Below are 57,671 nucleotides of genomic sequence, written 5' to 3' on the forward strand. Positions count from 1 at the left end.
TTAGAGAAAAGAGGCGCCGGTCGGATTCGAACCGACGAATAGAGGTTTTGCAGACCTCCGCCTTAGACCACTTGGCTACAGCGCCATTAACATTAACTTTTACATTTAATAAAAAAAGCCCTTCTCTGTTTGGGAAGGGTTTGGAATGGGCTTTTTTTATATTGAGCGGGAAACGGGACTCGAACCCGCGACATCAACCTTGGCAAGGTTGCGCTCTACCAACTGAGCTATTCCCGCATATTCTAAACTTTTTTAAGAACAAATATTTTTATAAAAACCTTGCTAAATATAATACAGAGTGCTTTATATAGCAAATGCTGGAGTTTAATTTTACTTACGCGGACCGTGAATATAGCCCCTATATGGCCTTGAATGTTGAACGGTAATAAATGCTTTTGGGTCAATTTCTTCTACATTTTTCATTACTTCTTTAAGGTCTCTCCTTCTTATGATAATAATTAAGATAGAAACTCCTCCGCTACTACCTTCTCCTGGTAAAATTGTAACACCATAACGAGACTTTCTCAACATATCTGCTATTTTATCAGTATAATGCTTTGAAATTATGTTAACCTGTACATAGCCAAAGGCAAAATACTGTTCAAGCGTAATTCCAAAAACATTTCCAGTGGCAAAGCCCGCAGCGTATCCGATTAAGTTTAGGACATTATCCATATGCTGAACAATATACCTCATTGCAAAGATCCAAATTAGCACCTCGAAAAAACCAGCTAACCCGGCAGCATACTTTTTCCCTTGCACCACCAATAGGGTTCTAAAAGTGCCAATTGTTACATCACATATTCTCATAAACATAATTAAAATAGCACCATAGAATATATCAAACATTACATGCACCTAAATTTTATTCATAATTATTGTTAATTATATTTTATCTTTAGTGACTCAAAATTAAGATTATTTACAAAATGTATGAACAGGAAAGAAAAGATTTAGTTGAAAAACTACGCCAGAAAGGGATTAAGAATGAGAGAGTTTTAGATGCTATTCTAAATGTAGAAAGGCACCTTTTTGTTCCAGACGTAATGAAGCCAAATGCATATAAGGATGTGGCACTACCAATTGGATATAATCAGACAATTTCACAGCCATATACAGTGGCTTTAATGACAGAACTGCTCAATCCACAGGTGGGTGATAAAATTCTTGAGATTGGAACTGGCTCAGGCTATCAGGCTGCTATACTTTATTATCTTGGGGCTAAAGTTTTTACTATTGAAAGAAATATTAACCTTTACAATCGTGTTCTTAAATTATTTGACGAGCTGCAACTTCGAATTGCAGTCAGATGTGCTGATGGTACTATTGGTTGGGAAGAGTTCGCTCCTTTTGATAGAATAATAGTTACAGCCGGTGGCCCTGAAGTGCCTGTTAGACTTAAAAAGCAATTAGCAATTAATGGAACGCTTGTTATGCCGGTAGGTGATAGGAAATCTCAAGTGCTAAAGGTAATGAAAAAATTATCTGAAAATGAATTTCATTCAAGTGAAATTCCCTATTTTGCTTTTGTACCATTAATTGGTTTGGAAGGTTGGCAAGAAAAGTAATTGTTATTGTTGGCCCTACTTGTTCTGGTAAATCCTGTTTAGCTTTAATGATTGCTGAGAAATTGCAAACGGAAATTATATCTGCAGATAGTAGGCAAATTTACAAATATCTTGATATTGGAACGGCCAAGCCTCCCAAAGAAGAATTAAAAAAAATTAAGCATCACTTTATTGATCTTTTTGAGCCTGATGCTGATTATAATGTAAGTAAGTTTGAAAAGGATTCATTGCTAATAATTGAGCAGCTGTTAAACAGAAATAAAATTCCAGTGGTTGTTGGCGGTTCCGGCTTGTATGTAAAGGCAATTGTTGATGGTATATTTGATACAGCAAATGTTGACGAGGATTTTAGAAATTATCTAAAAAATATGAGAGAAAAGCATGGTAATAATTATTTATACGAACAATTGAAAAATCTTGACCCAGTTGGAGCATCACAAATGCTGCCTCAAAATTGGAAAAGAGTAATAAGAGCACTTGAGGTTCTTCATTTGACTGGTAAGCCAATTCATGAACATTTGAAGGAGTACCACCGAAATGTCAATTTTGATTTCATCCAAATTGGCTTGAAATGGGAACGTAATACCCTTTACAAAAGGATAGAAAAAAGAGTCGATAAAATGATTCAAGCAGGACTTGTAGAAGAAGTAAAAAATATTTTGTCTATGGGATACTCTAAAGAATTGAATTCATTGAATACAGTAGGATACAAGGAAATTATTTCTTACTTAGAAGGACAAATTTCAATGGATAGGACTGTTGAACTGATTAAGAGAAACACGAGACGATTTGCTAAGCGGCAATTAACTTGGTTTAATGCAGATAAAAGAATTATTTGGTATAACGTTGATGACATTTCTGATTTCCCGAAGTTAACAAACGTTATTTTGGAAAATCTTCATTAATTTTGCATAGTTACATTGTTAAATAAAATCATATTAAAATGAAAGAAAAAATTAGAATTGCTTCTGGACAAGGTTTTTGGGGAGATTTAGTAGATGCTCCTTTTTACCAAGTTACATCAGGTCCAATAGATTATTTGGTAATGGATTATTTAGCAGAAGTTACTATGTCAATCTTGCAGAAACAAAAAAATAAAAACCCTAATCTCGGATATGCTAAAGACATACCAGATTTAATGAGAAAAATACTGCCGATTACAAAAGAGAAGAATATAAAAATTATTACCAATGGCGGGGGCGTTAATCCTGAAGCTTGTGCTGATGCTGTTTTAAAAGTGGCAAAAGAAATTGGACTTGCAAATTTGAAAGTCGCTGTTGTGTTAGGAGACAACATTATTGATAAAATTGATGAGTTGATTTCATCAGGTTATTATTTAAATAACATGGAAACTTCTGAACCAATAACAAAAATTAGGGATAAACTGCTTAGTGCAAATGTTTACTTTGGCGCTTTCCCAATTGTAGAGGCTTTAAAACTAGGTGCCGAAATTGTAATAACTGGAAGAACCACAGATACCGGCTTGACACTTGCACCAATGATTTATGAATTCAACTGGGATAAAACAGATTATGACCTTTTAGCTGCCGGCACCGTTGCTGGACATATATTAGAGTGTGGTGGACAAGCATCTGGCGGGAATTTATTGGCTGACTGGAAATCTGTAGAAAACCTTGCAGAAATTGGCTTCCCTATTGCTGAGGCCTACCCTAATGGAGATGTAATAATAACTAAACACGAAAATTTAGGCGGTAAAGTTAGTTTTGAAACTGTGGCCGAACAGTTAGTATACGAAATTGGTGACCCCATGAAATATATTACTCCCGATTGTATTGCTGATTTTACTTCAATTAAATTAGAGGAAATTGCCCCAAATAAAGTAAAAGTGTTCAACGTTAAAGGTAAACCTGAAACAGAATTTTATAAAGTGTCATGCTCTTATTTTGATGGCTACTCGGCTGTTGGTACTCTTACATATTCATGGCCAGAAGCTTTAACAAAAGCTAAAGCTGCAGATGAAATACTACGTAAGCGGCTGGAAAAACTGAATCTTAAGTTTGATGAAATTAGAACTGAGTTTGTTGGTTACAACTCATGTCATGGCCCACTTTCAGTTAAAATTGATGAAGAAAAAATTAACGAAATTATGCTTAGAGTAGCAGTTCGATCACACGATTACAATGCTGTTGAAAGATTTGGAAAAGAAATTGCACCGCTAATTTTAACAGGTCCACCAAGTGTTACTGGTTTCGCTGGAGGTAGACCTAAACCTAATGAAGTTGTAGCTTACTGGCCGGCATTAATTCCTAAAAAATTAGTTGAACCAAAAGTTAAACTTATTACAACATAGCATAAGTAGTAAAGTTTGTCGTGATTATGAAATTGTTAAATAGAAACTGAAAAATCTGAGGATGAGTAATAATGAAAGTAAAATTATTGGATATAGCGCACGGCCGCAGCGGCGATAAGGGAGATGCAGCAAATATTGGAATAATTGCTTATAATATGAACGGATACGAAATAATAAAGAAACACCTGACAGCAGATAAAGTTAAAAAGCATTTTGAAGGAATTTGTTTTGGCGAAGTAGAGCGATATGAACTTCCTAATTTGATGGCGTTGAACTTCGTCTTGCACAATACACTTGGCGGCGGCGGAACCGTTTCCTTAAAACATGATGCGCAAGGGAAAACTCTTGCTGCTGCATTATTAAGAATGGAATTGGAAGTTTAATTTTCGTATAACTGTCAATGCTTAACAATTAGATATATCTCTAAATTAGCAACTTAGTACAATTAACAAATTTATAGTGTATTTTATAGCGGGGTATTTATGTATGAAGAACAATTAAAATTGATTAATGAGATAAAAAAAAGAGTTATAAATTTAAGAGGCTATCTTTAAAGTAGATGATAAAAAAAATCAGATTGAAGAAATAAGAAAAAAATCTGAAGCGCCCGACTTTTGGAATAATCAAAAAAATGCTCAAGCTCTTCTTCAAAAATCTAAGTCTTTGCAAATTTGGGTTGATATATGGAATTCGGTTGATTCTAAGGTTAATCATTTATATGACTTAATAGAACTTGCAAGCATGGAAAAAGATGAATCACTACTTGAAGAAATTAATTTGGAGTTGGAGAAAATTAAAAAAGAAATTGAAGATGTTGAGCTGAAAAGTATGTTAAGTGGTAAAGATGATGAGAAAAATTGCATACTCACTATTCATTCAGGTGCTGGAGGAACAGAAGCACAGGATTGGGCGGAAATGCTAATGCGAATGTATTTACGATGGGGTGAACAAAACGGATTTAAAACTAATCTAATAGACCTCCTTGAAGGCGAAGGTGCTGGCATTAAAAGTGCTACAATTGAATTTATCGGACAATTTGCTTATGGCTACTTGAAAGCAGAAAAAGGTGTACATAGATTAGTAAGAATTTCGCCTTTTGATGCTAATAAAAGAAGACATACCTCATTTGCATCGGTGTTTGTTATGCCTGAGGTTGATGACGATATTGAAATTGATATTAATCCAGCAGACCTTAAAATTGATACTTATAGAAGTGGTGGTAAGGGTGGTCAAAATGTTAATAAAGTAGAAACCGCAGTTAGAATTACTCACCTGCCCACTGGAATTGTTGCTGCATGCCAAAGTGAAAGATCTCAATTACAAAATAAAAACAATGCTATGAAGCTCTTACGTTCTAAACTCTATCAACTTGAAATGGAAAAACAAGAAGCTGAGCTGAATGAATTAGAAAAAAGTAAAATGAAAATTGAATGGGGTAGTCAAATTCGTTCGTATGTTTTTCATCCTTACAATATGGTTAAAGACCATCGAACCAACATAGAGACTTCAGATACGCAAGGCGTAATGGACGGGAATATCAATCAGTTTATAAAAGAATATCTCTTGAAATTTTCTCAAAATTAGGGGAATAAATGCCTCACATTAAAGCATATAAACAAAATGAAATAATAGTTAAAGAAGGAGATACCGATCAAAAAATTTTTGTGTTGATTTCTGGTACAGTGGCTGTTTATAAAAATAATAAAAAGATAAGTGAATATAGCAATGAAGGAACAATACTTGGCGAAATTAGTCCAATTTTAAACATACCAAGAACTACTACACTAAAAGCATCATCTGATACTGAATTGTATGTGTACGATTACCCTATAGATGAACTAATTACCCTTCATCCTGATTTTGCAATTAAACTACTTAAAACTATTGCAGCAAGGCTGGTTGAAGCAACTGAAAAAATTATTTGAAGAGGGAGTAAAAAAATGAAATTTCATACTGAATACCTTTGGTTTAACACTTCGAAGAAAAGAGAATACATTAATATCACTGATGAAGTTGAAAAAGTTTTACAAAAAAGCGGTATTAAAGAAGGAATGATTTTAGTTTCTGCAATGCATATTACAGCTGGAGTTTATGTTAACGATGCTGAGCCGGGTTTGATTCAAGATATAGACGAATGGCTGGAAAAGCTTGCCCCGTTTAATCCTAACTACCGCCATCATAGAACAGGTGAAACAAACGGCGACGCCCATCTTAAAAATTTAATTATTCATCACCAAGTTATTATTCCTGTTACAAATGGCAAATTAGATTTCGGACCTTGGCAGCAAGTTTATTATGCGGAGTTCGATGGACAAAGAAGAAAACGCGTAATTATTAAAATTATGGGTGAATAACTTGAGTAAAAAAAATAAACTTTCTGTGCTTATAATTGCGGGTAATGAGGAAAAAAATATAAAAGATTGTCTTGAAAGCGTAAAATGGGCTGATGAAATTGTTTTAATCGATTCTGAGAGCAAGGATAAAACAATTGAAATTGCTAAGCAGTTTACTGATAAAATCTTTATAAAAAAATGGGAAGGTTTTTCGCCTCAACGAAAATATGGACTTGAAAAAGTTTCTTATGATTGGGTGCTAAGCTTGGATGCAGATGAAAGAGTTTCCGATGAATTAAAAAATGAAATACAACGGCTTCTAAACTCTGAACCAAAATTTGATTCATATCTAATACCTCGTAAAAATTTTTTTTTAGGGAAACATATTACTTCATGTAATTGGTCGCCGGACTATCAACTTCGGCTTTTTAAAAAAAACAAAGCGTCAGTAACAAATAGAAAAGTGCACGAAGGATATTATGTAGAAGGAGAACGAGGTAAGCTGAAGGGGAAATTAATTCATTATACTCATCAATCTATAGCTGTGACAATAGATAAAATAAATTATTATTCAACGCTGGAAGCTCAAGAAAAATTTAACAAAAAGAAAGTAAGTTGCTTAGATATATTGATACACCCTTTTGCAGCTTTTTTTAGTCATTTTATTTTAAGAAGAGGATTTAAAGATGGTATACATGGCCTAATGGTATCTATAATTCATGCGATGACAAATATACTTACCTATATGAAAATTTGGGAAATTCAAAATACGGGCAATAGAAACATGCAGCTCAATGAAAAAGAAAAAAAGTAAAAGGAAATCAAACAAGAGAGACTTTTTTGACAAGGTTTATAAGCTTGTCGAAAAAATTCCTTATGGTAAAGTTACAACTTACGGTGCTTTGGCTGAAGCATGTGGACTAAAATCTTCAGCTAGGACAGTTGGCTGGGCATTAAATAGTGCTAAGCATTCTGCGCTACCTTGTCATAGAGTAGTTAATAGATTTGGTGCATTGACCGGCAGAATTCACTTTGGTGACCCATTTTTAATGGAAGAATTATTAAGGTCAGAAGGAATTGAGTTTAATAAGGATGGATGCGTAATAATGGAAAAATATTTTTGGGACCCAAAGGTTTATTCTAAAGAAAAAAGAAAAAAATAATTTTACTGATTAATACTGTTCTACAATAATTGATGAAATACCCCCTTTTGTGTTTATATCAATTTTCCTGTTATTGGTTTCATAATCTGAAGTCTCATAATGGTCGTCCGATTTTTTTAATAATCCCTCAATATTTTTAGAGCTTAAAACCATTTCTCCTGTTATTTTGCAGCCTACTTCTTTAGGGATTTCAATTCTCAAAGTTGCAGCCCCCATTTCAACATCTATATCAGCCCTATCCTGTTTGCTGCCAAGTTTTAGCCTGATATTTGATGCGCCGGTATTTATTTCAACGTTACTGATTTTATACTCGGATAGATCAAGATCTGCTTTTGAAGCACCCAAGTTTAATTTTACATCCCAAGTTGGATTAGGATTTAAATTTAGTCGCAAATAATTTTTAAAGTGTTTCCGAAAAAAATTAAATCTACTTTTACGTAGATTCATTTTTATCTCAGCTGAAGAATCTTCTTTTGAATAAGTTTCATTATATTCAGCGAAACTGCCTTTTGAATAACCATCGATTAATTTATTTGTTGTTCCACCCAAAATAATTACACCTGCACCGGTATTAAGTTCTAATGCTGCATTTTTTATGGCTGAATCATACTCTTCTGAATATTTCTCTGTAGCAAAGCTATTATTTTCATTGTCGATATTAATAGAGATAAAGAAATTATAAACTAATCCAAAGAGCATAAGTCCTATAAAAATTCCAAATAACCCGCTTACAATTGGTCTTGCCATAGAATTTTTGGTAATAATCTGCAAACCCCAAAGAATAAACAATAAAGGCCAAATGTCCCAGACAAAACTCAAATTATCTTTAATTATGTCAAGTCTTGTAAGAAAAAACAGTCCGCCAATTGTAAGGAAAAAGAATCCCCAAAATAATTGACTACTTTTCATGTTTTATTCTCTCTGCTGTTCCTAAATGAATTGTAAATGAGAGCTATACCAATAACAATTAATATTAAGGGAAATATATCTTCAAAATTAATATAAGGGAAAACATTATTAACAAAAAATAACAATCCTATTGAAATCAATAAGACGCCAAAGACTATTCTTCCGCTGCCTCTGTTTTGAAATTTATCAATTGTTGGAGAATTCTCTTTATTTAAATTGTTCTGTGTTTGATCCTGTTTAATTCCGTAAGCTTTTTCAAAACTTTCTTCCGGTAAAACAATCCATAGAATAATATAAAGTAATATACCAAGTCCATTAATTAGGGCAATAATGACAAAAAGAACTCTCACCAAGACTGGGTCCAAATTAAGATATTCTGCAAGACCACCACAAACTCCCCCTAATACTCTAAATTTTCTGGATCGATATAATTTATCTCTCATAGTTTATTAACCCCCTTTACTAAAATTTTAGACGCTACATAATCTAAAATGTTTTGAGAAGTTATTATTGTTTAAATAAAATATATAAGTTAAATCCTAAAAATTTATTAGAACAAATTTTTTCCTGAAATACAATATAAATTAATTCCGATAAAATGAGTGAAGAGCAGAAAGTTATTATATTATTACTCAAACAGTTGCTTAAATTTAGTTGCAGGTGTAAATCCCAATTGCAAATTTTTCATTGAAAAATGGTTGAAATTGTAAAATATTCCTTGTGAGTTTTAGATTTGATAGATTATTTTATTTTGCATAAAGTTTTATATAGCTACTGATACAGTAAATAAAAAAAGGCATTCAATTTTGGAAAATTATCCTCTATTTTGTTTTCTACATTGAAATAGCTTTATATCTTATTTATTTTTCAAGAAGTTAAAAAAATGAATACATGAAAATTGCAGTTTGTCAATTTAATCCAATTATAGGCGATTTAGAATACAATAAAGCGCAAATAATAGAAGGATATCAAAAAGCAATAAAAGATAAAGCTGAAATTGCTGTTTTCCCTGAATTAGCATTATGTGGGTACCCACCTCAGGACCTTGTAGAAAAGCAAGAATTTAGAGATGCAGTGAGGAAAAAATCTGAAGAAATTGCTTCTGTTACAAAATCGACCGCTTTAATTTTTGGTTCAATAACTGAGGATTATGAGGTTAATGTTGGTACTGGAATCTATAACTCGGCTGTACTTTGTTTTAACGGCAGGATTCAGTTTATACAGAACAAGACCTTAATTCCCAATTATGATGTTTTTGATGAGGTCCGTTATTTTGAACCTGCCAAAGATGTTTTTGTATTTGAGTTCGGCGGGGAAAAACTTGGCATTTCAATTTGTGAAGATATTTGGAACGACGCCGATTATTGGAAAAAAAGATTATATCCAATTGATCCGATAAAAAAATTACTTCACAAAGGTGCTTCCATTTTAATTAACATATCTGCAAGCCCTTATGCTTACGGCAAAAGAAAAGAAAGATATATGATGTTGAAGACATTGACTAGTGACGAGAAAATTCCTTTAGTTTATGCATGTTCTGTTGGCTCTCAAACCGATTTAATTTTTGATGGTGCTAGTATGTGTTTCAATAAAAAAGGGAACTTGGTTAAAATGGGAAAGTTTTTTCATGAAGATTATTTTATTTACGACACTAATGAGAATTTTAATGATGAAATTGTAGAGGTGGAAAGAAGTTTTGAAGAAGAAGTTTTAGATGCATTAATTTTAGGCTTAAGAGATTATGCTGTGAAAACTGGATTTAAAAAAGCGCTTATTGGATTGAGCGGTGGAATCGATTCAGCGCTGGTCACTTACATTGCGGTGCAAGCTTTGGGTAAAGATAATGTTCATGTTGTTCTCATGCCATCTAAATATTCTAGTACTGGGAGTATTAAAGATTCTGAAAAATTGATAAAAAATCTTGGAATCTCTTTTGATAAAATTACCATCCAACCTGTGGTAGATAAAATTCTTGAGGTATTAAAACCAGCATTTAACAATAAACAAGAAGATATTACCGAAGAAAATATCCAATCGAGGGTTCGAGGTGTTTATTTAATGGCTTTATCTAATAAACATGGCTACTTGCTTTGTGCAACTGGAAATAAATCAGAGCTAGCAACTGGTTACGCTACTTTATACGGAGATATGTGTGGTGCCGTTTCAGTTATTGGTGATGTCTACAAAACCCAAGTTTACAAAATAGCTAAGTTCATAAATCGAGAAAAAGAAATTATTCCCAATGAAATTATTCAGAAGACTCCTTCAGCAGAATTAAAACCTTTACAAACTGACCAAGATACTTTACCTCCTTACGAGATTCTTGATGTAATCTTAAAAATGTACCTTGAAGACTATAAAGAATATAATGAAATAGTAGGAATTGTGAAGAATGAAGAATTAGTAAAAAAAGTATTGCGTATGGTAGATTTGAACGAATTTAAAAGAAAACAAGCTGCGCCAGTGCTTCGTGTTTCAACAAAAGCTTTCGGATATGGAAGGCGTTATCCAATTGTTCAAGGATGGAGGAGGTAAATTACTCAAATAATTTTTCAAGTTTAGATTTAAGGGATTAACATTATGAGAAAGATAAATCAGTTTATATTTTTTGTATTAATAGGATTTGGTTTGAGCTTTGCTCAATTTAGTACTAAATCAAACATTGTTAGAATCAACATATATAAATCTTTTGACAAAGTGCATCCGCGCTCTCAATTAAAGTTAGCTGTTGCTGCTGATATTGATTCGTCATTTCATATCAATTCCAACAAACCGCATGAAGACTTTTTAATTGCTACACAAATAAAAATAAACAGTGACACTTTTAAGGTAATTAAAATTGAGTACCCAAAAGCACAAGATATAAAATTGAGTTTTTCTGAAAAACCTGTCTCCGTTTATCAAGGTAAAGTGTTGTTTGGGGTTTTAATTCAAGTGCCAGATTCACTTGAACCTGGTAGTTACAAAATTCCAGTTGAAATGACATATCAAGCATGTAATGATCAGTCATGTTTACCGCCTGCTAACTTGAAAAGCGAGGTTGAAATTTTAGTAGTTAATAACAAAACTCAAATTAACGAAATTAATGCTGATATCTTTTCCAAACTAAATTTGAGTTACCAGAACAGCCCTTCTAATGTTGCTTTTAGTACTGCCCAGAAAGGTTCTGTTTCAGAAGTGCTTGAGTCAAGTGGAATTATCTTAAGTCTTTTAATAGTTTTTATTGGCGGATTAGCACTTAACTTAACACCATGCGTTTATCCTTTAGTGCCAATTACTATTGGTTATTTTGGTGGTCAAAGCGAAGGTAAAACGAAAAGGCTAATCTTATTAGGCTTGTTGTATGTTTTAGGAATGGCACTTACTTATTCAGTAATTGGAGTTGTTACTGCTTTAAGCGGGGCAGTTTTCGGGACTTTGTTACAAAATACTTTTGTATTAATTGGGATAGCACTAGTATTAGTAGTCTTATCACTTAGTATGTTTGGTGTTTATGAATTTAAGCTGCCTGATAAATGGGTTGCTAAAGCTGGCAATGCAAAAGCTGGCACCTTTGGTGCTTTTTTTATGGGATTGACTATGGGAATTGTTGCTGCCCCGTGTATAGGGCCTTTTATTTTAGGGTTAGTTACTTATGTAGCTAGCAGAGGCGATGTTTTTTATGGGTTTCTGCTATTTTTTGTAATGGCTTTGGGTTTGGGTCTTCCTTATTTATTTCTTGCGATATTTTCTGGCAAGATAAAAAAGCTCCCACGCGCTGGCGATTGGATGGAAGCAGTTAAGCATATCTTTGGTTTTTTGCTTTTAGGCATGGCAATTTACTTTATCGCTCCTATTTTCCCTAAAGCTTTTAACTCATACTTACTGCCTGCTTTTATGTTTTTTGCTGCTTTTTGGCTTTTATTTATTGATAAAATGGCAAATAATGTAAAAGGGTTTCGAATTTTTAAAATAATTTTTTCAATAGTAATTATGTTGATTTCCGTTTATGCTATGCTGCCTTCGTCTAAAAATGAACCTGAATGGGTCAAATTTTCAAATGAAAAATATTCTCAGGCAATTAATCAAAAGCAAAAAATTATATTAGACTTTTATGCCGATTGGTGTATTCCATGTAAAGAGTTAGATGCCTCAACATTTAGCGATTCAAGAGTTATTAAAGAGAGCAGCAGCTTTAAAATGTTTAAGGTTGATATGACAAAAACAGCTTCTGAAGAGACCGAATCATTAAGGAAACAATTTAATATTATAGGTATGCCGACAGTAATATTTATAAATTCAAACGGAGAAGAGGTAAAAAGATTGACAGGCTTTGTAAACGCCGATGAATTTTTATCGATAATGAAGCAGGTCAATTAACAATAAATTGCTAATCTTTAACGGCATTCATATTTTTAAGTACTAAAATAAATGTTAAACATCATATAGGTATTAAAAGAGGAAATGGAAAAAGAAAAAACAACAGAAAAGGAAATTCAGAATCTTAACGAAGTAACAGTAAGATTTGCCGGTGATTCTGGAGACGGGATGCAATTAACCGGGACCCAATTTAGCGATACTACTGCTTTATTTGGTAATGACTTGGGTACTTTACCCGATTATCCAGCAGAAATTAGAGCTCCTGCTGGTACTTTATATGGAGTTAGTGGTTTTCAAGTTCATTTTAGCTCCGAAGATATTCATACACCAGGAGATACACCTGATGTTCTAGTAGCTATGAACCCTGCCGCATTAAAAATTAATTTAAAAGATCTCAAACCGAATGGGATGATTATTGCAAATACAGATTCATTTGATATGAAAAATTTGAAAATGGCAGGTTATGATAGCAATCCTTTAGAAGATGGCTCACTGTCAAACTACAAAGTGTTTCCAGTGCCAATAACTTCTTTAACTTCTAATGCGTTAAAGGAAAGTACACTTTCCACAAAAGAAATTACCCGTTGTAAAAACTTTTTTGCACTGGGTTTAACTTACTGGTTGTTTAATAGACCAATAGAACCAACTTTAGAATGGATTAAAGATAAATTTTCAAAAAGACCAGAGCTTGTTGAAGCTAATTCAACTGCATTAAAAGCTGGTTATTACTTTGGTGATTCAACAGAAATTTTCACTACAAGATATCAAGTTGAACCTGCACATTTACCTAAAGGAACTTATAGAAATATTTCTGGCAACGAAGCAATTGCATTAGGATTTGTAGCAGCGTCTCTAAAAAGCAATCTGCCACTTTTTTTAGGTTCATATCCTATTACTCCAGCATCTGATATTTTACACTATTTAAGTACTTATAAAAATTATGGTGTAAAAACATTTCAAGCGGAAGATGAAATAGCAGGAATTACCGCTGCTATTGGTGCAGCCTATGGCGGTTCATTGGCAATTACAACTACCAGCGGTCCTGGCATGGCTCTTAAAACTGAAGCAATGGGTTTGGCAGTTATGACTGAGTTGCCTGTGGTAATAATTAATATTCAGAGAGGTGGGCCCAGCACAGGTTTGCCAACTAAGACAGAACAAGCAGATTTGTTCCAAGCAGTTTTTGGACGAAATGGTGAGGCGCCTATACCTGTTCTTGCTACTTCAACCCCAAGTGATTGCTTTTATATGGCCATAGAAGCAGCAAGAATTGCGATTAAATATATGACGCCTGTTATTTTACTGAGCGATGGTTACATTGCCAATGGTTCTGAACCATGGCGGTTACCAAAACCAGAGGAGATAGCTGATATACCAGTGAAATTTGTTAAAGATAAAGAGGGATTTGCTCCCTATAACAGAAATGAATATTTAGCTAGACCATGGGCAGTACCTGGTACTCCTGGTTTGGAACATAGAATTGGCGGTCTTGAAAAAGCTCATATCACAGGTAATGTGAGTTATGATCCCGAAAATCATGAATTTATGGTTCGCTTAAGAGCTCGTAAAGTTCAAAATGTTCAGAATGATATACCAGATTTGACCGTTATTGGTGAGCAAGAAGGTGAACTGCTTGTTCTTGGCTGGGGCGGTACTTATGGCGCTATTACCGAGGCAGTTAAAAAAGCACAAAAAGATGGATTGAAAGTATCTCAAGCACATCTTAAATACCTTTTCCCAATGCCTAAGAATACAAAAGATGTATTAAAAAGATTTAAGAAAATTTTAATACCAGAATTAAATTTAGGTCAACTTGCAACTATTATAAGAGCACAGTTTTTGGTTGAACCAATTTCACTGACTAAAATTAAAGGCTTGCCTTTTAAGACAAGTGAGGTATATAACAAAATAAAAGAAATTTTTGGAGGCAATAATGGAAGATAGTATAGATGTTAAAGAAGTAAAACTTACTGCAAAGGACTTTGCTTCAGATCAGGATGTTAGATGGTGTCCAGGTTGTGGCGATTATTCTATCCTAGCACAAGTACAAAGAACTTTTCCCGATATTGGTGTGAAAAAAGAGAATATAGTATGGGTTTCTGGAATTGGTTGTTCCAGCCGCTTTCCTTATTATATGAGCACTTACGGTTTCCATGGAATTCACGGTAGAGCACCAGCTATTGCCACAGGGTTAAAAGTAGCTAGACCGGATCTTTCTGTATGGGTAGCGACAGGTGATGGAGATTTGCTTAGTATAGGTGGTAATCATTTTATTCATGCTTGTAGAAAGAATGTAGATTTAAAGATTCTTCTCTTCAATAATAGAATTTATGGATTAACTAAAGGTCAATATTCGCCCACTTCAGAAAAAGGTAAGATCACTAAAAGTACCCCTTTCGGAAGTGTTGATTATCCATTTAATCCTATCTCCTTAGCTCTTGGTGCAGAAGCTACATTTGTTGCTCGTACAATTGACCGTGAGCCAAAACATATGCAAGAAATGATTAAACGTGCCGCAGCTCATAAGGGAATTGCATTTATAGAGGTATTTCAAAACTGCAATATTTTTAACGACGGCGCATACGAATTACTCACTGATAAAGAGACTAAAGCGGATAATGTGGTTATACTTGAACATAATAAACCTCTTGTATTTGGTAAGGAAGGTAATAAGGGTATCAAATTAGATGGCTTTAAACCTGTAGTGGTTGATTTGACAGACGGCAAATATTCAGTTAATGATCTTTGGGTCCATGATGAGCACGATGAAAGTCCAGCAAGAGCATTTATTCTATCTCAGTTTACCGAAATTCCTAATATGCCAACTCCTATTGGTGTTTTTCGTGCAATTATTAAGGAAACTTACGATGCTGGAGTTGAAGATCAGATAAAAAGAATTACTGAGAAAAAAGGTAAGGGCGATTTAAAATCACTTTTGTATAGCGGCAATACCTGGGAAGTGAACTAGTAATTTTATAATTTCTTTAAGGGCGAAGAGATTAACTTCGCCCTTTTTATTTAGATTGGCTGAAATATCTCGTGCTTCTTACTAATTTATTTTTGTGGAATTTTTTGACTACTAATAGAAATACAGTTTAATGGACGATTTCCAAAAGCTCAAACAAATAATTTTTTCAAATAGATCTTTTTTGCTAACTACACATATTAACCCAGATGCTGATGCTATTGGTTCCCAATTAGCCTTTTACGAAATATTGAGAAAATTAAACAAAGAAGTCTTTGCTGTTAACCATAGTTCAACTCCTTATTTTTTACAATTCCTTGATAGTAATAACGTAATAGAAAAGTTTGACCAACAAAATCATTCTCAACTTTTTCAAAAGGTTGATGTAATTATTTTGCTTGATCTTAACCAAACTAATAGAATTGTTAAGATGGAAAATTACTTTCGAGAGTTTGCTGGGATAAAAGTTTGTATTGACCATCACCAAGACCCTGAGAATGCATTCGACTACATATTTGGCAACACAGAATATTCTGCCACAGGAGAAATAATCTATGATTTTATAAAATCAACAAAAATTGTAGAACTTGATTATAACATTGCAGTACAATTATATACCGCAATAATGACAGATACCGGCTCATTTAGATTCGAAAGGACAACCTCAAAAGTTCATTTGATAGCTGCAGAATTATTAGAATATGGAGTTAATCCCACTGAAATATACGATAAAATATATAGTCAGAATCATTTTAGTAAAATTAAACTTTTAGGAGAAGCACTAAAAACAATTCAGCTTGATGATACTAAACAAATAGCTTATATGATAATTACCAATACTGATATTAAAAACACTGGTGCTGACGAATCTGAAGTCGATGGTTTTGTAAATTTTTGTTTATCAATTGAGGGAGTTAAGATTGGTATTTTATTTTTTGAATTAAAAGATGGAATTAAAGTTAGCTTTCGTTCCAAAGGGAAAATTCCAGTTAATAAATTGGCTGCCGAATTTAACGGTGGGGGTCATTTAAATGCAAGCGGCACTAGGCTCTTTAACGTTACTATTGAGGAGTACCTGCCAAAAATTATTAAAGCAGCTCAAAATTATTTGTAAAAAAAGAGGAAATTATGTTGTTCAAACTAAATTTTGCTTCCTATAAGGATGTTGTGAAGCTTGAAAGATATTCTGCTTTAGTAAAGTTTATATCTACAGATGAAAATGTAAAGAAAGAATTAGAACTATTTGAAGATAAAGTTAGCATTAAACTCAGTAGTCTGCAAAGAAAAATCTTTTTAGATGAGAAAACTAATTCAATTGTTTTAAATAACTCACTTAAAGAACCATCGGTTGTATACCTTTATAAGGTAAATATTAAAAAAAATTTCACAGTAGATTATTTTAGAAATATCTTAGCGGGATTAACTCAATCATTAAAAAACTCTGGCCTAAGTTCTTTGAATATTCTTGTGCCTGATTATCACTTATATGATAAATACTTCGATAAAGAATATTATTACCAAACGTTTTTAGAGGGTATATGGTTAGGTAACTATACTTTTGATAAATACTTAAGTGAAAAAGAAAACCCCAAAAAATTAATCGTTAACTTGTACTCGTCAGATTATATTATAATAAAACGCATCATTAAAGTAACTGAACATATAATGCAATCTGTATATTTTGCAAGAGATTTGGTAAACGAACCGGCAGTAGCTTTAACACCAATGGAATTAGCTAAGCGCACAAAGATTGAGCTTACTAAAAGAAATGTTAATGTAAAAATTTTCGATAAGAGGGAACTTCAAAAAAGAAAAATGGGAGCTATTTTAGCGGTTGGAGGCTCAAGCATAAACCAACCGTGTTTAATAGTTATGCACTATAAGCCTAAAAGAAAAGCCAAGAAAAAAATTGTATTAGTTGGAAAAGGTGTAACATACGATTCGGGTGGCTTGTCAATTAAACCTACTTCAGGTATGATCGAAATGAAGGCTGATATGGCAGGCGGTGCTTTGGTAATTGGTATAATGAGAGCAATTGCTTTGGCAAACTTGCCAATAGAAATAGTTGGCATTGTCCCCGCTGTTGAAAATATGTTAGCCGGTGGTTCGTATAAGCCCGGCGACATTATTAAAACATCTAGTGGAAAGACAATAGAAGTTAAAGATACTGATGCTGAAGGGAGAATTATTTTAGCTGATGCACTTGAGTATGCTTCAAAACTAAAACCAGATCAAATAATTGACTTCGCAACATTAACCGGTGCATGTGTAGTTGCTTTAGGTGAAATTGCTGCTGGATTGATGACCGAAGATGATAATTTAGCTGAAGCTTTATTAAAAAGCAGCAACTTAACTTTTGAAAGAATATGGCGCCTCCCGTTTTGGAAAGATTATAAAGACATGATAAAAAGTGACATTGCTGATGTAAGTAATTTAGGACCAAGATGGGGAGGAGCAATTACCGCCGGCAAATTCTTGGAACATTTTGTTGATGAAAAAATTCCATGGGCACATTTAGATATTGCTGGACCTGCTATTAAACATAAATCAACAAATTATACCGAAAAATACGATACGGGATTTGGAATTAGATTAATGTTCGACTATTTGTCAAAAATTTAAATAAGGACCGCTTATATTACTTTTAAAAAATCTTTGATTTTAAGACAGTTGCGCATTAGAAAATTATCTATTTACTTTTGCTTGCGACTTATCCACAGTCTTTATTTATCATGATTATTCACCACTTCATGGTGCTGCCTTTGCGTAATAATAATATTTTTGGTGTTAATTATACGGCTGTATTAATTGTCCATCTTTCATTTGTAATATATAATCACCTAACTGCACGAGGTCAGGATTATGGGTTACAAGCAAAAAAGTAAGTCCAAGCTTCTCTTTAAGCTCGATAAATAATTTGTGAATAACCTCGCTGTTTGTAGAATCTAAATTCCCGGTTGGCTCGTCAGCAAAGATAATTGATGGGTTGTTTGCAAGCGCTCTTGCAATGGCTACTTTCTGCTGCTCACCACCAGAAAGTTCTGATGGTTTATGATCATGCCTGTTATTAAGCCCAACTAAACTAAGTAGTTCTTTTGCTTTTTGCATAGCTTTAGTCTTACTTACTTCTGCAATCATCATTGGTATTGCAACATTTTCGACTGCTGTAAATTCAGGCAATAAGTGATGAAACTGAAAAACAAAACCAATATTTTGATTTCTAAAACGAGATAGACTTTGGTCGTCTAATGAAAAAATATCCGTATCTTTTATAATAACTCTTCCACTATCCGGTACATCCAAGCCGCCGAGAATATGAAGCAAAGTGCTTTTGCCGGCTCCAGAAGCTCCTTCGATTATGGTAATTTTATTTTCTATTAGCGAAAAAGAAATTCCTTTTAAAACTTCTAATTTTTTGTTATTAGTAGCTTTTAAGAATGATTTGTGAATATTTTCTGCTTGTAATATCATTTAATTTACTCATATTTTATTGATTCTATTATTACGGTGTTGGCTGCTCTTTTAGCAGGATATAAAGCCGCAAAAAATGTAAGTAGAAATGACATTCCTCCTACTGCTATTATATCACTAATTCTAACTTGAATAGGAAGAGAATCAATTATGTATTTTGTCGGATCTAATGGGTATAAATTATACTTAATTTGCAGATAGCAGATTAATAACCCAATGAATATTCCGGCTGTTGTTCCAAGTAAGCCAAGTAAAAACCCTTCACTTAAAAATATTTTTTGTATTGACGTTTTCTTTGCTCCTAAAGAACGAATTAATCCAATGTCTTTTTTCTTTTCAAGGACAGACATAGTTAACGACCCTAAAATATTAAATGTAGCTACTGCAATTATTAAACACAGTAAAATGTAAGCAGACCATCTTTCAATTATCATCACATTGTATAAATCTTTGTGTAGGTCATACCAAGTATTAACTGAATAATTTTCTGTACCTAATTTTTTTAATAAAGCTTTCTTTACTGAGTTAGATTTATCAATATCAGTTAATCGCAAATCAAAACCATTAATACTTTTACCTAACCCGAATAATTTTTGTCCTGAATCAATCGAAGTGAAAATATATGAAACATCGTATTCTCTGTTGTTCGATTCAAAAATGCCTGTTACTAAAAATTTTTTTGTGTTGGGAATAGCAAAATTAGTGACAGCTCTTTCAATATTATAAGCTGATGTAACTGAAATTGTATCTCCTACTCTAACTGATAACCTTAAAGCTGTTGGTAAACCTAAAATTATTTTATTCGTCTTTGAATCAGAAATTAAATCGTATTTTCCCGAAATTATTTTTGTTGCTACTCCCCAATCTTTATTATGTCCAAGATTACTGTTATTTGATGTTATACCTTTCATATTAAGTATCTCATAGCTTTTTTTATACATAGCTATTACTTTTCCTTCAACAAATGGGGATACTAATTCAACATATTTTTCTTCTTGAATTTTCTTATAAATTGAATTGTAGTTTGTAGTCAATGAATCAGTTAAAATGTTAATTCTAACATGTGGGTCAAAACTTATTAATATACTTGTAACAATTGAACCAAAACCATTAAAAACTGATAGAACAATAACTAAAGCTGCCACACCAATTGTAATTCCAAGAGTAGAAAAAGCAGAAATAATAGAAATAAAACTAATTTTATGTTTAGCCTTTATATACCTTTTTGCGATAAAAAATTCGAACATTTGTTTTTTGCTCTAATAATTTTCATTCAAACTTTATGGCAGAAATTGGATTTATGTTTGATGCAATATAACTCGGTATTAAGGAAGCAGCAATACAAAGAATAAATGTAATCACCGAAACTAACAAGTAATTCCCAAAATCAATTGAAATCGGCACGTACGAAATAAAATATACATTAGAAGGAAGAGAAATAATATTAAACTCTTTTTGTAGGTAACTTAAAATAAAAGCCAGCAGATTACCTAAAATTATCCCTATCAAAGAAAGATAAACTCCCTGAAGGAGAAAAATTTTTATGATATCTATTTTACTAGAACCTAATGCTTTCAGTATACCAATGCTGCTTATTTTTTCTAATACCAACATTAAAATAGTACCAATTATATTGAACACCGCAACAATTATTATTAATCCTAAAATAATTGGTATGGGCTTTTTTTGTAAGTCCAACCATGTAAAAATGTTTTGATGAATTTTATAAATAGACCTTACATAAAATGGATAGTGTAGATAATCTTGCAAAGAATCTGAAACTTGCTGAATTTGAGTGACATTTTTGACTCTTAAGTTAAATCCAGATACCTCACCTCTCATTCCAAATAATTTTTGAGCCGTGTTAATATTTATGTACGCATAAATATCATCATACTCAGACATTCCACTTTCAAAAACACCGCTAACGATAAACTGTTGTATTGCCGGAGGATTGTTAATTGATGGTATTTGGTTATTTCTAAGGGAAAAAATAGTTACTTTTTCACCAACGTTTAACAATAATTTCTCAGCAAGCTTTTTACCTATTATAATTGTAGGGGTATTTTCTGAGTCTGTTAATTCAAATTTGCCGTTTGTTATGAATTTGGATATTGTCAGGTCGCTGCTTTCGGGATTAATACCAATAATGGTAACACCGTCTGTTCTCTTTTTAGATTTTATAATTGAGAGCTTTGAAACATAGAGGGTGATAGAAGATATATTATTTGCAAATTTTGATTCTATTTCTTCAATAACACTTTGAAAATTTTCAATATTTTTGTCGCCGAATGCGGTTATTTTAATATGGGAATTAAAATCAATTATTTTTTCCGAAACTATCTTTTGAAAGCCATCTAATATGGTGAGTGCTATTATAACAATTGCCACGCCGAGCGCTATACCGCCTATAGTAATTCTTGATATAAAAGAAAGTGTCCTCGAATTTTTTTTAGAGCCTATGTACTTTTTAGATATGTAGAATGTATAAGACATTTGTATAAATGACAGTAAATTAAAAATACAAAACTAAAAATAGGCACATAAATTGACATTCAAAACCGAAAAACATATTTTAATACCCCTCTTTAGATTAATTTTTACGGCATTTGTAGAAATTTAAAAACCAAATTTAGTTCTTTGGCATATTGATTAAAATATTTTTTTGATTGTGATTTTTAGCCAACTATTTGTTTATTGTAGTTACATGTTATATAAATAGCTTCATAAACAACGGGGCGTAGCGTAGCCCGGTTAGCGCGCCTGCTTTGGGAGCAGGAGGTCGCAGGTTCGAATCCTGCCGCCCCGACATCCGGGAGTTCATTGGACGCTAAATCATAAATTTTTAAGGTAGGCAGTAAAATTATCAGTGTATGAAGGGAAGTAGTAAGAGTAAGAAAAGGTAGATAGCGCGTCCCGACTTAGGGAGTCGGGAAGGTCGCAGGTTCGAATCCTGCCGCCCCGACACTCGGGAGTTCATTGGACGCTAAATCATAAATTTTTAAGGTAGGCAGTAAAATTATCAGTGTATGAAGGGAAGTAGTAAGAGTAAGAAAAGGTAGATAGCGCGTCCCGACTTAGGGAGTCGGGAAGGTCGCAGGTTCGAATCCTGCCGCCCCGACACTCGGGAGTTCATTGGACGCTAAGTCATAAATTTTTAAGATAGGCAGTAAAATTACCAGTGTATGAAGGGAAGTAGTAAGGGTAAGAAAAGGTAGATAGCGCGTCCCGACTTAGGGAGTCGGGAAGGTCGCAGGTTCGAATTCTGCCGCCCCGACATTAAGGGTAAGAGTAGTAGATAAGGAAGAGAAAAAGTAAAGAAAATTGTAAACTGTTATTAATTAATCTGTGATTTGTTAGGGAATTCTTCCTATGGTTTCCAAATAAAAATAAAATTGTAAATTTACTGTAATTATTTTTAGAAATTAATTATAAGCGCCCATAGCTCAATTGGATAGAGCAACAGCCTTCTAAGCTGTAGGTTAGTGGTTCGATTCCACTTGGGCGTACAAAGATTAATGATTGAATTAAAAGTGTTATATTCAGAATTATTAACCCAAAAAGTTTGTGTGAATTCAAGTGAATTATTTGCATAAGCTCGATATCCCGGCGCTGATATGTGAAAAATTTGGGTTAAAATTAAAATCTAATTAGTTCTTTTTCATTCTAAATGGTGAGCATAGCTCAGTTTGGTTAGAGCATCTGGTTGTGGCCCAGAAGGTCATGGGTTCAAGTCCCATTGCTCACCCATAAAAATTTGGCCCCATCGTCTAATGGTTAGGACATCGCCCTTTCACGGCGGTAATATGGGTTCGAATCCCGTTGGGGTCACAAATAAAAAGTCTCATTTATATGAGGCTTTTTTTATTTTAAACTGTTTCTATTACTGAACTTTCGAAAAATTACTTAATCTGAAAATGATTAGAAAAATTTATAACCAGATAATAGCCGGTAAAGATTGTTATCAAACCAATACCCCTAATGTTAAAAAGAATTTTTTGGCTGGTATCTGCTTGTATATGAATGTTGTTAGAATTGTTTTGTACACAAGTAAGCAAGCCAAGAAAGGAATTTATGGGGATTCTGAGTGGATAAGTTCTTCGCTTGATATGCTTCATAGTTTTGAAAAGTGTGGAATGTATTTTGAAATATCTGGCATGGATAATTTACGAAAAGTAAAAGGTCCTGTTATTTTTGTATCTAACCATATGAGCACGCTGGAAACTTTAATTTTGCCAGGTATAATTCATCCTATTCATCGAGTTGTATTTGTTATGAAGGAGGAATTAGTAAAGTTTCCATTTTTTGGAAGGGTTTCTGCTGCACGCGACCCAATACTTGTAAAAAGAGAAAATCCAAGAGAAGATTTAATAACAGTTTTAGAACAAGGAGCAAAAAAAATTCAAGAGGGTAAATCAGTAATTATATTTCCTCAGAAAACCAGAACAAAGTATTTCGAAGAAAAATCTTTTAATACACTCGGCATAAAATTAGCTAAAAAAAATAATATTCCTGTAATCCCAATTGCCTTGCTGACCGATGCATGGGAAAATGGTAAAATAATTAAAGAATTTGGTAAAATTGACACTTCAAAAAAAGTCCGCTTTTGTTTTGGCGAACCAATTACTGATTTATCTAATACATCTCTTGCCCATTTAGGCATAATTAATTTTATTAAAAATAAACTAATTGAGTGGGGAAAACAAAACTTAATAATAAATTGACACTAATTGTTACAATCAACCGAGAGTTATATTCAATTATCTACAGTTTGCCATAATTGCATACAGATAATTAACAATTCCTTAACATTAACTTAACACTCTAATAATCGCCAAATCGTATTTTTGCACGATAACAAAAAAAGTAGTGAATGGTTCATATTACTCTTTTAGGTGAGAAAATTTAAAAATTAATGTTAGAACTAAAGTAGGAATAATAAAAGGATAAGTGAAGTATTTGATAATGTTATTTTTCACAATCCAATGTTTACCTGCCAAAATAAAATTTACTTGGCAAGTATTAATTGTTACGATATACAACCTAACTTTTTTCAGTATTTCCGCAGTAATTATGCTTTATTAAATTGTATGTAAATTGAAATCAAGATAGCTATTTAATTCAAAAATAAATTTCAGACTTATATAAAATAATTAAGACATACTCTAAAATAACAGGAGACTTTAAGATGTTTAACAAAATTCTTTTAGTTTTGTTTATAATTTTCAGCCAATTAACATTTGCGCAATTGCAACTGAACGGTGCTGGTGCAACTTTCCCGTATGTTATTTATATGAAATGGTTTGACGAATACAAAAAAGAAACTGGAGTTCAATTTAATTATCAGTCAATTGGCAGTGGTGGCGGCATACGACAAATTATAGAAGGTACTGTAGATTTCGGTGCCAGTGATGGTCCAATGAACGACCAGCAATTGCACGAAGCATTGCAAAAAAGAGGTACTGAAATATTGCACATTCCTACGGTTTTAGGAGCAGTTGTAGTGGGATACAATTTGCCAAATATAGGCAAAGGACTAAAATTAGATGGTGTAACTTTAGCAGATATTTTCTTAGGTAAAATTAAAAAGTGGAATGATGCAAGAATAAAAGTCTTAAACCCCGATTTAATACTGCCAGATCGTTACATTGTAGTTGCACATCGTTCAGATGGAAGCGGTACAACCTTTATTTTTACTGACTACCTTTCCAAGGTTAGTAAAGAATGGGAGACTAAAGTGGGAAGAGGCACTTCAGTAAATTGGCCAGTTGGGCTAGGTGGAAAAGGTAACGAAGGTGTTGCAGGCTTAATTAAGCAAACTCAAGGTTCAATTGGTTATATAGAGTTAGCTTATGCAGTGCAAAACAATACACCCTATGCTTACATTAAAAACAAAGCAGGAAATTTTGCTGAGCCTTCATTTGAATCAGTAACAGCAGCTGCTGAAGGTGCTGCTAATAATATGCCTCCAGATTTGAGAGTTTCAATCACAAATGCAGATGGAAAAAATTCTTATCCTATTTCAGGCTTTACTTGGCTTTTAATTTATAAGGATATCAAAAACCCATCGAAAGCATCTGCAATTGTAAAGTTTTTAAAATGGGCAATGACAAAAGGACAATCGTTTGCGACTTCTTTATATTATGCTCCATTGCCAAAAAGCGTTGTGAAATTGTGTGAGAATAAAATTAATACTATAACATCGAATGGGAAGAAGGTAAATTTGAAATAGTTTTGTAAATTTATATCGCAAATTAATAATTGGATGTGCTTTAAAGGCTTGGCTAAAAATACCTTTCGTAAATATAATATTGGTGATTTTATATTTGAAAAACTAACGTTGCTATTTGCTGCGTTAGTTTTATTTCTAATTCTGCTGATGACATTCGAAATGTATACTGGTTCTTTGGGTTCTATTAAAAAATTTGGTTGGAATTTTTTAATTAACTCTGAGTGGGATCCTGTTCAAGAAATTTTTGGCGCTCTTCCAATTATCTTCGGCACTCTTTTTTCCTCTTTTTTAGCATTAATTATTTCTTTGCCATTAAGCTTAGGTGTAGCTATCTTTTTATCAGAATTAGCACCATCATGGTTGGAAAAACCTCTTTCTTACTTAGTTGAATTGTTAGCAGGCATTCCTAGCGTGATATATGGCTTGTGGGGAATATTTGTTTTAGTACCATGGATTAGAAATGACGTAGAGCCATTTTTATCAGAACGTTTTGACTTTCTTCCATTTTTTAGAGGAGCCCCTTATGGATTTGGCATGCTGGCTGCCGTTTTAATATTAGCAGTAATGGTCTTGCCAATTATTTCTTCTATTACAAGAGACGTATTAAAATCGGTACCCCAATCTCAAAGAGAAGCAGCACTGGCCTTAGGAGCAACTAAATGGGAAACTATTAAAATAGTTCTAAAGGAAGCTAAACCAGGCATTCTTGGCGCAACTATGCTTGGATTAGGCAGAGCAATAGGTGAAACAATGGCGGTTACTATGGTGATAGGTAATACTGCTAACATATCTTTATCTCTTTTTGACCCATCTTATACTATGGCAAGCGTAATTGCTAATGAATTTACCGAGGCAACTTCTGATATCTATGTTAGTGCTCTTATTGAATTAGCCTTAGTTTTATTTGTAATTACTGTCTTAATTAATGCATTTGCAAGACTCTTAGTTTGGAGCTTAGAAAGGAAATGGAAGAAAAGTTGAGCCCATCTAAATTTAACTTGATAAAAAGAAAAACAATCAGCTTCATTATGAAGTGCCTAATGATTTTTTCGGTGATTGTGACTCTAGTCCCCCTAGTTTTTATTTTTTATTATACTCTTTCGAAAGGAATCTCATATTTGAATTTAGATTTTTTTATACAAATGCCTAAGCCCGTTGGCGAAAGTGGCGGTGGAATGGCTAATGCAATTGTAGGTACATTAATTTTAATTACAATAGGCGGTAGCATTGGAATACCTATAGGTGTTTTTGCTGGGACGTATTTATCTGAATTTGGCAACAATAAGTTTGGGTACTTAGTTCGATTTATGACCGATGTTTTAAGCGGGGTTCCATCAATAGTTGTGGGTGTAGTTGCTTATACTTTAGTTGTAGTTCCAATGAAACATTTTTCAGCTCTTGCTGGAGGCATTGCGCTTGCAATTCTTATGATTCCTACTATTACCAGAACTACTGAAGAAATGATAAAACTTGTTCCGCACTCATTAAGGGAAGCGGGGTTGGCTTTGGGTATTCCTAAATGGAAAACAACTTTAATGATTGTACTTAAAACAGCTTGGAAAGGTATTGCAACAGGAATCCTGCTTGGTCTATCTAGAGCAGCAGGTGAAACTGCACCTCTTCTGTTTACTGCCTTGGGCAATAGGTTTTGGTCGACTTCTATTTTCCAGCCAATTGCTTCTTTAACAGTTTATATTTATGATTATGCTAAGGCTCCATTTGAGGAGTGGAATAACCAAGCATGGACAGCTGCTTTGGTTCTCATTTTATTGATATCTATATTAAGTTTGTTATTCAAAATTATAACTCGTCCAAAATATAAAACAAATAAATAAGCAGCTTAATATTACAATAATAAATAACTTGCACATGGATATAAAACTTTCAGTGAAGAATTTAGAAGCTTATTATGGTAAAACAAAAGTATTAAAGTCAGTTACAATTGATATACCTAAGAATAAAGTTGTTGCTATTATTGGTCCTTCGGGTTGTGGCAAATCTACTTTTTTAAGATGCTTGAACAGAATGCATGAGGTTGTTGGCGGAACAATTAAGGGGGAAATACTGCTTGACGGCGAGGATATTATGAAAAAGGACCCAGTCGATGTTAGAAGAAGATTGGGAATGGTTTTTCAAAAACCAAATCCCTTTCCAACCATGTCAATTTTTAATAATGTTGCTGCAGGTTTAAAATTTAACGGTTACCGTGATAAAAAGCAGTTGAAAGAAATTGTTGAAAAATCATTAAAACAAGCAGCACTATGGGAGGAAGTTAAAGATAATTTAAACCAGTCTGGTATTAATCTCTCTGGTGGTCAGCAGCAGCGTTTGTGTATTGCCCGCACTTTAGCTGTTAATCCAGAGGTAGTCCTAATGGATGAACCTGCTAGCGCACTTGACCCAATTTCTACTACTAAAATTGAAGACCTAATTTTTGAGTTGAAAAAAAATTATACAATTATAATTGTTACCCATAATATGCAGCAAGCTTCACGCGTTAGCGATTACACTGCATTCTTTTACCTAGGAGAACTTATAGAATATGGAGAAACTAAGAAAATATTTACTTCACCTTCTAATAAACAAACCGAAGATTATATTAGAGGTAGATTTGGTTAACAACTGGAGAACTATATGCAAGAACATTTTAACGAAGAATTAGAAAAACTTAATACTAATTTATTGAAAATGGCTTCACTGGTTGATGATCAAGTCAACCGTACTTTTGAAGCACTTAACTCAAATAATATTGAGCTTTGCAAAAGAGTAAAAGCAAAAGACTTAGAAATTGATGCATACGATAATTTAATTTTAGCTCAATGTGAGAATATATTAGCATTATTCCAACCGGTAGCTTCGGACCTACGTTATGTAATGTCAGTTATTATGATTAATAATCAATTGGAAAGATGCGGCGATATAGCTGTTAATATCTCTCAAAGAATTAAAAAGACATTCGATTATATAAATCTAATAAAAGAATCGGGAATTCTCGATATGCTTAAAAAAGCAAAAGATATGGTTAAGCAATCTATTGACAGTTTCCTCAATAAGGATATTGACTTGGCTTATAACGTAATGATGGAAGATAATGAAGTTGATAAACTAAATAAACAGATTTTTAAAATGCTAGTGGAAAAAATGAAAAATCAACCAGATTTAATTGAACCATGCTCTCATTTAATTGTTTTAACACGACATGTGGAAAGACTTGCCGACCATGCAACTAACATCGCTGAAAATTTGGTTTTTTATGTTGAAGCAAAAATTATAGCTCATAAAAAGAAACTTGGTGAAAAAAGATGGGAAGATGAACTGTAGCTTTTTGTTTATAAGTAATATGAAATTTTTTGCTGCGATTATTATCTATACCAAATCAATAATGTTTCAATCCTATTTTTAACCATCCTGTTTATCTACTACAATTCTGCAATTTATATAACCTAAAAATTCACTTCTAATAAGTTTTTTGGTTAACATAAGTCATTTGTCCGCAACAATCTCTTCAATGATTATAAACTTATTAGCTTAACAGAGCCACTCTAACATTACAAAACTTAGGCACAATTAATAGTTTCTTAACACAGGCTTAATTATGACTTAATATACCTTCAGTAAGTTTGTAGCGGAAGTTCAAGAAAAGAGAGGAGAGAAATGAATTATAATAAACAAACAAAAAGCATGATAAAAACTCTGCTTAATATAATAAGCCTTTCTTTTATACTTTCTATTGTCATCTTGCTTTTTCCACTAAAATTAAATGCACAGTCAAAAGGTTCAGTAAGTGGTAAGGTAGTTGACAGCACTACTGGAGAAGCAGTAATTGGTGCTAATGTTTTATTAAGTGGTACAAATTTCGGTGATGCAAGTGATATTGAAGGTAAATATTTAATCTCTAATGTAGAAGAAGGCACTTATGAAATTGCAGTAAGTTGTATTGGATATGCTAAAAAGAAAATCTCTAATGTGGAAGTAAAAGCTAATAGTAACACAGTAATCAATATTACATTGCAGCCAGAAGCAATCTCAGTCGAAGAGGTAGTTGTAACCAGTAAAGCGGAAAATTCTTATGAAGCTGCTCTAATTAACTTGCAAAAAAATGCAGTTTCAATAAGCGATGGAATAAGTGCTGAACAAATTAAAAAATCACCAGATGCTACATCAAGCGATGCATTACGCCGAATTACAGGCGTATCAGTTGTTGATAATAAGTTTGTATTTGTCAGAGGTACAAGTGAACGCTATAGCTATGCAATGTTGAATAATGTATCATTGTCAAGTACTGAACCAGATAAAAAATCTTTTGCATTTGATTTAATTCCTACCAATTTATTAGACAATATAATAATTGATAAATCTTACTCTGTAGATAAACCCGGCGATTTTGGCGGCGGACTTGTAAAAATGAACACAATTGATTTCCCTGACAAAATAAAACTAAATATTACATTAACTGGCTCATATACCAACAATACATCTCTAAATAATTTCAGGACCTACAAAGGTGGTAAATTAGATTTCTTGGGTATTGATGATGGCACAAGAAGCCTGCCGTCTCATATTCCTCCTGATTTAAGCAAAGGAAATTACACACCTGAACAAATGTTAGAATTTGCTAAACAATTTCCAAATAATTGGTCAACTACGAAGACGAAGGCACCTATTAATGGCAGTTTCTTAATTTCATTTGGGGATGGAATAACTCTTTTTGGCCCACGCTTTGGTTTTGTTACAGCACTTTCTTATAAAAACAATTTTGTTAAGACTAATCTTGAAAGAAATGAATACGAAGCAAGCGGAGAGCCGAGATTTAATTACAGTGGTGATCAATATACATATTCAACTTTATGGGGGGGATTGTTGAATGTTAGCTATAAAATTAATGATTTGAATAAAATTAGTCTTAAAAACACATACAGTCATGCATCCAACGATGAGGTCTCTCAATTGCATGGTGCCCAATTTACTGACTCCGGTACCGAACAATTCCAATCAGCTATTAGGTTTGATTCGCGTGAAGTTTATTCGGGACAATTAATGGGTGAACATGTTTTACCCAATATTAATGGACTTAAATTCGATTGGAGAGTTTACAATTCAATATCCAATAAAAATGAACCCGACTATAGGAGAGTTATTTATGCTAGGGAACTAGGTACTCAAAATCCTTTTGCTGCTGTTTTAGGATTCCAAGTTAATTTGAAAAATGGCGGAAGGTTTTATTCTAATCTGCATGAAGATACTAAAGGTATAGGTACTGATTTTACTTTGCCTGTTGCAAATCTAAAAATAAAGTTTGGGGCTCTTTTTGATAAAAAAGAACGTGGATTTAATTCTCGCCTTTTTGGAACCATAATTAATGCGCCAGGTAACGGATTTACAGACTTTAATTTGTTATACCTGCCAATAGATAAAATATTTGCACCGGAAAACTATAGAAAGAACGGTTTTTCAATTCAAGAGTATTTGAATGGGACCAATAATTATAATGCTTCAGAAAATATATCCGCTTTTTACTCGATGTTCGAATTGCCTATAAAGTTATTTGAAAAGGAATTAAGAATTATTGCTGGCGGCAGACTTGAGAACTCTCAAATTAAATTAAATTCTCGTGACTTGTCTGACCAGAAAGATATTGTTGTTAATCTTAAGAACATTGATTTTCTGCCATCCCTTAATTTTATATATAAAATAAATGATAACACAAATCTTCGTTTATCGGCAAATCGTACTGTAAATAGACCTGAGTTAAGAGAGTTAGCTCCCTTTGCTTATTTTGATTTTTATACACAAACATCAATAAGGGGGAATGAAAACCTTCAAAGAGCCGAAGTTCAAAATTATGATTTACGATTGGAGACTTTCCCAGAAATAGGTGAGATGATATCGGCAAGTATTTTTTACAAGAAAATTTTAAATGCAATTGAACAAGTGGTCATAACCGGAAGTGCATTAGGCTCTGAAAGAACATTTAGGAATTCTGATAACGCAAAATTATACGGGATTGAATTAGAAGGGAGGTTCTCATTAGGTCATATAAGTAATGTGCTTGATAACTTCTTAATTAATGGAAATTATTCATGGGTGAAATCTTCTGTTACTGTTAAAGGTTCTGAAACCACAATTCCAAGAGATAACCGACCATTACAAGGTCAGTCTCCTTATACAATAAATTTAGGTGTTACATATAACAATCAAAGTTGGGGCACATCCTTTAGTTTACTTTATAACCGCAATGGTGAGAGAATTGTTGAAGTCGCTACCGAGTATGAAGAAGATATTATTGAAGAGCCGCGCAATGTAATTGATATAGTTTTTACTCAGCAAATTAAGCATAATCTTGAATTGAAATTGACAGCAAAAAATTTATTGGGACAAAACCAAATTTTTAAACAAGGTGGCAAAAAAGCACGATTAAACAGCAAAGATTCTTCTATATCACTAACTCTTTCTTATAAAATATAATTTATTAACCTAAAAAGGAGGCTGTAAAATGACTAAAAACACTTTATACTTTTTAATAATAACATTTTTTATAAGTGTTAATATTTTTGCTCAACTTGCACAGTACGACGAAGTTTTGGAAGGCGACATAAATACCGACTTAACATTAAATGCAAGTAAGAAGTATCTGCTGCGTGGTTTTGTAAATGTAAATCCACCTGCTACTTTAACTATACCTGCGGGCACAATTATTTACGGCGAAAAGTCTTCTAAAGGAACGTTGATTATTAACAGAGGTGCAAAGATTAACGCTGTCGGTACACCTCAAAAGCCTATTATTTTTACTAGTCAACAACCCATTGGTCAAAGAGGAGCAGGTGATTGGGGCGGAATAATATTGGCTGGGAAAGCATCACTTAACGTACCGGGGGGAACTGCCGTAATAGAAGGCGGAACTGGAACAGTTTATGGCGGTGGTGATAATCCAGATGATAATGATAATAGCGGAATTATGAAGTATGTTAGAATTGAATTCCCTGGGATTGCATTTTTGCCTGATAATGAAATTAATGGTCTAACTTTTGGCGGGGTAGGAAGCGGAACAACTATAGATTACATCCAAGTAAGCTACAGCGGTGATGACTCTTTTGAATGGTTTGGCGGCAGTGTTAATTGCAAACACTTGATAGCTTTCAAAGGAGTGGATGATGAATTTGATACTGACTTTGGATATCATGGCAAATGTCAGTTTTTGTTTGGCTTAAGGGACCCAAACATTGCTGATATAAGCGGCAGCAATGGATTTGAATCTGATAATGATGGCACTGGCACTCTTAATACTCCACGAACCCAGCCAATTTACTCGAATGTTACTTTAATTGGTCCTTTGTCTACACCTGATTTTACACAATTTAATCCGAATTTTAAAAGAGGTGCTCATTTAAGAAGAGCAACTCTAACATCAATTTACAACTCTATAATTATGGGCTATCCAGTAGGACTTTTAATTGATGGACAAAATTCTGCTGACGGTGCAGTTGCAAATGAACTGCAAATTAGAAATACAATTATAGCTGGTGCACAAGTCGGCAAAAATTTAACTACAAATGTAAATAACTTTGATGTGGTAGCATGGTTCAATACAAATGAATTTGCCAATAAAACATTTGAAACAAGTTCTGAGGTTGGTCTTGTTGACCCATTTAATCTTTTACACCCGAATCCAACACCATCATCAAATTCACCAGCTGCTTTAGGTGCAAATTTTAGTAATGCTCGATTGCAAGATTCATTTTTTACCCAAGTAACATACTTAGGCGCATTTGAACCTAATTCATCACGTTGGGATGAAGGATGGACAAACTATGACCCACAAAATACTGATTACACCATAACAGATGTAAATGACAATATAGATAAGGTTATTTCTTATAATTATCATTTATATCAAAACTACCCTAATCCTTTTAATCCATTAACTACAATAAATTTTTCATTGCCGGTTTCAGACTATGTCGAACTCTCAGTCTATAATTTATTAGGGCAGCATATAGCTACCTTGATTAATGAATTTAAAAACGCTGGTTCATATGCTGTTAACTTTGATGCTTCTAATCTTAGCAGCGGAATTTATTTTTATAAATTGACAACAAGCAAGATAACCATCACTAAGAAAATGACATTATTAAAGTGATCTCCTCTCTCTCCTTCTAATTCCTGCTATGGGTGCCTTCTCCCAGGCACCCTTTTGTTTTTGTTAAAAATATTTACTTCCAATATCGTCAGCCTAAAATTTCCAGAATAGTTTTCATAATTGCCTGTAGAGTTAACTTTTCAACAAAGCAAGCTAACAAGTCTCAATCAATTCCAAGAGTTAAGGTTAACTCAAATGTTATTATGAAAATTAGAGTAAAGTTCTTGATATCCATCTTTTATGAAATTAGTTATAGCTTATCAGTACAAAGGAGAAATTTTTCTAATAATAAAGTTGGGATGAAATTTTTTTATTGAATAGTGTAATGCTGTGCTGTCTCTTAAGATACGCAAAAAGTTTTTTAAGTTCTTGAACATAAGTTTATAGAGATAGTTTGTTTATTTTACCATGACTAAAAGGATTTTCGACTTTTGTAATGCCTTTAATCCATGCGGAATGTTTGGCGGCATTATAATTATTTCTCCCGTTTTTACATTATAAGGATTTCCGCCAATGGTAATTCCTATTTCGCCTTCAACAACATATACTACTGCCTCGTAAGGGGATGTGTGTTCTGTTAAAGATTCATCTTTATCAAAAGCAAACAAAGTTAAATTACCGTTTGCCTTTTTAATAATTTGCTTGCTAACGATTGAGTTGTCTTGGTAGCTAATTGCATTAAAAATAGATTCTTTTTTAATTTGTTCTGTCATCATAACCTTCCTTTATTTCTCCATTTTATTTTTCTTAAATTGAATTGATAACTGAAAGATAAAGTAAACAAGAATAAGTGCGCCAAGTGCAAAAATTGAATCGCCAAACACTCTAAGCCATCTTAGTGTTTGCATAGTGTTTGTTTGTAAAAATTCAGAACTTCTGGCATACCAGTATCCATGTTCTACAGAAGCCCATGTTTGCATCAATCCAACAGGAAGAAGACTGAAAACAACCATCGAAAATAATCCAATATTAATCAGCCAGAAAGACCATTTAACTAATTTGTCGTTCCATTCTAAATCGGGTCTTATACCTCTGAGCGAAAACAACATCAATCCAATACCAAGCATACCGTAAACACCGAAGAGCGCTGCATGCCCGTGGACTGGAGTTGTATTTAAACCCTGCATATAATAAAGTGCGATAGGGGGGTTTATCATGAACCCAAACAACCCGGCACCCACCATATTCCAGAATGCAACGGATACAAAAAAATAAATAGCCCACTTATACTTGCTAACCCATTGAGTAGATTTTGATAATTTAATATTCTCCCATGCTTCGTACCCAACGAATATAAGAGGAACTACTTCAAGAGCGCTGAAGACTGCGCCTAAAGCCAGCACAATCATTGGAGTTCCGGAAAAATAGAGATGATGCAGTGTGCCGATTATTCCTCCAGATAAAAATATTGTAGCAGAAAGTACAGTCGCACGACCTGCAGTTTTTATAGATATCAAATTTAATTTTGCAAACAAAAAGGCAATAACAACAGTGGCGAATACTTCAAAGAAACCTTCAACCCAGAGGTGGACAACCCACCATCGCCAGTATTCTGCAATAGCAAGGTTTGTATGTTTTCCGTACATCAAGGCTGCGGCATAAAAGCCAGCTATTGCAATTGAAGCAATTAAAAACAAAGTAAGGATTGCTTTTTGGTCGTCATTTTTCTTTAAAGCTGGTTTAATTGCACGCCACATTAAAAACAGCCATAAGAATAATCCAATAAACAGAGCAATCTGAAAGAATCTTCCAAGGTCAATGTACTCATAGCCGCTGTGTCCAAATAAAAACCATTGACCTTCCGGCAGCAAATGTTTTGTACTAAGCCATTCACCGAGCATTGAACCCAACACAACAATTAGTAATGCTATAAAAAGGATGTTAACACCGAGTTTTTGTCCTTTAGGTTCTATACCGCTGACTGCCGGTGCAATGTACAACCCTGAGGCAAGCCATGCCGTTGCAATCCAGAATATTCCAAGCTGCAGATGCCATGTTCTTGTAATAACATAAGGGAAAATCTCTGAAAGGGGGATTCCATAGAAACCGCTTCCTTCCACCCCGTAATGAGCTGTTATAACACCAACTATTATTTGTAAAAGGAAAAGCGCAGAAACAACCCAGAAATATTTTATTACTGCCTTTTGTGAAGGTGTTATTGTAGCGCCAAGCAACGGGTCTTCTTTCGGGTAGTCCTTATGTTCTATTTCGCCTTTATTAGCTGCATGGTACCATGCCATAGCGCCTATTCCAAATAGTAATATTATTATGCTAACTCCGGTCCAGACAATAGTATCTGGAGTGGGTATGTTTTGAATTAATTCTTCGTGAGGCCAGTTATTTGTATAAGTAACGTTATCATTTGGTCTGTTTGTAGCAGCAGCCCAGGCGCTCCAGAAGAAGAAAGCGTTTAATTTCCTAAGTTTTTCAGTATCGTTCAAAGTATTTTTTGGTATGGCATATTCTTTCTTGCCGTTTGTAAAAACATCAGTGTAGTGTTCTATATTTTTCTCAATTGCAAAATAACGAACGTCTGGAATCCGAAGCTCACCAGTTGCTTCATTGTAAGTATTTGTTTTGTACATTTGAGTAAGTTTTGCTTTGAGAGCGGATTTCTGTTCTGCAGATAATTGGTCGAAGCTGACATTATATTTTTCGTTCGACCATGAATTGAGAACAGCAATTAGCTCTCGATGCAGCCAATCGGCAGTCCAATCGGGAGCTACATAACTTCCATGTCCCCAAACTGACCCAGATTCCATTCCTCCCATTGCCTGCCATATATTTTGCCCATCCTGAATATCGGATTTTGTAAAGACTAAAACCCCGCTTTCGGTTACAACTCTTTCCGGCACAGGTGGTTTTTGCTGATAAATTTTTACCCCAACCCAACTTAAAACCGTAAATGAAATGACTATTACAAGTGAAAACCCAATCCAATATTTTTTCATGGATTTATCCTTTCGTTAATGTTCTTTAATGAACATGTTAATCGTGGTTAGTAACATTTTCGCCAAACAAGTTTTCTACATAATGAATAAAATGAACATAGGCTTCAACAAACTCTCTTCCTGCGGTAACATCGTTAACGTCATAATTTTTTTTCGACTGAACGTCGTTGTAATATTTTACAACGTTCTGATGAAAAGATTTGTCAACGCGATTAAGTATTTCATCAACAGAGCCTTTATCAATTGCTATATCAGCTGCTTCAATTCCTTCATTAGGTTTATAGCCAACAGGTTTAAGTCCAGTATAACCTTCTCCTTCCCCCATTCTGTGAAGTCTTACTAAAGTTTCAAAGAAAAACATATCGGCAAGTTCTTTTGCTTCGGAATTTAATTTTCTAACATTCTTTACTTTTTCAAAAAGTGTTTTGATTTCATTCTCATATTCTTGCTTTACCCATATTAAAACATAATTAACATTGTTAGTTTCTAAAGCTTTTTTTGCTGCTTTAACAACAGGTCCCTCCATTGAATCACAATGGGCATAAGTTGTGTTTGTGAAAATGAAAATAGTGGATACCAAAACTAATATCAACAAGAATCTTAATTTGTGCAACATTGCAGTTCTCCAAATTTAATTTTTATTGAACTTAAGTTTTAAATACTCGCCAATTAACAAAGCAGTTGGATAAGTAACTTCCTCTTCAGTCTTCGCATGAAGTTTAAGTTTCTCAGCAAACTTAACATATTCAAGTTTATTTTCTTCTTTTGCTACATTTAAAAGATTATCGAGTGCCGAGACAATAGCCTTATGCTCTTCCAACATTTTGGGAAGCTCAGATTTAAGTTTGTCGGTCATTTTTATTACATCTCTCATCTCCTCAGTTATTTTACCCTCAATTAGTTGAGGTAAAATACCTAAGGGTGGGATAGCAAATTCTTCTTCCGCTACAAAATGTGGATGAAGAGTTTGTGCAACAAGCTTTGCCGCTTCAGCAATTTTGCCGCCAATTTTTGTAGCAGCAGCAAGCTGATTATGAAGTTCTTCGTGCTCAAGTTTTAATGATACTGGAATTTTGATATTCATTTTTTTCTCCTCTGTTAAATTCTTAAGTGTTATTTGGGTTGAATTATTGTTAATAAAAATATTGAGTCTTCTATTGCTTTAGCATCGTGAGGAATTGTTTTCTCTAAAACTACTAACTCATTAGCTTTAATTTTAGCAGATTCTTCATTGGCTAAAAAATTAATTTTGCCTGATAAAACAAGTAATGTTATTGGTCCTTCAACCTTATGCTCTAATAAGGAGGCCCCTTTTCGAATTGCTATTAAAACCACACGTAAGTTTGAATTTTTCTGCAAAGTAACAGCGTTACGATCCCCTTTAATCCAGGAAAGTTCTTTCTTTAATTTTTTTATCTCCTTTTCTAAAGATATACTTAACAGAGGTGCTTTAAGGACCCTGTTTTTCAAACTTTCTCTTTGTGCTTTACTCATCTTAAGCTAGCTCCTTTAATCTTTATTAGATTCATTACTAACATAAGATTTTAGTGCGTTGGAATCCTTGACTTAAGTCAGAATAGTGTAAATTCAATAAAATCATAACAATTTTGTTTTTAATAAACGATTACTTTCCAAAAATCTCTTTTTTATCCAACGGTTTTAATTCTGGTTTATCAATATTCTTAAACTTATTTTTTTGCTTATCATTTAAGCTTTCTCCAATTTCATCAATCAAATCCTCTATTTGCGAAGCGCGTTTGTCGTGTCCTCTTTTTACACTTATTTTTTCGAAGAAACCAGGTTCATCATCATTTTTAACTCGCTCTTTAATTTCAGCAATTATTTTCTTGTCTTCTTCTATAATTGTTTTTATTTGTCCAATCTTCGGAACGATTGTTTTAATTTGTTCAGCGCTAAGCTCTAAATAATCTTTTACTTTTTCTGTATCGAGCAATGAAATATTGTTTTGTGAATAAGTTAAGTTTGCAAGTATCATTACAAGTATGAAAACAATTGTTTTAGTTCTCATTTGGATAACCCTTATTTATTTGTTCTTCATTATTTTTATTATGGGCTTTCGATTGATTTAATTTCCAAACTAAGATAAAAATTACAAGCCATACTACAACACGAACAATCATCGCTTGCACACTATGTATTGCAACTGCATTACTCAAAAAGTATAGTGCAATTACAATTACTAAAACTGCTGAGTGCATAATTAAAACTGTTATGATTGAAACAACAGCTTTCGTATGATTAAGCCAAATTGCAACACCAACAAACAGTCCCACAACTCCCAGAATCACATTATAAACCAACAATGGTTTAAACACTTTGTAATCCTGGACAGTAATACCGAGTAGAACTTTTGAACCTTCTGCTATTGTTAACAAACTAAAAATGGTTGTAACAAGAACAGCGGCTATCCTCCTTAAATTTATTTTCATACTATTTCCTTATTATTTGTATTTATTTTGTCTTAAATATTGTATTTAATATATACTCTTAATGCCGAGTTAGCATCTGTTGTATTAGGGAAATACTTATAATCACCAAAACGCTCATACAATAAGTAGTCTAGATCAAACGATATTTGACCATATAAATTACAACTTAGACCAAAATTGAATAGTCCGACAAACTCCTCACTATCCGCACCGCTTAAAGTATGAATCCAATATCTTTTATAGTTTGTGTAAATTTCTCCAATATCTTTGAATTTTAATGTAAGCCCGATTTTGCCGCTTGCACCCGGACCAATATTATAATCTTTCCCATATTTACTTGCGTATTGAGAATTAGTTCCGCCCATAAGTATTGCTGATATACCAAAATAATTTTGCATTGAAACTAATGGGCTGAAATCTACTCTATTGATTATTTGCCCAGTTATGCTTGTAGCAGAAAGTTTATAAACGGTATTAATATGAATATCAACCTCTTTGTAAATCCCAATAATATTTTTTGAACTTTCGAGTAACTTTAATTTATTATCCCAAAGGACACCACTTGCAAAAATTCCAACAATATTATCGCCTTCTGTTATATTGACTTCTGTATGCAAAGAAAAATAATCGAATGGTTTTTGATGTACTGAAACCGAAAATTCATCCCCATAATTTAAGTCGGCTCTAACTGCGAGATAAGATTTACTATCATTAAACTTACTTCCGAAAAAAACATTATGAACTCCGCTTGAAACAACGACATTAAATTTATTTTTTTTCTTTGACAGACCAGATTTCCACATATCACCTCTAATAAAGCGGTTAAGTCCCTGCATCGGATCAATAAGTGCTGAAGTAAATTCACGCAGAAACCTCTCAAACCCTTCCGTGCTTTCATCAATAATTAAATTAGAAACTCGGAAAGAAATTTCACCAAAAATTATTCCTGTAACTGGTGTGTTGACTATGTCATTATAAGATGGCCGTTCATTCTCAAAAAAATACTCCCATGTTAAGCTTCCAAAGAAAGCGTATGGAACCGATTCCCAGAATGTTAAGCCATTTGATCTGGCTAAATTATAGTAATTTGCTCCGTGATATGGATGCCAGAATTGATTTATTAAATAACCATCAGCGTCCCATTCAAATCCATACTTAAAATTATTTTTTATTGTTTCCCAGCTTATGTTAGACCAGTTTTCACCACTTAAATATCTGTGGTAACCCCATACGGCAAAATTTAATCCGACTACTTCTATTGTTGGAATCCAGTAGTTTTTTTCAACTTCAGAATTGGATGTGAATGTTGAGTCGTAATTATTTAATGATCGTTCGTTTGATAGACCGGAAGGAAGAAAATTCTTATCATTAGGTTGTGCAAATAAGTTTAAGCCAACTAGAGTCAACGTAAAAAATATTTTGTATAAGCCATTGTTCATTCTTTTATTAAATTTTCATTTCTTCTATACTTATTAAAGCAGCCGGCTGCACTATGCAACCGGCTTGTGCCAAAAGAGTATTTTAGCCAATTAAAAATAGAATCTTGCTGTTAATTCCGTTTTCGTATTCATTAATACATCGGTCTCCTCTTTTGGTATATCTCTTGAAAGTTGGAAATCCAAACCAAGATTTTGTTTGATACCTACACTAAACTTTTCGAACAAGAAATAATCTGCGCCAAATATCAATCCAATCTTCAAGCTATTTTTTGGATCTGGTTCAACGACATAGTATCCGGCATCTTGATTGATGCCATACATTGCCTGCAAACCAAGATATGGAGAAACTTTATCTATATTAAAATGATATGACCCGGCTAAACCAAATCTTAAGTTGTAGCCATCTACTTTTGTTTCACCGACTGGTGCATCTTCACCTAAAAATTTAAGATCTGCTCCAATGATAAAATCCATTGAAAAATTATCTGAAGTATAATATTTGAACATCAAATTTGGTGAAGAAGAGATATTATCTAAACCAACGCCAAATTTTCCTGCTCTGCTCGATTGAGCGAAAATACTTGTGCCTGCAAGTAACAGCACAACTGCCACGATCAATGATTTTACTTTCATTGTTGTACTCCTTGTATTTATTTTGTTTTTGTTTATTGAAAGTTCAGACTGCCATTTAAAAGGCAATCCGATTTTTTTAAAAACTTTTTTCATTAATAAACTATTCTACTTTTTTACTAAATCTGTTTGCACTTAACACTAAAATTGAAACTCCCATTCCAAAAAGAATTAATGTTTCTAACCAAAGGGATGAAAAGCCAATTCCTTTTAATACTACTCCACGTATAATGGTAATGAAATATCTCAGTGGTATTGCATATGTGATGTATTGAAAAAACTTTGGCATATTTTCAATCGGGAATGCGAAACCGGACAGATATATCATTGGCATCATCAATGCAAAAACGGAAGCCATCATCGCTTGCTGTTGTGTTTTGGAAACTGTTGAAATGAACAATCCGATTCCAAGATTTGATAAGATGAATAGAAATGCGGCAAAAAGCAGATACAGAACATTTCCTCTAACTGCAATTCCAAACCACTGTGTCATTATTATCATAACAATTATTAGAATGACAAATCCAATAATTGTAAATGGGATTAACTTGCCGAGTAATAGTTGATATTTTTTAATAGGAGTTACAATTAATTGCTCCATCGTTCCAATTTCCCGTTCTCTAACAATTGCCATTGACATCAATGATATTGTGGAAATCATTAATACCAATCCTAATATTCCCGGTACCATAAAAACTCTGGATTTCATTTCCGGATTGTACCATACTCTTACTTCCGGAGTAAGAGAACCACTCAATGATATTTTCATCCCTAATTTGTCTCTGGTATCAGTAATCAAATTTTGCGAAAACCTTGTTGAAACTCCCTGAATATAACCAAGCGCCATAGAAGCTTTGCTTGCATCCGATCCTTCAAATAAAGTTTGCAGAGGGGTTGTTTCACGTCGCCTAATTTTTTTCTCAAAATCTTTGGGTATTACAATAGCAACGAGTGTTTTGCCATCTTCAAGTAAATTGGTTATTTCATTGTAGTCTTTTGCATAATAATCAATTTGGAAATATCCCGTCTCAACAAGTCTTTCAATAAAATTGCGACTGGTTTCAGTTTTGTCTTGGTCATAAATAGTTGTGTGAACAATATCAACATCCATATTTGCGGCATATCCAAGAAATATTAATTGAAGTATTGGCGCCATAAAAATTATTACAAGCATTTTTTTATCTCTTTTCACTTGTAATAGTTCTTTGATTATAAAATGATAAATCGTTTTCATATTACTGTTTTCCTCTTGATCTTTTATCAACAATTACTGCAAGTGTTAAAAAGATAGTCCCGAATATTCCTAGATAAATTAGTTGATCCCAGAAAGCTGATATTCCCGCCCCTCGCAATAGAATTGCTCTTAGAATTACCACATAAAACTTAGCGGGCGTAACATTTGTTAATACTTGAATTGCCACCGGCATTGTTTCTATTGGGAATATAAATCCTGAAAGAATAAATGAAGGAAGAAGCGATGTAACATTTGCAGCTTGAAAAGCTACTTGTTGAGAATCTGCAACAGTTGATATAAAAATTCCTAATCCTAATGCAGCGAATAAAAATGTTAGTGTTCCAAGCAGCAGCAAAAAAATGCTCCCCTTAATAACAATTCCAAATAGTATGTAACCTGCTGCAAGCGCAATTACAGCATTTATTAAAGAAATAAAAATGTATGGAATTGTTTTGCCGAGTATAAATTCAAAAGAAGAGAGTGGTGATACATTTATTTGCTCAATTGTGCCTCTTTCTTTTTCCCGAACGATAGATAGCGAAATAGAGATTACAGCGGTAACAATTAAAATCATTCCCATTAAACCGGGTATAAGAAATTTGGTTGATTCCAATTCCGGGTTAAACCAAAAGCGCGGCTGTAAATCAATAGGGACATATAAATTTTTACCGGTAACTGCCAAATATTCTTTTGTAAGTTTAATCGAATAACTATAAGTAGCGGCATTCACATAATTTTGAATTGCATTTGCAGTTGTACCATCAACACCATCAATAAGATATTGAACCTTCACTTCTTGTTTTGATAATAATCTTCTTGATAAGTCATTTGGAAAGACAACAACTGCCTGTACAATTTTTTCATCCAATAGTTTTTTAATTTCACTATCGTCGTGGACATAAGTAACAAGATCAAAATATTCTGAGCTAATCAATCCATTTATATATTCTCTTGTGTAATCAGATCTATCCTGGTCATATACAGCAATTTTAATGTGTTTTACATCAAAGTTGATTGCATAACCAAAGATTATCAGTAGCACGATAGGGAAGAAGAAGATGATAAACAACATTCTTGTATCTCTTCTTAACTGCTTTATTTCTTTTTTTGCAATTGCAAATATTCTGTTTAGCATTTTATTTGTTATCCTTTTCAATTAGATGAATGAATACATCCTCGAGCGTTGGGATAATTTTATCAACACGCTTTACAGCGATACCATTCTGCTCCTGCAGCAAATGAATAATATTTTTTTCTGTTATTGTATTATCATTCAATATTATGTGGATGTAATTACCAAAGATGGATGTTTCTCCAACCCATTTTTCTTTTCCCAAAATTTCAAGACTATCCACAGTTCTATCTGTTTCGATTTCCAGAATTGGATTTTTGATGTAATTTGTTTTTAATTCTTTTGCACTTCCCTGAGCAATTAATTTTCCGGCATTGATAAGAATAATATCATTGCAAAATTCTGCTTCATCCAGATAGTGAGTTGTTACCAAAACCGTTGTGCCGGCGGCGGATAGATCATTTATCAAATCCCAGAAATTTCTTCTCGAAATCGGATCAACACCACTTGTTGGTTCATCAAGAAAAACTATTTTGGGCTCGTGAATTACAGCTGTACCGAGTGCTAATCTTTGTTTTATTCCACCGGGTAATGAAGAGGTAAGCGCATTTTCCATATTCTCCAGATTGGCAACTTTTAAGACCCATTTTTTTCTTTCTTCATATTTCTTACCATCCAATCCATACACACCGGCATAAAATCGTATATTCTCTACAACCGTTAAGTCATTATAAAGTGAAAACTTTTGTGACATATATCCAATATTTCTTTTCACCATTTCCGCCTCTTTCATTATGCTGTAACCGCCAACCAAAGCATCGCCCGAAGTTGGCTCTAAAACTCCAATCAGCATTCTTATTGTTGTAGATTTTCCAGCACCATTGGCTCCAAGAAAACCAAATATCTCACCTTGCTTTACTGTAAAGTTGACATTGTCAACTGCTGTGAAGCTGCCAAACTTTTTTGTTAAGTTCTTTACTTCTATCGCATTCATCAGTAAATCCTTCTGCCTAATGATTTTTCTAATCTTACTTTTGCTATTTGATAGTCAACTTCGGCGATTTTAAGATTTGTTTCGGCTTGCAGCTTCAAAGTTTCAGCATCAATTAAATCCGTACTTGAAGCAAGCTGCAGATTATACTTTTCTGCGGTTACACGATAATTTTCCGATGCTTGCTCTAAAGCGATTTTGTTTACTTTAACTTTTTCTTCGGTCTTTAATAAGTTTAGAAAATTGGAGTAAACTTCCATCTGAATATTTTCTTTAAGCTGTTCATAATTTGTTTCAAGTTGAATTTTAGTCTGTTCAGCTTGTGAAACTTGAGATGATGTTAAACCCCAATTCCACACGTCCCAGCTTAGTGTAACTCCAACATCCCAGTTATAGTTGAACTCATCTTTTGCCGGTTGAAATCTTGGATTGGGATTACTGTAATAATAATTGCCTGTTAAATAAATTGAAGGAAACCAATTCGATTTTGCGGCGCTAATACCTTCTTTACTGCTTTCAACACGATAGGCTAATGATTTTAATTCTTGTCTATTATTTATCGCTTCGTTTATGATTTCGGATAAATCATAATTTACAAGACTCATAGATTTTTCGGTTGCTGCAACTTTTGTTTGAGTATTTAGATCAATTCCCAGTGCTTTATTAAAAGCTATCCTTGCAATCTTTAAATTATTTTCTGCTTCAATCAACATTAGTTGTGTATTAGAATATTGCACTTCCAGTTTTAATAAGTCATTGTTTGATACCAATCCTTGTTCATAAAAATTACGGGTATCTCTTAAATGGTTTTCAATTTGCTGAAGAGTTTGTGCAATTACGTCTCTTACTTCTTCTGCTTTGAAATAATTCCAGTATGCATTGTAAATATTAAATGCAACTTCGTTTTGTTCTTTGGAATAATCACTTTCAGATGCCTGTAGATTGTATTTAGCTGCACTTCTTGATGAAAGCAGCTTAAAGCCGGTGAAAAGTGGTTGCGTAAACCCAAGCTTAAAAGTGTAGTTGTTATAAAGTGGTTCAGAAACTCTAATAGCATTGGGAAAAAACGGTGAGGTAAATTCAAAAGCCGGAATGTTATCGCTCAATCTTGTGTAATTCCCAAACAACTTAAACTGCGGTAAGAATTGGCTGTTTATTTCAGAAAGTTTTGCATCAGAATAATTGATTTTTGATTGTGAAATCTTCAGATCTTTACTGTTTTGTAAACCTATTTCCAGACTTTCTTTTAAAGTCAATATTCTTTCTTGGGCGAATAAAGAAGTTGCAAAAAGAATTAACATTAATATTTTTTTCATTTCTATTTCCTTTGATATTTTCAAAAACTTATGATACTTCAACACCTTGTGGCTTACTCATAAAATGAATGAATACATTCTCAAGTGATGGTGTTATTAATCTTTTATCAATTTCTGTTATGTTATTCTTATCAAATAAATTTTTGATTACTACATAATCTTTCTCAAAATCATAAACTGCAACATTTAGTCTATCGCCATACATTTGAACTTCATATTCTGTCGAAGACTTTAAGAGATTGTATGCTTCTCTTATCGGGTTGCAAACAAATTCAATTACCTGCATATGCATTGAATCTTTTACATTCTTTGGTGTATCGCAGCTGATAATTTTACCTTTGTCCATCAATGCAACACGGTTACATCTTTCTGCTTCATCGAGATATGGAGTCGTCATAAAAATTGTAATTCCATCTTTAAGCAGATTTGATAAGATTTTCCAAAAGTCTCTTCTCGAAACCGGATCAACACCGGTTGTCGGTTCATCAAGGAAAATTATTTTTGGTTTATGAATTAATGTGCAAGCGAGTGCAAGCTTTTGTTTCATTCCACCTGAAAGTTTGTCTGCAAGGCGATCTCTGAATGGAGTTAATCTTGTAAATTCAAGCAACTCATTGCGTCTTTCTTTATAATTTTTAACTCCGTGTATGTCGGCAAAAAATTCAATGTTCTCATCAATTGAAAGGTCACCATAAAGAGAAAACCGCTGCGACAAATATCCAATCTCATCCTTGGTTAGATTTTTCTGTGTCAGCAAATCATAACCTAAAACCTCAGCGTTACCCCCATCCGGATTCAACAAACCAACCAGCATTCTCATTGTAGTTGTTTTACCAGCGCCGTCTGGTCCAACCAACCCAAACATTTCGCCGCGATTAACCTCGTAGGTAACTCCATCAACCGCTATAATCGAACCGTAGCTTTTTCTTAATTCTTTTATTTTAATAATGGCTTCCATTTCTATCTCTTATTCAGTTTATAAAAAAACTTTTGCATCAGCGGGCATACCCGGTTTTAAGTCAAAGTCTCTATTGTCAACTGTAATCTTTACGGCAAAAACAAGTTTTGTTCTTTCATCTTTTGTTTGAACATTTTTAGGAGTAAACTCAGCTTCCGGTGAAATGTAGGTTACCTTTCCTTCATATTTTCTGTCCGGATAAGTATCTATTGTAACATCTGCTTTTTGTCCAAGTTTTATTTTACCCAGTTCCACTTCCGATACATAAATGACCAAATCAACAGTAGCCAGATTAGAAACTTTAAAGAGGGAAGACATTGGAGTTACAGTTTCGCCAACTTCAACAAATCTTTTAACAATGAATCCACTTAAAGGAGATTTTACATAACTATCCCTTATATTCTTTTTGAGTAAATCGACTGCAGCTTTTGCCTTTTTGAGATTACCTTTTGCTTGCTCAATTTCTTCCGGACGGAATATCTTTTTTACTTTTTGATAATTTTCTTTAGCTGAATTATATTGTGCCAAAGCGACTTCATATCGAGCAGTCATATCTTCAAACTGCTTTTTAGATATTGATTTGCTCTCCCACAATTGTTTATATCTTTCAAAGTCTGCTTTAGCAGTATTGAAATTGATTTCGCTCTGCTTCAACATTTCTTCAGCTTGTTTTATGTCTTCGCTTCTAGCGCCTTTGAGCATTAAGTCAAGTTGAACCTGCGCAATCTGTTCAGCAGCTAAAGCTTGTTCAAGTTGATAATCAAGAGCTTCGCGGTCTATAATTAGAACTGTGTCACCAGCATTTACACGCGTGCCCTCATCAAATAATATTGATTTAATATCGCCAGCTGTTCTTGAGCTAACAATTACATTAGTAGATTCGATTGTGCCGGTTGCTTCAAGAAATGTATTGTCATTTTTACTATTACATCCAGTAATTAATAATATTAATGCAAAGATGACTGTTATTTTAATTGCTTTCATTGTTTATCCTTTTATTAATTAATAATTGTTTTCCTTTTTTTGTAAGAATTCCATTTAGCAGCAATTCAAAAGCTGATTCAAATGTTTTTTGATATTCAATTTCATTGTAACTTTTTTTCATTTGACTAATTGAGGATAGGGCAGCAGTAAAAACTTTTATTATAATGTTATCGGGAATATCTAAGATTATTTTTTTCTTTCTTCCAACTCTTAATAAAAGTTTTATTAGAGGAATTACTCGTTCTTTTTTAAGATTAATTATTTCATCTGCAAGTTTTGGGTAGTAGTGCTTCAGCCTGTAGAGCGATTCATCGTTAAACAAAACAAAATATTCCTGAATGATTTTTGAAAATTCAATAAACTTTTCTACTACATTAGTTTGTGCTTGAATGTTCGAAACAATAACTGTATATGCAAAACTTAGCTTATCAATTAACATTTTTCGTAAGAGTTCTTCTTTTGTGGGAAAACTTCGATAAATAGTTTTTTTGCTTACGTGAAGTTCACTTGCAAGTTCATCCATTGTAAACTTATGATATCCTTTTTGGCTAAACTTATTATTCAGCAGGTTTATAATTTTTTCTTCGATTTCACTTTTAGTTGTTTTATTAGTATAGTCCATTATAAAATTATGTTTGTTATCGTTCACTAACCAATTAATTAAAAAAATTTTGATTTCATTACTTCATAAAAATTAATTCATCTAAAGATTTTATTGCATCTTTTCCTCTCTGAGATAACGAGAAGTTAAAATTGCTCAGCCGCCATTCTAAAACAATCATTCTAATCATCCCCAAAATTATTGTGAGTAAATCTTGAGTATCAACATCAACTATTTCATCGTTTGCTTTACCTTCTTCGATTACTGTGCTTAGTAAATTTCTTCTTTTCTGCATTATAAATAGAAGCCGTTGACGTAATATATCACTTTGGTCAAATATGTCTTCTGCAAATAAAATTGATGTCATTTCATGGTTTTTTTCAAGAAAATCAAAGTGAAATTGTATAAACTGCCTTAATTTATTCTGCGCTGTTTTTTTGGAAAGAATTTCTTTTTCCAGCAAATGGTCAAAATCTAACATTCTGTTTAGAATACCAAGAATAATATCTTCTTTATTAAGGAAATGACGATAAATTGCAGGCTCGCTTATCTTGACACGTTTTGCAAGTTCTCTAATTGAAAATGAACGGTATCCTTCTGCATGAATAATTTTAATTGCTTCATCAATAATCATTTCTTGTCTTTGTTCAGTACTTAAACGAGGCATCTTTATTTCTAAAAATTAGTTAACGTTCACTAACAAATATAAAATAAAAGTAACTCCTTGTCAAGTCTTTTTTAAATAAATTAGCACAATTTTTACTCTTATTATTTAATAAACTCTAACAGTGCAGCAGCATTATTAAGTTTTTCTTCTTTTGAGGAAAAAAGGAGAGTCACTGTTCTGTGTTCTTTTTCCAGCTTTTTTATTTGTACAAGAAATTCTTTTTTCCCTTTTAATTCTTCACGATACTTTTCTTTAAACAAATCCCACTTTTCAGGATCATGATTATACCATTTTCTTAATTCGTTGCTTGGAGCTATTTCTTTCAGCCATAAATCGATTTTTGCTTTTTCTTTTGTTAATCCTCTTGCCCAGAGTCTATCGACAAGAATTCTATAGCCATCGTCTTTTGATGGTTTTTCGTAAATACGTTTTACTTTTATCATTTTATTTTTCTTGTATTTTTTTATAAAATTTTATCAGAAGTTATAATTACAGCTCCAGCTTTTTCCATTTCAGTAAATGCATTTTCAACATCACCTTCATTCTGATAAATTCCTTCAACCCCATCTTTGATGACGAATGTTTTAAATCCATTTTTTAATGCATCAAGGACTGTTTGTTTAACGCAATATTCTGCAGTTAATCCTGTGACATAAAATTCGTCGATATTATTTCTTTTAAGATAATCTACAAGATTTTCATTTGTTGCTTCGAATGCTGAGTATCCATCATCTTTATCACCTGTTCCTTTGAGAAATACTTTATGAATTTTTTCTGAGTTCAAACCTTCTGGGAATTCAGCACCATAAGAATTTTGAATGCAATGTTTAGGCCATTTATTAAAATGAACCGAATTTTCCGGATGCCAATCTTTTGATGCTAAAACAAAATCGAATTTATCCATTAGTTTGTTAATTACAGGAATTATAATATCTCCCTTTGGTGTTGGCAAAGCGCCGTTTGGGCAAAAATCATTTTGTAAGTCAACTATAAATAAAGCTTTCATTTCAGACACCTCCTTTCATTTTTGTAATCAATTCATCGCGTAATTGTTTTAAATTAGGACTCAAGCCGACTTTATAAATATGCGGAAATTCAAATCTCTTATGTTCATCTGGAAGAAGAGAGAAACGATACTCTGAATATGCTGCGATTTCTTTAACTGATTTGAAGTTTATTGATGGAGCTCCGTTTTTGAAAACCTGTGCGGTTAGAGATTCATAGTGCAAATCTTTTAGTTTGCACTTTTTGTAGATATCGTGCGGATGAAGCATAACGTCGATATCAGTTTCGTTTTCCAAAGCTATGCAGTCGGCATAGAATTTATTTTCACCGTTAAAGTATCGATAAATTTTCTTTATGCCGGGCAGTGTTATCTTGCTAACGTCTTCTGAAAGTTTGATAGTTGGATTATTATTAATCGTGCTTATCTTGTAAACACCGTCTAAAGCAGCGTCTTTTTGGCCTGTAATTAAATTTGTACCGACTCCAAATGCATCAATTGGTGCTCCTTGCTCAATAAGACTTTTAATTAAATATTCATCCAGTTGATTTGAAGCAATTATTTTAACATAGTTTAGTTCGGCTTCGTCAAGCATTTTACGCGCTTTTTTCGAGAGATAAGCTAAGTCGCCGCTATCTAATCTTACTGCCGAAAGTTTGTGTCCATTTTGTTCCATTTCTTTAGCAATTTTGATTGCGTTTGGGATGCCGCTTTTTAGAGTATCGTAAGTATCGACCAGCAAGACGCAATTATCTGGGTAGAGTTCTGCAAATTTTCGGAAAGCTGTGAGCTCGTCCCCAAAGCTTTGTATCCATGAATGAGCTTGGGTACCGGTAGGAATTAAATCATAAATAAATGCACTGTAAACATTTGATGTGTTATCCATTCCGCCAATAATTGCAGCTTTGCTGGCAAATAGAGCTGCAAATCCTTGAGCACGCCTTAAACCAAAGTCAGCTAATTTTCTTTTGCCAGCTGAGTATCTAAGTCTCCTTGCTTTTGTTGCAATAAGAGATTCGAAATTAATTACATTTAAAATAATCGATTCGAGAAGTTGAGTTTCAATTATACTACCTTCAACTCTAATCAATGGTTCGTTTGGGAAAACGATTTCACCTTCAGGCACGGAAAAAATGTTACCGGAAAATTTGAAATTTTTTAAGTAATCAAGAAATTCATTTTTGAATCCATGTTTGTGTAAAAAATCAATTGCTCCATTGTTGTATGTAAATTCACTAATTAATTCGAGCATGTCCTGTAGCCCAGCAAAAATTGCATAACCTGAGTTGAAAGGATTGTTTCTAAAAAAATAGTCGAAATTTGCTTGGCGATTTCCTATCCCAGTTAAAAAATAGCCTTGAGCCATTGTCAGTTCGTAGTAGTCAAGATAAAGTCCAATATTATCCTTAAAAAAATTCATTACGAAATTTTCTTGTTTTTTTGTCCATTAAATTATTAATCATTTTTTAAACAAACTATCTTTATTTATACCGTTTATGTTCTTCTCGTTAGTTAAAATTCTTCTTTAATAATTTGGTTGTCTGGAATACCGAGATTATCAAATATTTTTTCCAATGCATTCATCATAGGCGGTGGGCCACATAAATAAAACATCTTATTAAAATCATTGACAACTGATTTAAGGAATTCTTCAGTAATAAATCCGTAATGATACTTGTCGGATTTTTGATGTGATAAAATATTTATAAAATTTTTGCCAAGCATTTTTTCGAATTCATCTTTGTGTATTATATCAGCCTCGGTTTTATTTGCAAAAATCAGTTTATTATTCCCAAGTTGATTTTTAGAATTCAGTTCCCGAAGGATTGCAATAAAAGGAGTTACACCGGCTCCGCCGGCGATAAAATATCCTTCACCTTTGTAACTGATTGCGCCCCAGGGATCATCAATAATTAGTTCATCACCCGGTTTCAGTTTCCCGATTTCTTTTGTCACACCATTGTGGTCATTATAAATTTTTATTGTAAACTCAAGATAATCCCACTCATTAAGCGATGTAAATGTAAAGGAACGTTTTTGTTCTGCCAATTTAGGTTTATTTATTGCAACATCTGTTGCTTGACCGGGAATAAAACTGTATCCTTTAGGTTTTTCTACCTTTAATGATTTTACATCGTGTGTAAGGTTTTTTGTATCAAGAATTTTTAACTTATGTTCTGCCATTGTGTTCCTTTCAATTATGTTTTAGAAAAACAATTGCTCATTTACTTTTTTTATATCTGGAAACATAATTTCCGACTTCAGATCTAAAACCAACTGCAAGTCTATTCCAACTATTTATTGCTACGATTGCCAGAGTTAATTCTACAAGTTCTTTTGGGGTGAATAACTTTTCAGCTTCCGCATACACTTCATCAGGTGCCCCTGATTGCGGTAAATTTGTTAATGCTTCACACCAGGCGAGAGCAGCTCTTTCGCGTTCGGAATAAAAAGGAGCTTCGCGCCAGGCAGAAAGTAAATAAATTCTTTGGTCGTTTTCGCCAAGCGCCAATGCATCTTTAGTATGCATTTCAAGGCAATGGGCGCAGCCATTAATTTGTGATGCTCTGATTTTTACTAGTTCTAAAAGTTTATGGTCTATCTTACTTTGATCTACAACTTTCTGTAAACCAAGCATAGCTTTATAACCTTCGGGTAAGGTTTTAGACCAACGTAATCGCATAATTATTTCCTTTCTATAAATAACGAAATTTTGTGACTTATTAAATATTCATTTGCGATTTTCTCTTACCTTTCGCACATCTTTTGCTTGTACAAGCTGTGCATTATTTCCCCAGCTTGTTCTTTCATGATTTACCACTGCTGCAACTTCTTCATCCGATAGCTGATCAGCCCAGGCTGGCATTGGCGTGGAATATTTAATTCCGTTTATTACCTTACCTTGCAATCCAAACAATACAATCCGAATATGCTCAGTAGGATCTTTTGCTTTAACTACATCATCACTCATCAGTGGCGGAAACACATTTGTTAATCCCTGTCCATTTTCCTGATGACAACTTGAGCAGCTTTTTCTATAAATATCTGCTCCATTAATTGCAGTAAGATTTTGTGAGGCTTCTTTTGTTACTTCTGTAATTTGCGGTTTTTTATATGTTGGTGTATTCGCAAATTCTTCCGGAGGATTCCATTGATTGATAAAATAAAACATCGACCAGGCAACAATTAGAATGAATAAAACCCAAATCCAGCTTGGAATGGGGGAGGGGGTTTCAGCTGTTGTTGGCTCCCATTTTTCTTTTGCTGATGCACCGTAAGCGTTGACTAAAAGGGAAATTTTTCCTTCAACAATATCGTTTTCTTTTAAGCCCTGTATTGTAATTCCTGGACCATTGCGTACAATAAACTTTACATCTCTTACAGATTTCTTTCCATCTTCACTATAAGCAATTACTGTAAGCTTATGTTCGCCATCATCAAGTGTGGTTGTGTCTAATTCAAATCTTGCAGGCGGACTGTAAACAGCGATTGGTTCTTTATTATCGTCCAAGTAAACTTCAATTTTGTTTTGTTGTTGGTCCCAAAGATTACTCAATTTTTCTTTTCTCCTTCATCTTCAAGAATTATTCTTTTAATATGGTTTTTAGATTCTTCCTTTGGATTGATGAGATATTTTATTGTTAAGATTATCACTGCTAATACAATTAGGGTTGAAGCCACATAAACAAAGTAAAACCAAAAATCTTTTTTAACAGGCTGCATAGTTTCGTGTTGTAATATAAACATCACGATGAAATAAATATTTTGAAGAATTGAGCTTATCATTTTCCCTCCGCTCTTATTTTCTTCACATCATCAGCAGTAATTTTTTTACCGTTATTTCCCCAGCTGCTTCGTTCGTAATTTATAATGTCTGCAATTTGTTCATCGGTTAAATTATCTTTCTGAGCCGGCATTTCTGAAGGGTACACAATTCCATTTATTGCTTCACCTTTCAACCCAAACAAAACTGTTCTGATATGTTTATCAATATTTTCTGAATTAACAGTTGCAGAATTTTTCAGCGGCGGAAATGTCATTGGAATTCCTTCCCCATTTTGCTGATGGCAGCTTGCACAATTTGTATTATATAGCTGTGCGCCTCTATTGGCTGCTGTTAAATTTTTACTTGATGATTCTTCAACTTGACTTATCCCTTCAATCGGCTTCTGTTTTAGAAATAAAAGATAAGCCACAAGATCTTTCGCCTTCTGAGTTGCTACAACCTTTCCATTTTTAGGGGCATATTCAGCTGGGACAGGAATTACCAAATCATTTGAATCAGGATTTTCCTTTATTTCATAAAGCCAAGGATATGCTTGCATAATTGATGATTTAACAACAGCTCTAGGATTATATAGATGAATGTGATGCCAAATTTCACTTGGTTGACGATTACCAATATTGCTTAAATCCGGTCCTGTTCTTTCACTTCCTAAAACTGCTGGGGTCATTCTGATTTGATCAAGTGGAGTTAAGTAAGAATAATCAAATGGGGAAGATGGTCTTCCAAATACTTTATCGAGTGGTAGTGGTCGTACTTGTTGAGTGTGGCAGTATAAACATCCTTCCGAAACATAAATTTTTAATCCTCTAAATTGAGCTGGGGTTAATGTATTTACACCGCACATTGGATCGTTTGAGTTAACTTCAATAGCGGGAATAATTGCAATTAAAATTGATAATGCAACAAATCCAAAGAAAACGACACTAAACAGTAGTTTATGATTTTCACTAAAATTTAATTTCATATTTGTTCACCTGCTAAATCAACTTTTTTATGTAAATGTGTCAATGGTTTCATCTTATACAAATTATATGCAAAAATGATATGTGAAATAAACATAAAAGTTCCGCCAACAGCCCGCCAAATCCAATAAGGTATCATCAATTCTACTGAATGAATAAAAGGCAAACCTTCAATCCAGCTTTTACCCTGCATAGTTCCGCCAATCATTAAAGCAAATCCGTAAATAAGCAATCCCAGAAGTGCAAACCAGAAATGTATTCCAATCAATAAGTGTGATGGTTCTTTTCCGGTTAATCTTGGTAATAAAGCATAAATACCGCCCCAAATTAAAAATACAACAAAGCCGTACATTGTTAAGTGAGAATGGGCGATAGTGTAATTTGTAAAATGCCAGTACTGATTAAATTCTCTTAAAGCTTCTAAGGAACCTTGAGCCGATGCAAGAAAATAAAATATTACTCCAACAAGGATAAATGGCAAAGAATAACTTCGGGCAACTTTTCTGAAACTGCCTTTCATAGTTAAAAGGAAGTTTCCTGTTCCGGCAGTTAAAGTAATTACCATACCAACACTAAAAACAATTGCAACTGTTTGAAGCCACCATGGAATTGGTGCAAATACAAAATGATGAGCACCAATTAGAGAATAGAAAACCATTTGCGTCCAGAATGCCAGCACACCAAGTGAATAAGAGTAAATTGGTTTGTTTAATAACATCGGAAGAAAATAATAAGTTAATCCTAATACCAAAGGAGTAAACCACATCCCAACACCCATATGCATATAGTAGCCTTGAATCACCGTTTCACCAAGAGCATTCTGGTACCAAGGAATGTAAGCAATAACAATAACAACTATTGTCCACAAAAAAGCAGCGAGTATATACCAGTTTGAAATATAAATTTCTTTTGTTCCCCTTAGAGCAATTGTTTTATAAAAATTTAATGTGTGAGAAATTACTCCGAGAGCAAAAAGCATCATAGCAGGCCAAATGAACTCGCGATATTCTTGACCACCGTTGTTATAACCCATAAATAAATAGATTACTCCAACTAAAATTGAAGCATTTATTACAAAAAGAGCTCTTCTTGCAAGTGAGATACTAAACAATGGTCTTTGGCTAGTTCTTGGAATAACATATAAAGCTAATGCTATCATAGCAAGAGAAGTCCATCCCCAGAAAACAACATTAGTGTGAATTGGTCTTAACCTTCCAAAGGAAAGCCATTGCGCAACTCCAAAATCGGGGTATATAAACCTGATAGCCAGATACAAGCCAACAAAAGTTCCAAATATAAGCCACACAGTTGCTGAAACAAGATAAGAGTAGATAAGTTTAGTTAGACGGTCGTCTTCATTTATTAAATCATCAATTTTAACTTTTGTTGGTGCAATTGGTCTTTCAACAGCCATTGTGTTTTCCTTTCTTATCAAATCAACCTATTAGTAATTTAAACTGCTTTTCCAGAATCTGTCGGGATTGTCATTTTTCTACTTTTAGCTTACTTGAATGCTCAATCATAATACAACTTATTTCTCATTCAGCAGTCATTTCTTTTTCAAGCTTGAGTGCACTTGGGAAAAGAATATTATTTTCTAAATGAATATGAATGTGCAAATCTTCTTCAAATTCTTTAAGTAAAGAATAAGTTAATTGATAAGTATTGCAGCCATCATCTGGTACAATATAATTGTTAGATAGTTCATTAATTTTTTTAAAACGCTCTCCTTCAACATCATGCTCAATCATCATTGCGCTAATGGGATTTTCTACCGAGCCAAATTGTGGCGGATTTACCTTTTCATTTTTTTGCTTAGCAGCGGCAATTTTTCTAATGTATGGAAATAAAATCAGTTCTTCTTTTTTCATGTGCATTGCCAGCTGACCGGCAGATTGATTAAACAGATCATTTATTTCAAACAGTTCGGGATGATTATTGCCGTGTACTTGACATAGTTTTGCAAGGTATTCTTTTATTTCGGGGGTTCTTTCCTCAATATAACGATGATGTTTTTTCTCGATATAATCTGCAAGCAAATCAAGAGGCCATGACTTGAAATCAACTGCATTGTTGTTATTATCTTTTTGCAGTGAAGTAAGTTCAGTAATAATTTTTTGAGGGTCTATATTTTTTTCTTTTACTGCGGTGTCGAATTTTTTATTGCCATTACAACAAAAATCTATTTTATAAGATTCGAAAATTTTTGCAGCTCTATAGTCCTCAGCAACTATCTCTGCTATGGTTTTGTTATCGAAGTCATTCATATTTTTCTCCATGTTTTTTTATTAACTGTTTTTCATTGTGAATTTCTTTAATTGTTTATCCTAAATAACATTACAGCATAAATAAACAAGCAAACTACTTTAACTATTTCAAAGATTATATAGAATAAATGCACATTTGATTCTGGAACATTTTGACCTGTAATATAAAGCTCTGCTCTTGCATCTAATTTTGGTAAAAGCCAGAATGATTGAAGGAGTAATATTATAACTGGTATAAAGTAAGCAACACTTTTCAGCGTGAAAATTTCAGCATCAGCAATTATTAAGTTTAGTATTACTATAAACGCCAATACCCATTCAACTTTATTCAATGCATTGAATACTAGTCTGCCAATGCCAAGTCCCAAAGGCAAACTAATTCCGGGTGCCCTAAATTTAAGCCAAGCTTCCATAAAGCTTATTGCTCCAACAAAACCAACCCAAATAAAAATAGAGGCCAAAGCAAAGGGATACTTTATTTCATAACTCATATTTTTAGTTCCTTTCAGACTGATTTTACTGATTTTGTAAATATTACAATGACTACACTTACTCCTTTCTTTTTACTTCTTGCATTTCATTTATCCTTTTTCACTTATCTTTAAGTTTGCTTCGCCGCTTTGCTCTTAGCAAAGGCAGACAGATATTCTTTGAAAGAATAGTTAAGATAATCTTCAGGAATGTTATGATATTTCGGCATTATCTTAATATGTAATCCAATTTCTGCTTTCCTTTCTTAAAAGAATAATATGTTTTTCTCTGATTGCAGTTTTTAGTAATCTTCCAAGAAATCCTACAAATGTTACTTTCTTTAAGATCGGAAGAGCTAACCAGCCAATTGCAAGATGCTTACCAAGACTAACAACCTCGCCCAATACTTTTGGGTAATATACTTTTTTAGGTTTGCCAAA

The 57,671-nt window shown here is 33.4% G+C and carries 58 protein-coding genes and 6 tRNA genes (1 of these 64 running past the window's edge); 27 read left to right on the plus strand and 37 right to left on the minus strand.

What is annotated here, in order from left to right; translation table 11 throughout:
* Window positions 1-11 precede the first annotated feature (11 nt).
* From ABRY23_00005 to ABRY23_00015, 3 genes are all read right to left on the minus strand, one after another.
* Window positions 12-85: transfer RNA gene (locus ABRY23_00005), tRNA-Cys, on the minus strand.
* Between the two features lie 79 nt (window positions 86-164).
* Window positions 165-237, minus strand: a tRNA-Gly gene (locus tag ABRY23_00010).
* A gap of 93 nt (window positions 238-330) precedes the next feature.
* Window positions 331-849: a DUF2179 domain-containing protein gene (locus ABRY23_00015; GenBank protein MFA3781432.1), complete on the minus strand. Its 519-nt coding sequence runs from the start codon at window positions 847-849 to the stop codon at window positions 331-333.
* Window positions 850-929: 80 nt separating this feature from the next.
* Between ABRY23_00015 and ABRY23_00020 the strand changes: the two genes are divergently transcribed.
* The 9 genes from ABRY23_00020 (at window position 930) to ABRY23_00060 (ending at window position 7,375) form a co-directional block, all read left to right on the plus strand.
* Window positions 930-1,568 carry a protein-L-isoaspartate(D-aspartate) O-methyltransferase gene (locus ABRY23_00020; GenBank protein ID MFA3781433.1) on the plus strand — a complete coding sequence of 213 codons (639 nt, stop codon included), beginning with the start codon at window positions 930-932 and terminating at the stop codon, window positions 1,566-1,568.
* On the plus strand, window positions 1,553-2,473 hold the full coding sequence (gene miaA / locus ABRY23_00025) for a tRNA (adenosine(37)-N6)-dimethylallyltransferase MiaA (GenBank protein MFA3781434.1): 921 nt from the start codon (window positions 1,553-1,555) through the stop codon (window positions 2,471-2,473). The genes ABRY23_00020 and miaA overlap by 16 nt, the downstream gene beginning before the upstream one ends.
* Window positions 2,474-2,511: 38 nt before the next feature.
* A complete protein-coding gene (locus ABRY23_00030) occupies window positions 2,512-3,879 on the plus strand; it encodes an acyclic terpene utilization AtuA family protein (GenBank protein MFA3781435.1) in 1,368 nt (455 codons plus the stop codon).
* Between the two features lie 71 nt (window positions 3,880-3,950).
* The gene (locus tag ABRY23_00035; GenBank protein MFA3781436.1) at window positions 3,951-4,262 is read left to right on the plus strand and encodes a hypothetical protein; all 312 of its coding nucleotides are present in this window, start codon (window positions 3,951-3,953) and stop codon (window positions 4,260-4,262) included.
* A 99-nt stretch (window positions 4,263-4,361) separates the two neighbouring features.
* A protein-coding gene (prfB, locus tag ABRY23_00040; GenBank protein MFA3781437.1) for a peptide chain release factor 2 occupies window positions 4,362-5,463 on the plus strand; the annotation gives its coding sequence in 2 pieces (ribosomal slippage) (window positions 4,362-4,430 and window positions 4,432-5,463; 1,101 coding nt in all).
* Between the two features lie 8 nt (window positions 5,464-5,471).
* Window positions 5,472-5,804, plus strand: a complete 333-nt coding sequence (locus tag ABRY23_00045; GenBank protein MFA3781438.1) for a Crp/Fnr family transcriptional regulator — start codon at window positions 5,472-5,474, stop codon at window positions 5,802-5,804.
* A 15-nt stretch (window positions 5,805-5,819) separates the two neighbouring features.
* A complete protein-coding gene (locus tag ABRY23_00050; GenBank protein ID MFA3781439.1) occupies window positions 5,820-6,233 on the plus strand; it encodes a secondary thiamine-phosphate synthase enzyme YjbQ in 414 nt (137 codons plus the stop codon).
* A gap of 1 nt (window position 6,234) precedes the next feature.
* The gene (locus ABRY23_00055; protein ID MFA3781440.1) at window positions 6,235-7,026 is read left to right on the plus strand and encodes a glycosyltransferase family 2 protein; all 792 of its coding nucleotides are present in this window, start codon (window positions 6,235-6,237) and stop codon (window positions 7,024-7,026) included.
* Complete coding sequence (locus ABRY23_00060) at window positions 7,007-7,375, plus strand: MGMT family protein (GenBank protein ID MFA3781441.1); 369 nt, start codon at window positions 7,007-7,009, stop codon at window positions 7,373-7,375. Before ABRY23_00055 ends, ABRY23_00060 begins: the two co-directional genes overlap by 20 nt.
* A 9-nt stretch (window positions 7,376-7,384) precedes the next feature.
* Here the strand turns inward: ABRY23_00060 and ABRY23_00065 are convergent, their stop codons facing one another.
* Entirely contained in the window at window positions 7,385-8,284 is a 900-nt protein-coding gene (locus tag ABRY23_00065; GenBank protein ID MFA3781442.1) for a LiaI-LiaF-like domain-containing protein, read from the minus strand.
* On the minus strand, window positions 8,281-8,727 hold the full coding sequence (locus tag ABRY23_00070) for a PspC domain-containing protein (protein ID MFA3781443.1): 447 nt from the start codon (window positions 8,725-8,727) through the stop codon (window positions 8,281-8,283). Before ABRY23_00070 ends, ABRY23_00065 begins: the two co-directional genes overlap by 4 nt.
* 448 nt (window positions 8,728-9,175) lie before the next feature.
* Between ABRY23_00070 and ABRY23_00075 the strand changes: the two genes are divergently transcribed.
* From ABRY23_00075 to ABRY23_00100, 6 genes are all read left to right on the plus strand, one after another.
* Window positions 9,176-10,819 (plus strand): NAD+ synthase, encoded by a 1,644-nt coding sequence (locus ABRY23_00075; protein MFA3781444.1) that lies wholly within the window; start codon window positions 9,176-9,178, stop codon window positions 10,817-10,819.
* Window positions 10,820-10,864: 45 nt separating this feature from the next.
* The gene (dsbD, locus tag ABRY23_00080) at window positions 10,865-12,643 is read left to right on the plus strand and encodes a protein-disulfide reductase DsbD (protein MFA3781445.1); all 1,779 of its coding nucleotides are present in this window, start codon (window positions 10,865-10,867) and stop codon (window positions 12,641-12,643) included.
* A gap of 84 nt (window positions 12,644-12,727) precedes the next feature.
* Window positions 12,728-14,587, plus strand: coding sequence for a 2-oxoacid:acceptor oxidoreductase subunit alpha (locus tag ABRY23_00085; GenBank protein ID MFA3781446.1), 1,860 nt, complete (start codon window positions 12,728-12,730; stop codon window positions 14,585-14,587).
* Window positions 14,577-15,611 (plus strand): 2-oxoacid:ferredoxin oxidoreductase subunit beta, encoded by a 1,035-nt coding sequence (locus ABRY23_00090; GenBank protein ID MFA3781447.1) that lies wholly within the window; start codon window positions 14,577-14,579, stop codon window positions 15,609-15,611. The genes ABRY23_00085 and ABRY23_00090 overlap by 11 nt, the downstream gene beginning before the upstream one ends.
* A gap of 130 nt (window positions 15,612-15,741) precedes the next feature.
* A complete protein-coding gene (locus ABRY23_00095) occupies window positions 15,742-16,722 on the plus strand; it encodes a bifunctional oligoribonuclease/PAP phosphatase NrnA (protein MFA3781448.1) in 981 nt (326 codons plus the stop codon).
* A gap of 14 nt (window positions 16,723-16,736) precedes the next feature.
* Window positions 16,737-18,230 carry a leucyl aminopeptidase gene (locus tag ABRY23_00100; GenBank protein ID MFA3781449.1) on the plus strand — a complete coding sequence of 498 codons (1,494 nt, stop codon included), beginning with the start codon at window positions 16,737-16,739 and terminating at the stop codon, window positions 18,228-18,230.
* A 165-nt stretch (window positions 18,231-18,395) separates the two neighbouring features.
* On the opposite strand, the gene ABRY23_00105 is transcribed toward ABRY23_00100, so the two are convergent.
* Genes ABRY23_00105 through ABRY23_00115 form a run of 3 tightly spaced genes read right to left on the minus strand, consistent with a single transcriptional unit; the run spans window position 18,396 to window position 21,575 of the window.
* The gene (locus tag ABRY23_00105) at window positions 18,396-19,079 is read right to left on the minus strand and encodes an ABC transporter ATP-binding protein (protein ID MFA3781450.1); all 684 of its coding nucleotides are present in this window, start codon (window positions 19,077-19,079) and stop codon (window positions 18,396-18,398) included.
* Window positions 19,080-19,084: 5 nt separating this feature from the next.
* Entirely contained in the window at window positions 19,085-20,326 is a 1,242-nt protein-coding gene (locus tag ABRY23_00110) for an ABC transporter permease (protein ID MFA3781451.1), read from the minus strand.
* A 22-nt stretch (window positions 20,327-20,348) separates the two neighbouring features.
* On the minus strand, window positions 20,349-21,575 hold the full coding sequence (locus tag ABRY23_00115; GenBank protein MFA3781452.1) for an ABC transporter permease: 1,227 nt from the start codon (window positions 21,573-21,575) through the stop codon (window positions 20,349-20,351).
* Window positions 21,576-21,813: 238 nt separating this feature from the next.
* Here ABRY23_00115 and ABRY23_00120 point away from each other — a divergent pair.
* The 12 genes from ABRY23_00120 to ABRY23_00175 all read left to right on the plus strand — a co-directional run bounded on the left by ABRY23_00120 (window position 21,814) and on the right by ABRY23_00175 (window position 33,448).
* Window positions 21,814-21,888 (plus strand) — tRNA-Pro (locus tag ABRY23_00120).
* A 626-nt stretch (window positions 21,889-22,514) separates the two neighbouring features.
* Window positions 22,515-22,588: transfer RNA gene (locus ABRY23_00125), tRNA-Arg, on the plus strand.
* A 164-nt stretch (window positions 22,589-22,752) separates the two neighbouring features.
* Window positions 22,753-22,827, plus strand: a tRNA-His gene (locus ABRY23_00130).
* A gap of 11 nt (window positions 22,828-22,838) precedes the next feature.
* Window positions 22,839-22,910, plus strand: a tRNA-Glu gene (locus ABRY23_00135).
* A gap of 86 nt (window positions 22,911-22,996) precedes the next feature.
* Window positions 22,997-23,803, plus strand: coding sequence for a lysophospholipid acyltransferase family protein (locus ABRY23_00140; protein ID MFA3781453.1), 807 nt, complete (start codon window positions 22,997-22,999; stop codon window positions 23,801-23,803).
* 464 nt (window positions 23,804-24,267) lie between these two features.
* Window positions 24,268-25,311 (plus strand): phosphate ABC transporter substrate-binding protein PstS, encoded by a 1,044-nt coding sequence (gene pstS, locus ABRY23_00145; protein MFA3781454.1) that lies wholly within the window; start codon window positions 24,268-24,270, stop codon window positions 25,309-25,311.
* 48 nt (window positions 25,312-25,359) lie between these two features.
* The gene (gene pstC, locus ABRY23_00150; protein MFA3781455.1) at window positions 25,360-26,292 is read left to right on the plus strand and encodes a phosphate ABC transporter permease subunit PstC; all 933 of its coding nucleotides are present in this window, start codon (window positions 25,360-25,362) and stop codon (window positions 26,290-26,292) included.
* 47 nt (window positions 26,293-26,339) lie between these two features.
* Window positions 26,340-27,146, plus strand: coding sequence for a phosphate ABC transporter permease PstA (gene pstA / locus ABRY23_00155; GenBank protein MFA3781456.1), 807 nt, complete (start codon window positions 26,340-26,342; stop codon window positions 27,144-27,146).
* A gap of 34 nt (window positions 27,147-27,180) precedes the next feature.
* Window positions 27,181-27,930, plus strand: coding sequence for a phosphate ABC transporter ATP-binding protein PstB (gene pstB / locus ABRY23_00160; protein MFA3781457.1), 750 nt, complete (start codon window positions 27,181-27,183; stop codon window positions 27,928-27,930).
* A 15-nt stretch (window positions 27,931-27,945) separates the two neighbouring features.
* Entirely contained in the window at window positions 27,946-28,632 is a 687-nt protein-coding gene (gene phoU, locus ABRY23_00165; GenBank protein ID MFA3781458.1) for a phosphate signaling complex protein PhoU, read from the plus strand.
* A 333-nt stretch (window positions 28,633-28,965) separates the two neighbouring features.
* Window positions 28,966-31,776, plus strand: coding sequence for a TonB-dependent receptor domain-containing protein (locus ABRY23_00170; GenBank protein MFA3781459.1), 2,811 nt, complete (start codon window positions 28,966-28,968; stop codon window positions 31,774-31,776).
* A 28-nt stretch (window positions 31,777-31,804) separates the two neighbouring features.
* Complete coding sequence (locus ABRY23_00175; GenBank protein MFA3781460.1) at window positions 31,805-33,448, plus strand: T9SS type A sorting domain-containing protein; 1,644 nt, start codon at window positions 31,805-31,807, stop codon at window positions 33,446-33,448.
* A 398-nt stretch (window positions 33,449-33,846) separates the two neighbouring features.
* Here the strand turns inward: ABRY23_00175 and ABRY23_00180 are convergent, their stop codons facing one another.
* The 29 genes from ABRY23_00180 to ABRY23_00320 form a co-directional block, all read right to left on the minus strand.
* Window positions 33,847-34,164 carry a cupin domain-containing protein gene (locus tag ABRY23_00180; protein ID MFA3781461.1) on the minus strand — a complete coding sequence of 106 codons (318 nt, stop codon included), beginning with the start codon at window positions 34,162-34,164 and terminating at the stop codon, window positions 33,847-33,849.
* Window positions 34,165-34,173: 9 nt separating this feature from the next.
* Window positions 34,174-36,399, minus strand: coding sequence for a nitric-oxide reductase large subunit (locus ABRY23_00185; protein MFA3781462.1), 2,226 nt, complete (start codon window positions 36,397-36,399; stop codon window positions 34,174-34,176).
* 37 nt (window positions 36,400-36,436) lie between these two features.
* On the minus strand, window positions 36,437-37,015 hold the full coding sequence (locus tag ABRY23_00190; protein ID MFA3781463.1) for a DUF6448 family protein: 579 nt from the start codon (window positions 37,013-37,015) through the stop codon (window positions 36,437-36,439).
* A 15-nt stretch (window positions 37,016-37,030) separates the two neighbouring features.
* On the minus strand, window positions 37,031-37,483 hold the full coding sequence (locus ABRY23_00195) for a hemerythrin domain-containing protein (protein MFA3781464.1): 453 nt from the start codon (window positions 37,481-37,483) through the stop codon (window positions 37,031-37,033).
* Window positions 37,484-37,512: 29 nt separating this feature from the next.
* Entirely contained in the window at window positions 37,513-37,893 is a 381-nt protein-coding gene (locus ABRY23_00200; GenBank protein MFA3781465.1) for a cupin domain-containing protein, read from the minus strand.
* Window positions 37,894-38,023: 130 nt separating this feature from the next.
* The gene (locus tag ABRY23_00205; GenBank protein MFA3781466.1) at window positions 38,024-38,428 is read right to left on the minus strand and encodes a hypothetical protein; all 405 of its coding nucleotides are present in this window, start codon (window positions 38,426-38,428) and stop codon (window positions 38,024-38,026) included.
* A complete protein-coding gene (locus tag ABRY23_00210) occupies window positions 38,418-38,849 on the minus strand; it encodes a hypothetical protein (GenBank protein ID MFA3781467.1) in 432 nt (143 codons plus the stop codon). The genes ABRY23_00205 and ABRY23_00210 overlap by 11 nt, the downstream gene beginning before the upstream one ends.
* A gap of 32 nt (window positions 38,850-38,881) precedes the next feature.
* Window positions 38,882-40,288, minus strand: a complete 1,407-nt coding sequence (locus tag ABRY23_00215; GenBank protein MFA3781468.1) for a DUF3943 domain-containing protein — start codon at window positions 40,286-40,288, stop codon at window positions 38,882-38,884.
* A gap of 90 nt (window positions 40,289-40,378) precedes the next feature.
* Window positions 40,379-40,921, minus strand: a complete 543-nt coding sequence (locus ABRY23_00220; protein ID MFA3781469.1) for a hypothetical protein — start codon at window positions 40,919-40,921, stop codon at window positions 40,379-40,381.
* A gap of 100 nt (window positions 40,922-41,021) precedes the next feature.
* Window positions 41,022-42,152, minus strand: a complete 1,131-nt coding sequence (locus tag ABRY23_00225) for an ABC transporter permease (GenBank protein MFA3781470.1) — start codon at window positions 42,150-42,152, stop codon at window positions 41,022-41,024.
* Window position 42,153: 1 nt separating this feature from the next.
* Entirely contained in the window at window positions 42,154-43,287 is a 1,134-nt protein-coding gene (locus tag ABRY23_00230) for an ABC transporter permease (GenBank protein MFA3781471.1), read from the minus strand.
* Window position 43,288: 1 nt separating this feature from the next.
* Entirely contained in the window at window positions 43,289-44,218 is a 930-nt protein-coding gene (locus ABRY23_00235; GenBank protein ID MFA3781472.1) for an ATP-binding cassette domain-containing protein, read from the minus strand.
* Window positions 44,218-45,531 (minus strand): TolC family protein, encoded by a 1,314-nt coding sequence (locus ABRY23_00240; GenBank protein MFA3781473.1) that lies wholly within the window; start codon window positions 45,529-45,531, stop codon window positions 44,218-44,220. The genes ABRY23_00235 and ABRY23_00240 overlap by 1 nt, the downstream gene beginning before the upstream one ends.
* Window positions 45,532-45,559: 28 nt before the next feature.
* Entirely contained in the window at window positions 45,560-46,489 is a 930-nt protein-coding gene (locus ABRY23_00245; GenBank protein ID MFA3781474.1) for an ABC transporter ATP-binding protein, read from the minus strand.
* A gap of 18 nt (window positions 46,490-46,507) precedes the next feature.
* The gene (locus ABRY23_00250) at window positions 46,508-47,473 is read right to left on the minus strand and encodes an HlyD family secretion protein (protein MFA3781475.1); all 966 of its coding nucleotides are present in this window, start codon (window positions 47,471-47,473) and stop codon (window positions 46,508-46,510) included.
* Window positions 47,460-48,122 carry a TetR/AcrR family transcriptional regulator gene (locus tag ABRY23_00255; protein MFA3781476.1) on the minus strand — a complete coding sequence of 221 codons (663 nt, stop codon included), beginning with the start codon at window positions 48,120-48,122 and terminating at the stop codon, window positions 47,460-47,462. Before ABRY23_00255 ends, ABRY23_00250 begins: the two co-directional genes overlap by 14 nt.
* Before the next feature lie 31 nt (window positions 48,123-48,153).
* A complete protein-coding gene (locus tag ABRY23_00260; GenBank protein MFA3781477.1) occupies window positions 48,154-48,741 on the minus strand; it encodes a TetR/AcrR family transcriptional regulator in 588 nt (195 codons plus the stop codon).
* Between the two features lie 101 nt (window positions 48,742-48,842).
* Window positions 48,843-49,184, minus strand: a complete 342-nt coding sequence (locus ABRY23_00265) for a DUF488 domain-containing protein (protein MFA3781478.1) — start codon at window positions 49,182-49,184, stop codon at window positions 48,843-48,845.
* Between the two features lie 20 nt (window positions 49,185-49,204).
* The gene (locus ABRY23_00270) at window positions 49,205-49,747 is read right to left on the minus strand and encodes a nicotinamidase (GenBank protein ID MFA3781479.1); all 543 of its coding nucleotides are present in this window, start codon (window positions 49,745-49,747) and stop codon (window positions 49,205-49,207) included.
* Between the two features lies 1 nt (window position 49,748).
* The gene (locus ABRY23_00275) at window positions 49,749-51,164 is read right to left on the minus strand and encodes a nicotinate phosphoribosyltransferase (GenBank protein MFA3781480.1); all 1,416 of its coding nucleotides are present in this window, start codon (window positions 51,162-51,164) and stop codon (window positions 49,749-49,751) included.
* A gap of 92 nt (window positions 51,165-51,256) precedes the next feature.
* On the minus strand, window positions 51,257-51,928 hold the full coding sequence (locus ABRY23_00280; protein ID MFA3781481.1) for an FAD-binding oxidoreductase: 672 nt from the start codon (window positions 51,926-51,928) through the stop codon (window positions 51,257-51,259).
* Between the two features lie 37 nt (window positions 51,929-51,965).
* On the minus strand, window positions 51,966-52,427 hold the full coding sequence (locus ABRY23_00285; protein ID MFA3781482.1) for a carboxymuconolactone decarboxylase family protein: 462 nt from the start codon (window positions 52,425-52,427) through the stop codon (window positions 51,966-51,968).
* A gap of 48 nt (window positions 52,428-52,475) precedes the next feature.
* Complete coding sequence (locus ABRY23_00290; GenBank protein MFA3781483.1) at window positions 52,476-53,300, minus strand: cytochrome c; 825 nt, start codon at window positions 53,298-53,300, stop codon at window positions 52,476-52,478.
* A complete protein-coding gene (locus ABRY23_00295) occupies window positions 53,297-53,530 on the minus strand; it encodes a hypothetical protein (protein ID MFA3781484.1) in 234 nt (77 codons plus the stop codon). The genes ABRY23_00290 and ABRY23_00295 overlap by 4 nt, the downstream gene beginning before the upstream one ends.
* Window positions 53,527-54,495, minus strand: coding sequence for a cbb3-type cytochrome c oxidase subunit II (locus ABRY23_00300; GenBank protein MFA3781485.1), 969 nt, complete (start codon window positions 54,493-54,495; stop codon window positions 53,527-53,529). The genes ABRY23_00295 and ABRY23_00300 overlap by 4 nt, the downstream gene beginning before the upstream one ends.
* Window positions 54,492-55,907 carry a cbb3-type cytochrome c oxidase subunit I gene (locus ABRY23_00305; GenBank protein MFA3781486.1) on the minus strand — a complete coding sequence of 472 codons (1,416 nt, stop codon included), beginning with the start codon at window positions 55,905-55,907 and terminating at the stop codon, window positions 54,492-54,494. Before ABRY23_00305 ends, ABRY23_00300 begins: the two co-directional genes overlap by 4 nt.
* Before the next feature lie 124 nt (window positions 55,908-56,031).
* Window positions 56,032-56,760 carry an iron-sulfur cluster repair di-iron protein gene (gene ric, locus ABRY23_00310; GenBank protein MFA3781487.1) on the minus strand — a complete coding sequence of 243 codons (729 nt, stop codon included), beginning with the start codon at window positions 56,758-56,760 and terminating at the stop codon, window positions 56,032-56,034.
* A 47-nt stretch (window positions 56,761-56,807) separates the two neighbouring features.
* Window positions 56,808-57,251: a hypothetical protein gene (locus ABRY23_00315; protein MFA3781488.1), complete on the minus strand. Its 444-nt coding sequence runs from the start codon at window positions 57,249-57,251 to the stop codon at window positions 56,808-56,810.
* A 213-nt stretch (window positions 57,252-57,464) separates the two neighbouring features.
* Window positions 57,465-57,671: the 3' portion of an NAD(P)/FAD-dependent oxidoreductase gene (locus tag ABRY23_00320; GenBank protein MFA3781489.1), read on the minus strand. 1,173 nt of this gene lie beyond the right edge of the window; 207 of the gene's 1,380 nt are visible here — the last part of the coding sequence; its start codon lies off the right edge, out of view; it ends in the stop codon at window positions 57,465-57,467.

The sequence above is a fragment of the Melioribacteraceae bacterium 4301-Me genome (assembly GCA_041538185.1).
GTDB lineage: Bacteria > Bacteroidota > Ignavibacteria > Ignavibacteriales > Melioribacteraceae > Pyranulibacter > Pyranulibacter aquaticus.

Coding starts and splice junctions, on each gene's coding strand:
- ABRY23_00015 (MFA3781432.1), bottom strand. CDS start 849: ATGTTTGATATATTCTATGGTGCTATTTTAATTATGTTTATGAGAATA.
- ABRY23_00020 (MFA3781433.1), top strand. CDS start 930: ATGTATGAACAGGAAAGAAAAGATTTAGTTGAAAAACTACGCCAGAAA.
- ABRY23_00030 (MFA3781435.1), top strand. CDS start 2,512: ATGAAAGAAAAAATTAGAATTGCTTCTGGACAAGGTTTTTGGGGAGAT.
- ABRY23_00035 (MFA3781436.1), top strand. CDS start 3,951: ATGAAAGTAAAATTATTGGATATAGCGCACGGCCGCAGCGGCGATAAG.
- ABRY23_00045 (MFA3781438.1), top strand. CDS start 5,472: ATGCCTCACATTAAAGCATATAAACAAAATGAAATAATAGTTAAAGAA.
- ABRY23_00050 (MFA3781439.1), top strand. CDS start 5,820: ATGAAATTTCATACTGAATACCTTTGGTTTAACACTTCGAAGAAAAGA.
- ABRY23_00060 (MFA3781441.1), top strand. CDS start 7,007: ATGAAAAAGAAAAAAAGTAAAAGGAAATCAAACAAGAGAGACTTTTTT.
- ABRY23_00065 (MFA3781442.1), bottom strand. CDS start 8,284: ATGAAAAGTAGTCAATTATTTTGGGGATTCTTTTTCCTTACAATTGGC.
- ABRY23_00070 (MFA3781443.1), bottom strand. CDS start 8,727: ATGAGAGATAAATTATATCGATCCAGAAAATTTAGAGTATTAGGGGGA.
- ABRY23_00075 (MFA3781444.1), top strand. CDS start 9,176: ATGAAAATTGCAGTTTGTCAATTTAATCCAATTATAGGCGATTTAGAA.
- dsbD (MFA3781445.1), top strand. CDS start 10,865: ATGAGAAAGATAAATCAGTTTATATTTTTTGTATTAATAGGATTTGGT.
- ABRY23_00085 (MFA3781446.1), top strand. CDS start 12,728: ATGGAAAAAGAAAAAACAACAGAAAAGGAAATTCAGAATCTTAACGAA.
- ABRY23_00090 (MFA3781447.1), top strand. CDS start 14,577: ATGGAAGATAGTATAGATGTTAAAGAAGTAAAACTTACTGCAAAGGAC.
- ABRY23_00095 (MFA3781448.1), top strand. CDS start 15,742: ATGGACGATTTCCAAAAGCTCAAACAAATAATTTTTTCAAATAGATCT.
- ABRY23_00100 (MFA3781449.1), top strand. CDS start 16,737: ATGTTGTTCAAACTAAATTTTGCTTCCTATAAGGATGTTGTGAAGCTT.
- ABRY23_00105 (MFA3781450.1), bottom strand. CDS start 19,079: ATGATATTACAAGCAGAAAATATTCACAAATCATTCTTAAAAGCTACT.
- ABRY23_00110 (MFA3781451.1), bottom strand. CDS start 20,326: ATGTTCGAATTTTTTATCGCAAAAAGGTATATAAAGGCTAAACATAAA.
- ABRY23_00115 (MFA3781452.1), bottom strand. CDS start 21,575: ATGTCTTATACATTCTACATATCTAAAAAGTACATAGGCTCTAAAAAA.
- ABRY23_00140 (MFA3781453.1), top strand. CDS start 22,997: ATGATTAGAAAAATTTATAACCAGATAATAGCCGGTAAAGATTGTTAT.
- pstS (MFA3781454.1), top strand. CDS start 24,268: ATGTTTAACAAAATTCTTTTAGTTTTGTTTATAATTTTCAGCCAATTA.
- pstA (MFA3781456.1), top strand. CDS start 26,340: ATGAAGTGCCTAATGATTTTTTCGGTGATTGTGACTCTAGTCCCCCTA.
- pstB (MFA3781457.1), top strand. CDS start 27,181: ATGGATATAAAACTTTCAGTGAAGAATTTAGAAGCTTATTATGGTAAA.
- phoU (MFA3781458.1), top strand. CDS start 27,946: ATGCAAGAACATTTTAACGAAGAATTAGAAAAACTTAATACTAATTTA.
- ABRY23_00170 (MFA3781459.1), top strand. CDS start 28,966: ATGAATTATAATAAACAAACAAAAAGCATGATAAAAACTCTGCTTAAT.
- ABRY23_00175 (MFA3781460.1), top strand. CDS start 31,805: ATGACTAAAAACACTTTATACTTTTTAATAATAACATTTTTTATAAGT.
- ABRY23_00180 (MFA3781461.1), bottom strand. CDS start 34,164: ATGATGACAGAACAAATTAAAAAAGAATCTATTTTTAATGCAATTAGC.
- ABRY23_00185 (MFA3781462.1), bottom strand. CDS start 36,399: ATGAAAAAATATTGGATTGGGTTTTCACTTGTAATAGTCATTTCATTT.
- ABRY23_00190 (MFA3781463.1), bottom strand. CDS start 37,015: ATGTTGCACAAATTAAGATTCTTGTTGATATTAGTTTTGGTATCCACT.
- ABRY23_00195 (MFA3781464.1), bottom strand. CDS start 37,483: ATGAATATCAAAATTCCAGTATCATTAAAACTTGAGCACGAAGAACTT.
- ABRY23_00200 (MFA3781465.1), bottom strand. CDS start 37,893: ATGAGTAAAGCACAAAGAGAAAGTTTGAAAAACAGGGTCCTTAAAGCA.
- ABRY23_00205 (MFA3781466.1), bottom strand. CDS start 38,428: ATGAGAACTAAAACAATTGTTTTCATACTTGTAATGATACTTGCAAAC.
- ABRY23_00210 (MFA3781467.1), bottom strand. CDS start 38,849: ATGAAAATAAATTTAAGGAGGATAGCCGCTGTTCTTGTTACAACCATT.
- ABRY23_00215 (MFA3781468.1), bottom strand. CDS start 40,288: ATGAACAATGGCTTATACAAAATATTTTTTACGTTGACTCTAGTTGGC.
- ABRY23_00220 (MFA3781469.1), bottom strand. CDS start 40,921: ATGAAAGTAAAATCATTGATCGTGGCAGTTGTGCTGTTACTTGCAGGC.
- ABRY23_00225 (MFA3781470.1), bottom strand. CDS start 42,152: ATGAAAACGATTTATCATTTTATAATCAAAGAACTATTACAAGTGAAA.
- ABRY23_00230 (MFA3781471.1), bottom strand. CDS start 43,287: ATGCTAAACAGAATATTTGCAATTGCAAAAAAAGAAATAAAGCAGTTA.
- ABRY23_00235 (MFA3781472.1), bottom strand. CDS start 44,218: ATGAATGCGATAGAAGTAAAGAACTTAACAAAAAAGTTTGGCAGCTTC.
- ABRY23_00240 (MFA3781473.1), bottom strand. CDS start 45,531: ATGAAAAAAATATTAATGTTAATTCTTTTTGCAACTTCTTTATTCGCC.
- ABRY23_00245 (MFA3781474.1), bottom strand. CDS start 46,489: ATGGAAGCCATTATTAAAATAAAAGAATTAAGAAAAAGCTACGGTTCG.
- ABRY23_00250 (MFA3781475.1), bottom strand. CDS start 47,473: ATGAAAGCAATTAAAATAACAGTCATCTTTGCATTAATATTATTAATT.
- ABRY23_00260 (MFA3781477.1), bottom strand. CDS start 48,741: ATGCCTCGTTTAAGTACTGAACAAAGACAAGAAATGATTATTGATGAA.
- ABRY23_00265 (MFA3781478.1), bottom strand. CDS start 49,184: ATGATAAAAGTAAAACGTATTTACGAAAAACCATCAAAAGACGATGGC.
- ABRY23_00270 (MFA3781479.1), bottom strand. CDS start 49,747: ATGAAAGCTTTATTTATAGTTGACTTACAAAATGATTTTTGCCCAAAC.
- ABRY23_00275 (MFA3781480.1), bottom strand. CDS start 51,164: ATGAATTTTTTTAAGGATAATATTGGACTTTATCTTGACTACTACGAA.
- ABRY23_00280 (MFA3781481.1), bottom strand. CDS start 51,928: ATGGCAGAACATAAGTTAAAAATTCTTGATACAAAAAACCTTACACAC.
- ABRY23_00285 (MFA3781482.1), bottom strand. CDS start 52,427: ATGCGATTACGTTGGTCTAAAACCTTACCCGAAGGTTATAAAGCTATG.
- ABRY23_00295 (MFA3781484.1), bottom strand. CDS start 53,530: ATGATAAGCTCAATTCTTCAAAATATTTATTTCATCGTGATGTTTATA.
- ABRY23_00300 (MFA3781485.1), bottom strand. CDS start 54,495: ATGAAATTAAATTTTAGTGAAAATCATAAACTACTGTTTAGTGTCGTT.
- ABRY23_00305 (MFA3781486.1), bottom strand. CDS start 55,907: ATGGCTGTTGAAAGACCAATTGCACCAACAAAAGTTAAAATTGATGAT.
- ric (MFA3781487.1), bottom strand. CDS start 56,760: ATGAATGACTTCGATAACAAAACCATAGCAGAGATAGTTGCTGAGGAC.
- ABRY23_00315 (MFA3781488.1), bottom strand. CDS start 57,251: ATGAGTTATGAAATAAAGTATCCCTTTGCTTTGGCCTCTATTTTTATT.